The organism is Candidatus Binatia bacterium (assembly GCA_029243485.1).
In the GTDB taxonomy this organism is placed as follows: domain Bacteria; phylum Desulfobacterota; class Binatia; order UBA12015; family UBA12015; genus VGTG01.
Genome location: JAQWRY010000001.1, coordinates 225,306 through 281,486, shown reverse-complemented (window position 1 = coordinate 281,486; position 56,181 = coordinate 225,306). Strand labels below are relative to the sequence as shown.

Here is a 56,181-nt window from a genome sequence, read left to right as displayed (position 1 = left end):
ACGGCGTCGTCGGTGTCCTCGGGCTCGCGGTGCTCGTGGTCTCGGCCGTCCTCGCCGGGTTTTACTGGAACGCGAGTCGGTCGGACTGGCCGCGACCGGGCGAGATCGCGACCGAGCGCTTGCCCGCGGAGGTGGTCGCCTCGCGGACAGCCGAGCGATCGGAAGCGGCGACGGCTCTGGGTGCGCCGGGCAGGAAGCAAATCCTCTTCGGCGATCTGCATGTCCACACGTCGTACTCGACCGATGCGATGGCTCAGGGGCTCCCGGCGCTTCACGGGGAGGGCGCGCATCCGCCTGCCGACGCCTGTGATTTCGCGCGCTTCTGTTCTGCTCTCGACTTCTGGAGCATCAACGATCACGCGGAATCCCTCACGGCCAAGGAGTGGGCGGAGACTCGCGAAGTGATCCGGAATTGCAATCGCGTCGCGGGCGATCCGCGTGATCCGGACCTGGTGTCATTCCTTGGTTGGGAATGGTCGCAGGGCGGGATGACTCCCGACACCCACTTCGGACACAAGAACGTGGTCGTCCTCGGCACCGAGGAAGAGGAAGTGCCGTTGCGACCGATCGCGTCGGCGGGGCCTGCGAATCTGGTGTGGGGGATGGTGGGCCTCGGGCTGTCGCTCGGCGACCTCGATCGTTGGGATGAGTACGCCGACGTTCATCGCGCGACGTTGGCTACGTTTAGGCGTGAAGAGTGTGCGCACGGAGTCGACGTCCACGACTTGCCGCCCGATTGCTACGAGACGGCGGCGACGCCCGCCGTGCTCTTCGAGAAACTCGATCAGTGGGATTTCCCGGCACTGGTCATTCCGCACGGCCTCGCGTGGGGGATCACGAATCCGAAGGGGCAGGATCTCGCCTACCAACTCGGCGGAGGTCTCCACGATCCGGCCCGGCAGCGTTTGATCGAGGTCTACTCGGGGCATGGAAACTCCGAGGTCTTCGCGGAGCTAACCGACGCCCATGTGACCGAGGACACGAAGCTCGTTTGTCCCGAGCCGACCGAGGCGTTCGAGCCCTGTTGCTGGAGGGCGGGAGAGATCGTTCGCGCTCGGTGCGTGGATCCCAAAAGTCCCGAGTGTCAGTACCAGGTCGACGCGGCGCGGGCTCGCGGCTCGACGGGAGAGTTCCTGAGCCCCACGGGTGCCGTTCTGCACAGCAGCATCGGGGATTTCGGCGAGTGCGGACAGTTGCGGGACGCTTTCTTGCCCGCATTCAACTACCGACCGAAGGGGAGCGCGCAGTATGGCCTGGCGCTCGGCAACTTCGACGACGGTGGAGTTCCGACACGGTTCCGGTTCGGGTTGATGGCGTCGAGTGACAACCACCGCGCCCGGGGTGGGTCCGGCTACAAGGAGTTCGGTCGTACGAGGATGACGGACGGTGCGGCCATGGGATCCGATTGGCGTGACGCGCGGGGCTCTTCCTTCTACTACACCGGCGGACTCGTCGCCGTGCATTCGAGCGGACGAGACCGCGGCGCAATCTTCGACGCTCTCGACCGGCGCGAGGTTTACGGGACCTCCGGCGACCGGATTCTCTTGTGGTTCGATCTCGTGCAGCCCGATGGAGAGCGGGTGCCCATGGGCACCGAGGTCGAGGTGTCCGGCGTGCCGAGTTTTGAAGTGCGCGCTGCGGGTGCGTTCGAGCAGCGTCCCGGTTGTCCGGACGTCGTGACCGAGCGCCTGACGCCGGAGCGTCTTCAGCGTCTCTGTCTCGGGGAGTGCCACCACCCCGGTGAGACACGTCGGGCGATCACCCGAATCGAAGTCGTTCGGATCCGGCCGCAGGTCGAAGCTGGCGAAGCCGTGGGTCCGCTGATCGAGGATCCCTGGAAGGTGCTCGATTGTCCGGGCGATCCCGTGGGCTGCGGGGTTTCGTTCGACGACCCGGGGTTCGCGGCCTCGGGTCGTGAGGCCGTGTACTACGTGCGTGCAATTCAGGAGTTGTCGCCTGCAGTCAACGGCGATCCGCTAAACTGTGAGCGAGACACGGACGGTGTCTGTGTGAAGGGGCGGGTGTGCCCGGGCGGCGGCGAGCACGGACCGCCGGTCGACGATTGTCTGGCCGACGTGGAAGAGCGCGCGTGGTCCTCACCGATTTTCGTCGAGGCCGCGGCCCCGCGCTAACGAGCGTCCTTCTCGGGGTCGAGGCCTTCGATCGTCTCCGGGAAGAGGGGGGCGCCGCGTCGCTGCTTCTCCCGAATTTCGGCGACGGCCCGATCGAGCGCGGCGACGCGACCCGGTGTGCCGGGGTGGGCGGGCGACGCGCGTTCGCTGATGAGTTCGGGATGCTCGGCAGCGAGCCGGCGGACGAAGTCCGCGGCGGCGGCCGGGTCGTAGCCGGCGCGGGCAGCCAGGTATACGCCAATGTAGTCGGCGGCTCGTTCGCGACTGCGCCGCCGCGAACGACGGTGGCCGAGGATGCGATGCGCCAACTCATGGCCGATCACGACGGCGAGCTCGTCATCACGTTCGACGAACCGGAGCAGACCGGTAGTGATGATGATCGTCTCTCCGGAGACGTGTGCGTTCACCATGTCACCGACCGTTGCGGTGACGGGGTACTCGCACTCGGCCACGTACGGAATCTTTTCGCGGATCGGCTTGCCGTGGCGAGAGACTTCGAGCCAGAGAGGGGAGCCCGGTGTGTCGGTCAGGGCTTTGAGGTCGATGATGTGGTCGCCCACCTGGATTCCGACCTCGGAGGCGGGAGAGTCGGGTAGAACGGCGAGCACTTCGGGACCGCCTTCGATCTGCCACACCTCGCGCATGGCGGCCCCGGCCTCTTTCCAGGCCTGGTGTTGCCCGAGCTTTCGCGCCACGCTGCTGCGACTGGCGCTGAGGATTCCGATGTACGGCTTGGTGTCCTCTCCGCAGAACGGCGCGCCGGCAACCGTGATTCGTGCACCGACGCGTGAGACCCGTTCCATGTGCCCGAGGAGGTGCGCGGCGGCCTGCTGATACTGTCGCTGGCGTTCGGCCTCGACCTCGGCCGTGGGGGCGCGCGGCGGTGCCGCGGGTGGGCCGCAGGCCACGGCGAGCAGCGCCGCGGTTCCAAGGAGGAATGCAGAGAGAGGGCGCGGCGAGGCGCGGCGGCATTTCGCCGGCAAAAGGTCGGGCACGTCTGGGATTACACCCTCGATTCGCCGACGCAGCAAGCGCGTCTCGACATGTGCTAAACGTATCGGCCGTGCATCCGAAAATTCATGCCCGCGCCACGCCCGACAAGCCTGCGTATATTCTCGCGCGCTCTGGCGAGATCGTTACGTATCGCCAGCTCGACGAGCGGTCGAATCAGTGCGCGCACCTCCTGCGGAACCGCGGCGTTAGGCGTGGCGGTGCGATCGCGATGCTACAGGTGAACGATCGATACTATCACGAGCCGTGCTGGGCGGCGCAGCGCTCGGGGCTTTACTACACACCGTTGAGCACCCACCTGACTGCGGACGAGATCGAGTACATCGTGCGCGATTGTGGTGCGGAGGTGGTGATTGCCTCGCGGGAGCTGGCCGGGGTGGCCGAGCTGCTGGTCGCTCGACTGCCGCACGTGCACACCTGGCTGATGATCGGCGGCACGGTGCCCGGGTTCGAGAGCTACGAGAATGCCGTTGCCGGCCGGCCCACGACGCCGATCCCGGACGAATGCGAGGGGCAGGACATGCTCTACTCGTCGGGCACGACGGGGCATCCGAAGGGCATTCGGGTTCCGCTTCCCGACCGGGCCATCGGTGATGCGGACCCGATGATGCTGGGGCTGACCCAAGGCTTTTGGCAGGTGAGCGCGGACGACGTCTATCTCTCGCCCGCGCCGCTGTACCACTCGGCGCCGCTCCGCTGTACGATGGCGATGCAGCGAATCGGTGCCACGTCGGTTCTCATGGAGAAGTTCGATCCCGAGGAGGCCCTGCGGCTCATCGATTGCCATCACGTCACGTTGAGTCAGTGGGTGCCGACGATGTTCGTTCGGCTGCTGCGGCTCTCAGGCGACGTCCGGAGACGATACGATCTCTCGAGCCACCGCCTCGCCGTGCACGCGGCTGCTCCGTGTCCGGTGCCGGTGAAAGAGGAGATGATCGAGTGGTGGGGGCCGATCCTCTACGAGTACTACGCCGCGACGGAGGCGAACGGCTCGACGAGCCTTTCGAGCGAGGAGTGGCTCGCGCATCGTGGTTCCGTCGGTCGCCCCCAGCACTGTGCGGTCCGCATCGTCGGGGAGGACGGTACCGAGCTGCCCGTCGGCGAGGTCGGAACCGTCTACTTCGAAGGCGGCGCGCGCTTCGAATACCACAACGACCCCGACAAGACGGCGCGCAGCTACACGACGGAGGGCTGGTCGACCGTGGGCGATGTGGGCCGGGTTGATGAGGAGGGCTATCTCTACCTCACCGACCGCAAGGCACACATGATCATCAGCGGCGGGGTGAACGTGTATCCACAGGAAGCCGAGAACCTTCTCGTCACGCATCCCAAGGTGGCGGATGTCGCGGTGATTGGCGTACCGAACGAGGAGTTCGGTGAGGAGGTAAAGGCGGTCGTCCAACTCCTCGACTGCGCCGAGGCGGGTCCTGCGCTCGAACGGGAATTGATCGCTTGGTGTCGCGCGCGCTTGTCGGGTGTGAAGTGTCCGCGCTCCGTCGACTTCACAGACGAATTGCCTCGTGCCGAGAGCGGGAAGCTCTACAAGCGGCTTCTCCGCGATCGATATTGGCAAGACCACGAGACGCGTATCCGATGAAGGCGATTGTCTGTCACGCCTACGGGCCGCCGCGTACGCTCAATCTGGAGGAGCTCCCGGCGCCCGTCCCGGCGGCGCAAGAAGTCCTCGTCGACGTTGGCGCCGTCTCGGTGAACTTCCCGGACGCTCTGATCGTCGCGAATCGCTACCAGATCTCCGTCGATCCACCATTCACCCCGGGCAGCGATTTCGCCGGGACCGTCTGCGGCGTCGGCGCGGCGGTCTCGGGCCTGGCGCCGGGGGACCGGGTCTTCGGAAGCGTATTCACCGGGGCGTACGCGGAGAAATTGGCCGTTCCCGCTGCCGGGCTGCAACGCATTCCGGATTGCGTGGACTTTGCCCAAGCGGCTGCGTTTCCGACGGCGTACTCCACAGCCTACGACGCCGTGCGAACCACCGCGGCGATCGAGCCCGGTCAGACGCTTGTTGTCCTGGGGGCGGCGGGCGGCGTGGGTTCTGCGGCCGTGCAGATCGGGAAGCTCCTGGGTGCTCGGGTGATCGCGTGCGCCTCGTCCGAGCCCAAGGTCGCCGTCGCGCGCAGCATCGGCGCGGACGAGGGAGTGGTCTACGGAGTGGAGCCTCTGAAGGAGCGCTTGAAGGAGCTGACCGGGGGCGGAGCCGATGCGGTCATCGACCCGGTCGGGGGAGCGTATGCGGAAGAAGCTCTCCGTGCGACGCGCTACGGGGGGCGCTACGTCGTGATCGGATTCGCCAGCGGGCAGATCCCGAGCATTCCCCTGAACCTCGTTCTTCTGAAGGGCGTGATCGTGAAGGGCTACGAGATCGCGTCCTTTCTCACGCGGGAGGCTGCGGCGGCGGAGCGCAATCGGGCGGAGATGCGCGCGTATCTCGAGGCGGGTCGACTGCGGCCGTACATCGGAGGCCGCTACCCGCTCGACCGCGCCGGAGAGGCGATGGCTCGCGTGTTGGACCGCCGGGCTGTGGGCAAGATCGTGATTGAGCCATGACGGTCGTTCGCGCAGTTCTCTTCGATCTCTTCGACACCCTCGTCGACCTGCACTTCTCTCGTCTGCCGATGGCCGCGATTGGCGGTCGGACGATGCCCTCGACGATTCTTTCTCAACACGAGGCGATCGCTCTGCGGGGCCACGACGTTCCGTTCGACGACTTCCTTGCAACGCTCCGCGAGACCGATCGCGAACTCATGGAGAGCCATATTGACCGGGGGATCGAGCTGCCGACCCTCCTGCGGTTCTCGCGCGTCGTGGAGCGGCTCGAGTTGGATGACGCCGGATTGCCGGAGGCCCTCACGCGGGCGCACATGGGCAAGATTCAGGATGTCGCGGAGACGCCGGCCCATCATGACGAGGTGCTCGCCGAGCTCGCTCGCAGCCGGCGCCTCGGCCTGTGTTCGAACTTCAGTCACACCGAGACGGCACTCGACATCCTCGAAACGGCGGAGCTCAAGAGACACTTCTCCGCGCTCACGGTGTCGGAGACCGTCGGGATTCGAAAGCCGCGTCCCGAGATCTTCCGTCATGCACTCGAGGCGTTGGGCACGACGCCGGAAGAGACCGTGCACGTGGGCGACAACCTCGACGCGGACGTTCGCGGCGCCTCCAGCTTGGGGATGCGAACGGTATGGGTTGAGCGGCGGGTGCGCGACAAAGAACGTGCGTTGCGCGAGTACGACGGTCCCGAGCCGACGTGGGTCATCCGCGATCTGTCGGAACTTGTGAGTCTGCTGTAGCGGAGTTCATGCGCGCCTCGGGTGAAGTCGCGCACCGCGGCTGCTAAAGACGTCGAGTCGCTGATGGCCCGCGCGTTCGCTGCGGGGGCGGATCCGACGCGCCTCGGCTTTCGACGTTCGAGCGTGCCGCCGACATCACCTTCACCATGGTCAAGTCTCACGCAGAGGAGAGTCTGGGTTCGAATCCGGGCGAGGCTGCGCTCAACCCTGCGGACTCGGTAGCGATGGGCGTACCGTCGTCGCGGGCGCCTCACACCGTCGAGCCGATTCAGAGTGGGATCTTCGCCGCCCTGAGGCATCGAGACTACCAGCTGTTGTTCGCGGCCTTTGTCGTGAACCAGACGGGCTTTTGGCTTGCGCACATCTCGCTCCAAGCGCTGATGGTGGACTTGAGTCACGGCGATCCGTTCCAGGTCGGATTGCTCACGTTTGCGCTGCTGATTCCCGCACTCGTATTGGCGCCGATCGCGGGGGCACTCGCGGATCGCATCGACCGCAAGACAATCGTCCTCACCTGCTACGCCATGGTGGTCGTCGTCTCGGGAATTCTGGGGTGGTTGTCTTCTTACGAGCTCATCACTCCCGCGGTGTTGCTCGGCCTGGCATTCTGGATGGGGTCGACCTTCGCGTTCGCGGGGCCGGCGACCATGGCGATCGCGGCGAACGCAGTTCACCGCGAGGATCTCGCAAGCGCGGTGGCCCTGCAGTCGGCGATGAACAACCTGACCCGTGTCGTGGGGCCCTTGCTCGCAGCGCCGCTCGTCGCGTCGGGCCGCTATGCGGTCGGGTTCTTGGTCTTCGCCGGAGCTTCCGCGGTTGCCGGCGTGCTCGTCAGTCGGATGCGCGTCTCGAATGAGATCGACGAAGACGAGACGAGCGGCATCTTGGAGCGGATCCGCGACGGGTGGGACCACGCTCGGGAGCGTCGTCCGGCCCTCGCGGCGATCGCGACGGCGGGGTGCTTGTCGGTCTTCGGGATCGGCCACATCGCGATGCTCCCCGTGTTCGCGGCCAGGGTTCTTGGGGACGAAGGCCTGTTCCCGTGGCTGGTTGCGACGACGGCGTTTGGCGCGATGCTGGGCGCGCTCGTCACGGGTCGTGACCCGCGACCGACCCTCGCAAAGGCGGCGGTCCGTCTGGCGCTGTACGGGCTCGCCTTCGCGGTCTTTGCGTCGAGCACCGTGCCGTGGATGGCTTTCGGCGCGCAGTTCGTCGTCGGGTACTTCTACTTCGCGGTCATGACGGGTCTGCAGACGTTGATTCAGCAGCTCGTGGACGACGACAACCGGGGTCGCGTGATGAGCCTCTTCCAGGTCGCCTGGGGCGGCCTGACGCCCATCGGGTCCCTGGCGATGGGGGCGGTGGCCGGGCTGATCGGTATCGGGGCGACTCTGCAGTTCGCGGCGCTCGGCTGTGTCGTATCCGGAGTCGCGATGCGGTTGTATGCGCGCCGCTGACGGTTCTTCATTGATTCCTCGGACATCGGACTTGCGCGAATCGGATCAGATGACCACAAGGGAACTGTGGGTCGCTCACAATGGATTCGTCCGCTCGATGCGGTCAGTGCTCTTCGCCGGATCTGGCAGGATCCGGAGAACACGGGTCCGGTCTTGGAGCTCTACGATGCGCTCGACGGCCCCTTCGAGGAGGGTTGGTTCCGACGCTTCCGGGCGAGTCGTGTCGGGCAGAGGGTCGTCGACGAAGAACGGGATCTCCTCTCGGTCCTGGTTGACCGCACGTGGCTCGCGAAAATGCCGGACGGAAGTCTCGGCCGTGTGTACCTCGACTTCGTGGAGCGTGAGGACCTGTCCGCAGAAGCATTGGTAGAGGCGAGCGGTGCCACCGAGGACCTCGGCGACGAACCCTGGGCCGACGAGGGCCGCGCCCGATTCTTCGCGAGGCGGCGCGATCAGCACGATCTCGAACACGTGGTCGCAGGCTATGACTGCGACCTCCGCGGCGAGACGGCGCTGTTGGCCTTCTGCCTGGGACAGGTGACGAGTCTCGCTACCGGTGTTCTGATTGCGCTTGGGCTGATCGGGCTGGATGCCGAAGGTCGCCGCTTCGTGTGGGCCTCGTACCAACGAGGTCGACGTGCGGCCTGGCTCCCCGCGACGGATTGGGAGAATCTCCTCGCGTTGCCGCTCGATGACGTTCGCTTGCTGCTCGGTCTGGGTGAGTCCCCCATGCACGGGCGCGTGCGGGGGGACCATCCGTCTGTCGCGGCTTAGTCTAGCGGTCTCAGCGGGGGCGCTTGTGAAAGTGCTGGATGTCGGCCGGCGTGGGGTTGAGGCTTGCGCGTCGCGCGTCGTCGGCCGGGGCGATGTTGCGCGCCGATCCCACGATTCGATGTGAGCGTTCGCCGTGTGCCGCCGAGTAGGTGTGACACACGCCCAGAGACGTTCCGGGCACGTCGATGGCGCGCGGTGCATCATCGAGATCTATTCTGCGGCCACTCGCGATGATGCAGGCCCGATTCAGGAGTAGAACGCCTTCGCTTATCTCCGCCTCGAAGGTGCTCTCGGCCCACGCCGCGAAGTTGCCGCCCACGAGAACCTGGTCCGCAAACGGCGCGGGTCCGGCGATGCCGTAGCCATCGAGATCCCACTCGAGTAGGAGCTCGCCGTCCCGGTGCAGAGTCGCGCGCGTCTTCCCGTCAACGCGGTCGGGGACGATCGCCCTGTACACGGTCGAGGCCGCACCCCGACCCGCGCGCGCCGCCGCAACGCAGGCGGCATCGTACAGGTGTGTGCACTGCAACTTGGCCGGCGCCAACCGAGCGACCTCACGGATCGAGCCTTTGAGTGGTGCACCGACGAGCCCGCGCAGCGGCTCCACGGAACCACCACAGGTCTCCCACGGGATTCGGAGCGCCTCGCCGGTGACGGACGTGATCGTCCTGCCGTCATGTTCGATCGTGGCGCGGAAGTGGTGGAAGTCGTCGACGAGCTCGCCGATTGCGCGCCGCGGTTCCACTGTGACGTGGATCTCGCGAGCGAAGCCCGCCGTCGTGTCGGAAGAAGGCATGTGTGATGGTCCTCTAACACCTTTGTACGAGCCGCTCATGGGCGCTATGGAATCGAATCCGTGGATACCGTCGCTGCCGCTCGCTCACTCGCCCCGATTCTGCGGGACCGTGCCGCCGAGATCGAAGCCGCCCGCCGGCTCCCCGAAGATCTGGCACGCCGATTCGCGGAGGAGGGGTTCTGTCGACTCCTGGTCCCCGAGGCCTACGGTGGACTCGAGGCACCGCCCGCCCAGATGTTGGAGACTGTAGAGGCTCTTGCGGAGGCCGACGGGTCCGCTGCCTGGTGTGTCTTCATCTACGCAACCTCGGGGAGCCTGCTTGGGTACGTGGCTGAAACCGAAGCGCGATGCATCTTCGCCGCTCCGGAAACAATTCTTGCCGGCGTATTCGCGCCGCAAGGGGAGGCGGTAGGCGAGGGCGACGGCTTCCGGGTGAACGGTCGATGGCAGTGGGGCTCGGGTTCGCAGAACGCCGACTGGGTCATGGGTGGCTGTCGGGTGATCCGAGACGGGACGATGGTGGCCGCCCCGAGCGGAGCGCCGATTCCGCATCTGCTTCTCGCACCGGCGGTCGACATTGCGTTCTTCGATACGTGGGACGTCTCGGGGCTGTGCGGCACGGGCTCGACGGACTTCGCGATGGAGAATGTGTTCGTGCCGGGCGGCCGGGCCGTGGCTCTTTCGGTCGATCGCCCGCTGGATCGTCCACTGTATCAGTTCCCGAACTTTGCGTTGCTCGCGCTCGGGATCGCCGGTGTCGCCATGGGTCTGGCCCGTTCCGCGATCCGCGAGTTGGTGGACCTCGCGGGTGCGAAGACGCCGGCCGGAGCGACTCGCCCCCTGGCGAACCGGCCGCACTCGCAGAGTGAGGTGGCGAAGGCGGAGGCGGGGCTACGATCGGCGCGGGCGTTCCTGTTCGAGACCGTCGCGGCTGCGTCGGAAGCGGCCGCCGCGGGTGGACCGATTCCCGTCGACCGCAAACGCGATCTACGGCTCGCCACGACGTGGGCGACTCGATCTGCGGCGGAGGCCGTGGACCGGATGTACGAGTTGGGCGGCGGCTCGTCGGTGCACCGTGCCTCGAAACTGCAGCGGGTGTTCCGCGACGTTCATGTCGCGACACAGCACATGATGGTGGCACCGACCACATACGAACTCACGGGTCGGCTTCTTCTCGGACAGGAAACCGACACCACGTTCCTCTGAGCGGCCCTACTAGGGTTTGCGCGAGAGGAGCCACGCCTCCGCAGCGCGGTATCCCTCGGGGTCGCCTATGTCGAGGCGGTCGCCCTTCATCTCGTGGGTGAACACGGCGTCGCGCTCTGCGAGCCATGAGATGAAATGGCCCGGTGCATCCGTGTTCGGCGCTTCGGCGAGGAACGTGTCGAGTAGCGTGAGCGCGTGCGGTTCGAAGATGTAGAGCGCCGGGCAGCTGTACTGGCTCGGCGGGATGGTCGGCTTTTCGTGAAGTCGCAGCAGGCGGCCTCCCGGCCCGACCTCCGGGACGCCGGTACGGCGAAGGGCCGCCGGGTCGGACTCGGGCTTCATGACGACGAGCGTGCGCGGGTTGGCCTCGTGATCGCCAAGAAAGTCGCCCAGGGGAAAGTCGAAGAGATTGTCGCCGGCCGCGACGAGCAAGGGGCCGCGGAGAGCGTTGCGGTGGGTGGCGAAGGCGAGGTCGCCGACGGCCCCAAGTCGGTTTTCATTCTCGGTCGCGCCGTCGTTCGAGACGACGACGGACAGTCCGCGGTTTCGGAGCTTGGTCGCCCACTCTTCGAATTGGTCGGCAAAGCGGGCGTTCGTGACGACGTGGATGTCGTCGACCAGACCCGTCGACGCCAGCTGGTCGACGAGGTGCTCGACGAGCGGTTTCTTCGCGATGGGGAGGAGGGCTTTGGGTCGCCCCTTGGCGACGGGACCAAGGCGGGTGCCGAAGCCCGCACAGAGGAGGAGGATGTTCATCGAACGTTCAGCCCGTCGCGGCTTTGGGCGAGGAATACGTACGCCGAGGTGAGCTCGGGCGCGAGGCGGCGGTACTCGCGTTCGATGCGTTCGAGGCATTCCTGCGCGCGGTCGGCGGCGACGAGCCCCACGACACAGCCGCCGAACCCGGCACCGCTGAACCGCGCTCCGTAGACCCCGGGCGTTCTGCAGATGAGCTCGTGCAGGGCGCCGATCTCCGGAGAGCCGACTTCGAAGTTCTCGATCGAGCTCCGGCACGAATCGCTCATGAGGCGTCCGAATCCCTCGAGGTCGCCGTTACGCCACGTTTCGACGCCTGCTCGGACTCGGTGCCGCTCCTCGAAAAAGTGCCGTGCGCGCTTCTGCAGGGTGGAGGGGAGGGCGTCCAGATGCTCTTCGAATACCGCGTCGATGTGGTCGCCGAGCTTCTCCGCGGCCGCATTTCCGCATAGCTGCCCCAGGTGTCGTGCGGCCTCGTGGCACTGATCGACGCGGTCGTTGAAGCCGGTATGGCGCAGATTGCGATCGACCCCGGAGAACGCGACGAGGAACGTGCTCTGGGAAGCGGCCTTTTCCCCCGGGATCGGTTCGAACTCGCACTGGAGGGTGTCGATCGAAACGAGATGGTCGCGCTTTGATGCCACGATGCAGGCCGGGTCGAGGATCCCGCACTTCACGCCCACGTACTCGTTCTCGGCCTGGCGCGCGAAGTTCACCAACTCCTGAGGGCTGAGCTCGATCCCGTTCTCATGGGCGATCGCCGTGAGGTAGGCCAGTACGACCGACGCCGACGAACTCAGCCCACCGCCGGGCAGGGAGCCCTCGACCCGTCCGACGATGCCGCGCAGTGGTGCGGGCGTGCGTGTCCCTAGGGTCGCGGCGGCCGCCCAGAAGTAGCGGCCCCAGCCTTCCGGCGCGCTCTTGGTCGTCGTCAGATCCGTCTCGTACTGGCCCTCGAAGTTGGTGCTCTGGAGGCGGCAGGCCGACGACCCCGACGGCGCGAATGCCAGGAGGGTTCCGGCGTCGATTGCCGTGCCGAGTACGGGGCCGCCCTGATGGTCGACGTGCGCCCCGATCGGGCAGATCCGATACGGGGAGACCACGACGTTGGCTTCGCCCGCACCTATCTCGGTTTCGTCGCGCAGCCGCTGACGCAGGCGCTCGACTCGTTCTTCCAGGGAGAGGGTCATGAGGGGGTCCGGGCCGTCTGAGGATTCCATAGTCGTTGGGTCGCGACGGGGCACGCGGGCGTGGGCCGATCCGGACTTCGTGAGTCAGGCGCGGCTTACGCAGTGGGTCATTCGTGGGGCGGCTGGCACGCTGCTCGAATTGTTGGTGTTCGTCGCCATCATCGGCATTCTCGCGGCAATCGCGATTTCGCAGTTCTCGGCCTACCGAGCCCAGGGCTTCAACGCGCGTTTTTCGTCGGACATCCGGAACATGGCAACGGCGCAGGAAGCCTACGTCGCAGCGAACGCGGCCTACACCTCGGACGTGGCCAGTCTCACCGGGTTCGCACAATCCCCGGGCGTGAACCTCACGGTCACACCGGCCGGAACCTTCTTCACGGCTGTTGCGGACCACACCAATGGCGACAAGACGTTCAACTGGGACTCCGCGAACGGCGGTCTCCAGGACGCGCCGTAAGTCGCCTCCCTTCCCACCCTTCCATCCCCCGATGGATCCGCGCCAGGTCTCCCCCCTCTCGACTTCGGCGTGGATTCAACGACAGCAGGCCGCGTCTCTCGACGCGGCCTGCTATCGTTGAGGGCTCAGGACTGGGGCGCGGCGGCGCGAACGCCGTCGGCGACGCGGCGGGCGAGGATCTCCTTGCCCAGCTCGGTCATGTGCCCGAAGTCGCCTGCAAACTCATCCTCGTAGACGCGCCAGAATCCATGACGGTCGATGGCCTCGCGGAACGAAGCCGCGTTGTCCACGAAGACGACGTCCGGAGCACCGTCGAGCATCTCCTTCACCTCGTCGATCGAGCGGCCGGGGTACTGGGAGGCAACGAGCTGCACGCGGCGGTCTCGAAGCGAGTCGTAGAGCGTGCGGTAGCTTCTCGCTGTGAACGAGTGGTCGAGCCGACCGCGCAACTCGCGTGCGGCGGTCGTGTGGTGTTCGGCTGCAGCCGAGTCTCCGCGGGCCTCTTCGCTGCGTGCGATGCGATCGCGGAACTCGGCGCGGATCAGCGTGGCGTCGGTCGGAAGTTTGGCGAGCCCCGCTTCGAGCTCCGCCACGGCTGTGTCCCAGTCGGCACGTTGGGCTGCTTCGCGCGAAGGGAACTCATACGCGGCAGCGAGGAGTCGTCGCCATCGCTGATGTTCCGGAGCGGGGGAAGGCGCATCGAGCAAGAGGGCGCGGGTTTCGTCGTAGGCACGAACGTCGAGATGGAGCCGGGCGAGGGTGAGCCTCGTGGCCAGGTCGGTTGGTGTCGCCGCGAGTCGCTTGCCGAGAGCGGAGTTCGCCGGCTCGAGAAGGGCGCTCCGGTCGCGAAGTCCCTGCGCGCCCTCGATCTGGATTCGCAGGCGCCACGCGTCGTAGGAACGCGGCGCGGTTTCCGTGGCTCGACGGACGAGAGCGTGGGCCTCGGAAAGGTCGCCCTCTCCGAGGCGGTCCTCCGCTTCGGCGAGCAGGCCGGGTGCCTCGGGAGTCTCTGCCATGACGGGACCGCCGCCGATTCCCGACCAGCGGTCGCCGAGGTGTTCGCTCAGAAGCCGGTAGAGCTCGACCACGCGCAGGCTCGAGAGCATCGTGCCGAGACCGCGGACCGGTGCGTCCTTCGGGTCGTTAATCCCCATCATCGAGACGACGACATCGGGCTCGTAGCGATCGAGGAGGCCGGGGAGGCGTTCGAGGATCTGGTCGGTCGTAGTTCCGGCGATGCCTTCGTTGAACACGCGATAGGGAGGTACGGGCTGTCCTTCGTTCAGGATCCGCTCGAGGACCGCCGGATACCCGTAGGCCGTCGTGGACTCGCCGAGACACAGGACGCGGATGGCGCCGTCGTCGTCGAGCCGGGCGGTGTTCGCTCGGTCCTGCGACCGGGTCCAGAACGCCCCGCTGATGCGGAGGCCGACCTCGAGGAGGAGCAGCGGAAGCAGGAGCCCGAGAAGGACGAGACCTGCGCGTTGGGCCCGGGTGGGGCGACTTCCTGGCCCAGCCATCCCAAGCGCCCTAGCACGCCGGGGCGGCGGCTCAGAACCGCGCGATGAGCGAGGCTAGAACGGACCGGCGGGTGCCGATACCTCCCTCGACGAGGAGGTTCAGGTGTTTCCAGAAATCGATGTTCACCCCGATCGAGCCGTTCCACGCATCGGCCTCGCGGATGTCGAGGTCGTATCCGACCGCGAGCGGGCCGAGGTCGTAGCTGCCGAAGACGTTCTGAGAGATCGACATGTAGTTCGCTCCGACGATGAGGACGCCCTCGATGCCGTCGTGGCCGGCGCGAACGCCGACTCGAGGTGACACCAGCAGACTGCCCACCTTGGAGTCGATCACGTCGACGCTGCTCACCGTGTAGGTGAGGTTCACGAGGCCGATGTAGCGGTCCCACCCGCCGGTGAGGATGCCGCCGCCACCCCACGTCCACACTTCGTAGGGAACTTCGACGTCGAGTCGGGGAAGCAGATTCGGGATGCTGACGGTGATGTCCGCGTTGCCTTGGCTGTAGCCACCGACCATGTACAGATCGAGGAAGGGCAGGATCCAGATGTCGATTGTGCCGGTGAAGCTGTCGGTCGACACTTTGACATCGCTCAAGTCCGATGGAGGAACTGGGATCGTCGCACCTCCCAGGCTCGCGTCGAGTCGCGTGATCTCGAGCTTGTCCCAGGTGTGCATGTAGGCGAAGTTCACGCCGACCGGGAGCGGAAGCTCGTCCTGACGCTCGCCGGCGATCGACTTGAACAGAGGCAGGTTGGCGGTGAGGTTGCGCTGCGCGGTTCCTCCCGCAGCTTCGATGTCCTCTGTAATCTCCTCGGCCTCAGCTGCCGGCGCGATCGCGATCGCGATCGCAACGCCGAGGGCGAGGATCCATGAATGCAGGCGCAAAACGGTCACGAAGGTTTTTCGGGCGCTGGCGACCGGGCCTTTAATGGGGCCCCACCATCCTGCAGGTCTGAGGCGGCACTGGGAGCTTCGACTGATTTCGGCCGACAGCCCCCCCCCGTGCCCCGGTCGTGCACATCAGCTCGCGTCTCGCCGTCGGGCGGGCCGAGTCGCAGGGGGGCGGTCGTGGCCGGACGGGGAGGCGTGGGCTACGTTTTCGTCCATGGGACGACTGGACGGGCGGGTGGCGATCGTAACGGGAGCGGGACGCGGAATTGGTGCCGCCGTCGCCGAGGGATTGGCGGCCGAGGGGGCGAGCGTCGTCGTGAGCGACCTCGGCGTCGGGATGGACGGCAACGGTGTGGACCAGGGGCCCGCGGATGAGGTGGCCGCGCGGATCCGAGACGCGGGAGGGGTCGCCCGGGCGGACCACACCGACGTCACGGACTACGCGGCGTCGGAGCAGCTCATTCGGTCCGCGGTCGACGCGTTCGGCCGAATGGACATCCTCGTGAACAGCGCGGGCATCGTTCGCGACAAGATGATCTTCAACATGACCGAGGCGGACTGGAGCGCGGTCATCGACGTGCACCTGAACGGGACGTTCAACACCACCCGTCATGCGTCGGCCCATTGGCGTGAGAACAAGGGTGGAGAGTACCGCCTCATCAACTTCACGTCGGGGGCCGGTCTGTACGGAGCGCCGAGCCAGCCCAACTACGCGGCCGCCAAGATGGGGATCGTCGGCCTCACGATGTCGTGCGCAAACTCCCTCGGACGGTACGGAGTCACGGCCAACTGCATCGGGCCGATCGCGACCACCCGGATGACCATGGGGATCGGTGGGGGCAAGGCCCTGAACCAATACGACCCCTCGAACGCGCGGATGGCCCCGGAGAACGTCGTGCCGCCCGTCTTGTACCTGGCCAGCGCAGCGTCGGGGTGGCTGACCCGCCGGGTGATCGGGGCGGGGAACGGGAAAATCAGCCTGTTTGCCAATCACACGGTCGAGCGCGAGATCATCGCATCGACGGGTATCTGGGACACCGAAGCCGCTTTTTCCGAGATGGAGGGGGCCTTTCGGACGGCAATCGAGTACCCGAATCCATTCGACCGGCCTAGGAATTGAGGCCGTTGTCTGGGCGGTTTAGCTTGACGGCCCCGCCTCGGGTTTCCTGGGATCCTACGGTTTCCCGTGCAATGTCGGCTGGGGGTCGTTCGGGGTGCTGAATGCTGCTGCTCCTCCCGCTGCGCGCAGCCTATCCGGCCGCGGCGATGGTCGCGGCGGCGGGGATCCCGCGCGGGACGATTGGATGGAGTTCGAGGCCCCCGGCCGCACGCTCAACCACCCTCGGGCCCTGCGCATCGGCCGCGAGGTTCGCTGCTTCGATGGTGAGGCCGGCTGTGACATCGAAATTTGCTTCCACAACACCGCCCCGGACTTTCCGACGTGCAGCCCCGTGGAGGTGACGGGCGTCGTCGCGCAGGATCCGGCGACGGGAGCGGTGCTCGGCCATTGGAGTCTGCCGGCGCAGGTGCAGTCGGCGCCGGTCGTCGTCGATGGGATGGTTTTCGTCGCGTGGGGCGATTGGACGAACGACACCGGCGGTCTCACCGCCTTCAAGCTAGATTGAAGGGGTGAAGATTCGCGTGAGCCCCTCGCTGTCGATCGATGACAGCGACATCGAGGAGAGTTTCGTCCGGTCCTCGGGGCCGGGAGGGCAGAACGTGAACAAGCTCGCCACCGCCGTGCAGCTTCGCTTCGATCCGCACGCTCTACCGGCGGCCGTTCGCGCGCGTCTTCCCAAGGTCGAGGGGGCACGGTTGACGGATGACGGCATCGTGCTGGTCGACGCGAGCCGGTACCGAACGCAGGCCAGGAATCGCGCGGATGCAATCGAGCGACTGGTCGCGCTGGTTCGGTTGGCGACGATCCGCCCGCGCCCACGTCGTCCGACGAAGCCTACGCGCGCATCGAAAGTTCGGCGGGTCGATGCGAAGCAGCGTCGCGGCAAGATAAAGCAGAAGCGCAAGCCGGTGCGTCACTCCGACGATGACTGAAATGCACTCGCACTAGATCACGTAGCCGTCGCCGGACGCACGCACGGTGAGGTCACTGATCGAAACGCCCCAAGGCTGATTGATCGCAAACACGATCTGGTCGGCGAGGATCTCCGGACTCAGCGCGAAGTACTCGATGCTGTCGGGGTCCACGAGTTCGGCGGGGGGCGTTTCGCCGAAGACCGTACCGACCTTGTCCATGAAGGCGGCCTCGTTCCCGCCCAGGATGCCACCGAGAGCGGCTGGGTTGACGATGCCGTCTCCGAGCGCGGTGCCGGGAACCCCGGTCGGGCGGATGGTCGTGACCTTGATGCGCCCCTGCGACTCCTGTCGCAGCGATTCGGAGAGCACGTTCACCGCGGCCTTCGTCGCGCCGTAGACCGCCGCGCCCGCTACAGGGTAGTTGCCGTAGATCGAGGAGAGGTTCACGACGTGGCCGCGGCGTTGGGCGATCATCTGATCATGAACGGCCATGATGCCGTGCAGGACCCCCTTCAAGTTGATGTCGATGCACTTGTCCCAGGCAGCCGCAGCTTCGTCGTGGTCGGCGTACAGGGCCAGCGGCATCGTGCCCGCGTTGTTCACCATGACGTCGATAGCGTCGAAGCGCTCGACCGCCTTGGCGGCGAAGGCCCTCATCTGGCTCAGGCTCGTGACGTCGGTCGGTACGGCCTCGGCTTGGCCGCCTGCGTCGGCGATCGTGCGGACGGTGGCCTGAAGTTCGGCCTCGTTCACGTCGGCTCCGACGACGTTGGCGCCGAGGGCGGCGGTCTTCGTGGCGACCAAGCGTCCGAAGCCGCCGGCCGCGCCTGTGATGAGAATCGTCTTGCCGTCTACGTAGTTCGTCATGTCTACCCCTGCTCTGCTCACGCGGCTCCTTTACCAGATGCTCGAGAAAGCCGCCGTCCGGCGCACCCTCGGCTTCGAGTCGGCGCCAGGTGAAGGGAGAGAGGAGCTGTCCGACGAATCCGGTGGGGAAGGCCGGCATGTCGGCCATTGCGACGGCCAGGCGCGCGGGAAACGTCACCGCACCGAAGCCGTTGTGGAAGAGATCGGTCTAGAAGTCCCGTTCGCGTCCGTCGTTCCATCGGTCTCGGTGGGGGGCGAGGCGTTCGAGGGCGAAGAGGAGAATGAAGCCGGCGCTGATGGTCGCGAGCTGGGTCGTCTTGAACAAATCGCGCCGGTCCGACTCGAGCAACCAGATGCAGGTGGCGGTGATGCCGAGGACCATGGACGGGAAGAGGGCGACGGCGCAGATCTTACGGAGGGTGTTCACGACCCGCTCTTGGCCCGTGGCGTCGGGCGCCCGTCTTTGGCGGCGGTTCGAGTTTGCCGCAGTTCCGCGCGGAGCGCGGGAAGTAGCGCGTCGCCTTCGTCGGTGCCGATCAGGTTCGTGTACTCGCCGGGGTCGATCGAGAGGTCGTAGAGTTCAGGATCGCGCCCTTCGTACTCAATGTACTTGTAGCGCTCCGTTCGGAGCGCGTGCGTCGTCGGGACGACGAGGAGGCTCGGACGCAGAAAACGAGGGGCTGCCCATGGCATCACATTAGGTAAAATGGTCAGGTGTCTTGACCAGGGGGGTACCTGGACGGGTGCCGGGCTCGCGACCGCTCGACGTTTCTGGCAACCTTTACCGGCATGGCGCACGACGACGATGAGGTGAACCGAGACGGGCTCGCCCCGGAGTGGAAGCGGGCGTTCGACTGGATCGAGAAGACCGTGGGTGGTCGGATCGTCCGCGCGCGGCGGCAGGAGCGTTGGCGTCCGGCGTGGTTTGTCGACGTCGAGCGGGACGGGCGGATCCTGCCTCTGTATTTTCGCGGGGATCGCGGCGAGGTCGGCAGTGGCATCTACCCACTGGAGCACGAGGTCGCCGTCTTTGAAGTTCTCGAGTCCGAGGGCCTCCTCGTCCCCCACGTCTACGGTTTGTGCGAGGACCCGCGGGGTTTCCTCATGGACGCCATCCCCGGTCGTCCGGACCTGTCGACGAATGAAGACCCGGAAGACCGCGCGTCGGTTCTCGCTCACTTGATGGACCTCTATGCCGACCTGCACGCCATCGACGTGAAGCGCTTCGAAGACATCGGTGTCGAGCGGCCGCGGCCGGATGAGGTTCCTCTGGGCGACTTCGCGCGTTGGGAGAGCGGTTACCGTGCGCGCAAGTCCGCGCCCGAACCGATGATCGAGTTCGGCATCCGCTGGGTGCGTCGCAATCTTCCTCAGCGCACGCAGTTGGCGTGTCTCCATGCGGACTCCGGAAACTTCATCTTCGATGGCGCTCGCGTGACGGCACTGCTGGACTTCGAGCTGGCGTGCATTGGAGATCCCCTCGCGGACCTGGGCGCGCTGCGCGCCCGCGATCTCTCGGAGCCCTTCGGTGATCTCCGCCCGGGTTTCGAGCGCTACGCGCAGAAGACGGGCTGTGACCTCGACGTCGCCGCGCTCGATTTCTACACGATTCGGTTCGGGCTTCAGACGCCGATGGCGGTGGCGGCCATTGTGCGTGGTTGTCCGAAGGGCACGAACCTCGCGCAGTTCCTCGGCTGGTACCTCGTGTACGGGCGGATCCCGTGCGAGTTGATCGCGCACCGAGCTGGCGTCGAGATCGAGGCGCCGGCGTTGCCGGATGCGAAGCCGACCCGTCGGTCGGGAGCGTACGACTTCCTCGCGGGCGTGCTCGGCGGCGAGGGGCGCGGGGAAACGTACGACCTGGACGTCGCTCTGCGGGTGGCGCAGTACCTACGCCGGGCGGAGCGATACGGGCCGCAACTCGAGGCCGAGGATCTCGACGAGGTGGCGACGCTACTCGGTCGGCGGCCGTCGTCTTGGCAAGATGCCGATGTGGCGCTCGAGGCCTTCGTGCTCGAGGCGCCGCCGGAACTCGATGGCCAGTTGGCGCGGTACTTCGTGCGGCGGTGTCTGCGCGAAGAGGCGCTCCTCGCGCCCGCGATGCGCGAGATCGAAGGCGCTCGCGTTCAGCTTCTCTGAACTGCTGCGGGGCTTCAGATCCCTTCGTGCCCGGGGACGAACAGGGGCTCGACACCCGCGCGAGCGGTTTCCGCTCTCATCGCGTCGTCCGTAGGCCGCTCGCCGAGCTCGGCCGCGGCGGCGAGAACCGTCTCGAGAAAGCGGGCGTCGCTCGAGGTGTTGAGAAAGATCCCGGGTCGGCCGAGCGCCCAGCGCACGGCGCAGGCGATCGCATCGGGCTCGGTGAGCGGCTCGTACCAGCTGAATCGTCGCTCCGCGTTCTCGGTCCAGCGCCGTCGGGCGATACTCTTGATCGTTTGCACGGCGACGCCGCTCGCCTCGCAGATGGACACCAGGGCCTCGAAGTCCGCGGCGTACGCCGGCTGGCTCATCATGGTGAAGTTGTACGGGAGCAGAACCGAATCGAACGGGTGACGCTCGAGGCTGCGGAGGTGCATCGCCGCGACCCGTGTTCCATGGCCGGTTACGCCGAGGAAGCGCACCAGGCCTTCGTCGCGGGCCTGCGTCAGAGCCTCGAGTGCACCGCCGGCGGCGAACGCCGTGCGCCAGCCGTCCTCATCAACGAGGTTGTGCATCTGGATGAGGTCGAGCTGCTCGACGCCCAGCCGTTCGAGCGATCGGTGGAGGCCCGCCTTGGCTCCATCGTAGGTCCGCTCTGCGGTCTTCGTCGCGAGGAAGAACTCCGCACGTCGCGTCTTCATCCAGGGCTGGATCCGGAGCTCCGCATCGCCGTAGGACGCGGCGGTGTCGATATGGTTCACGCCGTGCGCGAGGAGGGTTTCGAGCACCTGGTCGGCTTTCTCCTGCCGCATCCCCCCGAGGGCTGCAGCGCCGAACAGCGTGCGAGTGCTCTGGTGGCCGGTGCTTCCGAAGGGGATTTTCTCGATCATGGCCGGTCTCCGTTTCGTTACGGTGAGTTTAGTCGTAGGTAAGCCCGAAGCCGAAGGGGAAGAGAGGGGAGGTCGAGTCATGCGGGAGGTCTTCCTTCTGCCCCCGTACCGCCTCCATCGACGAGGGGAGCTCGATTGGAAGCTTGCCGCGGGGGGTCGAGCGCCCGAACGCAATGTCGAGAAGGGCTTCGTCGGTCGCGCCGAAGTGGCCGAGGATCCCGGCGGTGTACTCGGCGACGCCCGCGAGGACGGCGGGGCGGTCGAGGTAGATCGCGAGGATCGTCGGCTTCGTGCGCGCGACGGTCTGGAGGTGCTCCAGCGTCTCCCCCTTGAAGTCGAGGTCGCCCTGATGGAAGAGCGTGTTGAAAATCCGGTCTCCGATCGTTTCCGGTGGATGCTCGACCCACGGCGTCTGCATGCGAATGAGCGCGACGTCGGCCTCGTCGAGCGTGGGGACGACGGTCCCGTAGTGCGCCGCGACGGAGGGGTCGATGTTCTCGATGTAGAGGCGGGTTTCGGGTGCGAGGGGGAGGCGCGGGTCGCCTTGGAGGTCTTCGTCGTTTTGTAGGAGCACGATCGATCGGCGTTGGGCTTCGGCGCCGGCGGCGTGAAACTCTGGTTGGTCGCAGATCTCGACCGCTGCGCTCGCATCCACGTATGGGTCGTCGAAGAGGCCGAGCCGGAACTGGTCGCGGAGAATCCGACGAACCGACGTGTCGAGGCGCTCCTCGGGGAGCGCGCCTGACTCGACCAACCCGATCAGCGGCGCCGGATCCTCTTCTCCGCCGAACTGATCGACGCCCGCGTCGAGCGCCTTGCGGTAGCGCTGCGGAATCGACAGGTCGTCGACTCCGAAGGAGCGGGCATGGATGACCTCGATCGGGCCGGCGCCCTTCGGCGCAACGATCTGCCAGTCCGTGCACACCACGCCGTCGAACCCGAAGCGATCGCGCAGCAGCCCGGTGATGACGTCACGGTTGAATCCCATGGCGACGTCCTCGCTCGTTTGGCCCACCGGTACGCCGTAGTAGGGCATCATCTGCGCGGTCCCCGCCGCGATCGCGGCTTCAAACGGGATCAGGTGCGTTTCGAATGCGTCGCCGGGATACGCTTGGTCCCCGCCGTAGCTGAAGTGGGCGTCGAGCCCGTCCTTCTGCGGCCCGCCGCCCGGAAAATGCTTGGTCATGCAGAGCACGCTCTCGTTGCCGATCTCCGGTCCCTGGAATCCATCGATGTAGGCGACGACCATCTCCGACACGAGTCCGACGTCTTCTCCGAACGTTCCGATCGCCCGGCCCCAGCGGGGCTCCGTGGCGAGGTCGGCCATGGGGTGCAGCGCCGTGCGAATTCCGACCGCGCGGTACTCCTGGTTCGCGATCTCCCCGAAGCGCTTCACGAGGGCACGGTCTCGGGTGGCGGCGAGGCCGAGGGGCTCGGGCCAGAGTGAGAAGCCTTTGGTGCCCACGGACGTCACGGCGCCCGCATCACGGACCCCGTGACGCGGGTCGGTGCTGATCGTGACAGGAATGCCGAGGCGGGTTCGTTCCGCCATCTCCTGAAGCCGGTTGTTCCACTCGGCCATCGCCTCGCAGTCGGACGAGTTCCTCAGGTTGAAGTGTCGGATCTGTCTGCCCGCTATGGCCTCAGCCGTTCCGAAGCCCTGCATGAAAGCTCCGCCCCATCCGTCTTTGAGGCTTCCGTCGGGCTCCATGAAGATCGGAGGCTGGAGCATGAGGCCGACCTTCTCGGCGACCGTCATCTGGCCGACCAGGTCCTCGACGCGTTGGTCTGTGGCGACGCGGGGGTCTTCGTATGGGTCGACGGAGCCGTTCTTGTTGAGGTCGCGGACGCGTCGCCCATCGGTGTCGATTTTGGGTGCGAGCCGGCCCAGGGTCTCCTGCGCCGCGCTGTCTCGCCGGACCGAAAGAAGGACGACGGCGGTAACCGCGAGGAGCACGATCGCCACCACCGCGCAGATCGAGAGGACGGTTCTCCGAAGGATCTTCATGACGCCCCGCGAACGATCACAATGGGGGCCGTTCTTCAAGGCGCGCCGCCCAGGCAGGCGGAGGAGTTCAGTCGGTAACGACGTTGGGGCGGGGGAGGCCCTGCATCTCGCACAACGCGAAGTAGGCGTCCGAGATGAGTTGCGCATCGACGACGGATTCGATGCTCCCATCCGGATTCAGATTGAGGTTGGCCCCGTAGATCTGGAACCAGACGTCGGTGTCCTCGGTGTTCTCCGGAAGAGTGATCAGAGTGTGTACCGAGCCGGCCGGTTCGTAGAGAAAGGACCCGGCGCGGTTCACGTATTCGTACTCTTCGTATTTCCACGCCCCCGTAGAGGTGTAGCCGAAGACCGGGCCGGTGTGCTTGTGCGTGCCGACCCCGAAGCCCGGTTTGAACCTGTTCCGGATGATCCAGAGACCTTCTTTGATCTTGGCGTAGACCAGCTTCAGGCCCGAGCCGTCCGGGAGATCGACCCAGGGGATGTCATCGTCGCCGAGGTGGATGGCCGCAGTGAGTTCTTCGCTCATTTGATGCTCCGCCTCTCCTCACACGAGAAATGGTCCGCTCACCTCGTACGTGATGCCGCTTGCGAAGAAGTCTCCGCCGAACCCTCGTTGCGACCCGAAATACAGGCGAGTGCCGGAGGGGTCGAAGACCGGGGCGGTGACCTCGGAGTCGTCCTGGCCCACGACCTGCAAGAGGGGGACGATGGAATTCAGATCGCACTCGTCCGCGCCCGGGACCAGTGCGATGATCTGCATGTCGCCGCCATCTTCGGCGACGAGAACCTCACCACCCAGGTCGGCGATCGTGACGTTGTCGGCGCCGGTGAGAACACCGCCGTCGTCCGCTGCGGAATAGAGCGTGCAGATCGTCTGGGCTTCGATGTCGTAGTGGTAGACGCGATTGTCGAACTTGGTTGCAAAGAAGGCGTGTCCGTTGCGTTCCCAGATGCCTTCGCCGCCGAGGAATCCGGTGCTCCCCTCGACCTGGTACCGCGTGAACTCGTCCGTCGCGAGCGGGTCGGGCACAGTGAGCCACGCGACGGAACTGACGCCACCCGCGTGGACGGCGTCGAGGTCGGCGACCCGCGCGATCTCGAGCGTGCCACTACCCAGGTTGGGATAGCTGCTCGGCGTGAAGCGATAGAAGCCGCCGTCCGGCATGTCTTCGGTCATGTAGAGCTGCCCACGCAAGTCGTCGACGGTGACCGCCTCGTGCACGAACAGGCCCATCGCGGCCTGCCGCACCGCCTCGGTTGCGCCGGTCGGGTCACATTCGAAGACGGCGCCGTGGCCGGAGAAGTCTTCTTCGCACGAGAGCCACGTTCCCCACGGCGTCGGGCCCCCGGCACAGTTGAAATTCGTGCCGGACAGAATCCGGTACGCGTCGACCACGTTGCCGTCGGAATCGAAGCGGATTGCGCTCGCACCGCCGTCGCCGTTCGGGATCTCGCTGTTGACGGTGTAGATCCAGCCGCCGTCCCGCTGCAGGAAGGTTGCGGCGCCGTCGGGCGCACCGTGCCAGAGGTACCCCCCGCTCCCCGGGACGGGCTCACCGGAGGCCGCCAGGATGCGGGACCGGAAGCCGTTCGGGAGACGGATGCCGTTCTCGTCAGGCGCGCCGAGTGGGCCGACGTTGGGAATGTTGCTTTGTCGCGGCTGGCTGCCTGCGACCGTCGTGTCGCCACAGGCGCTGAGGAAGGAGCCGACAGCGAGGAGGCCGGCACCATAGACGCCCTCGCGAAGGAGGGCGCGGCGCGTGCGTAGCGGATCGAAGCTTGAGGTGGGGCGGGGACGGCGTGGGTTCATGACGGCCTCTTCTTGAACAGTCGGGCGCTGGCTCCGCGCTCGTAGATCGGGCCCCCAGAAGTAGGCGTCCTGAGCGAAGTGGTCAACCGATTCGAGATGCTTTGGTCGCGGTCTGCTGTGCGCTTCGTTGGGGGGCGGCTGGGCGTCAGACGTTGGGCTCGAAGTAACCTTCGAATTTGGTCTGAACGTCTCCATCGGCCCGTTCCTCGATCGAGCGATAGAGGAGCCAATCCCCCTTGAACATCTGGTGATCGTAGGGGCCCGCCGCGATGTGCGTGCGCGGGCCGCCGGTGTAGCTCGGCGCAAAGCGCATGCGCTCGATCCCGCGCTTCATGCCCGGGCCGCTCAGGGTGTCGGCGCGGAAGATCCCTTCGGCGATGACGCGGCCGCAGTCGTACGAGAGCACCGGAACGGTGTTGGGGTTCGGCGGGCGCCAGCCGAAGTGCGCTTCGAAGTTGTCGAGGAACTTCGGGTACAGCGGGTTCTCTTCGCAGACCTGGTCGAGGCCGACCCAGCCCTTGAGGGCCTGCATCCATTCCTTCGAGCGGTAGCAGAACTGAAACGCGGTGGTCATGATCCGTGGCGGATCCCACTGGAGTCGCTCGAACATCGGCCGCATGAGCGTCGTCGGCCAGCCGAAGCCCATGTACGCGAGGCCTTGCGCGCCGGAGTCCTTCAGCCGTCCGAGTCTCTTCTCGAGATCGGTCGGCGTCTGCGTGATCATCTCGACCCCGACGATGCGCAGGTCGAACTGGTGGCACGCCCAACGAAACGACTCGAAGTACTCGCGGCCATTGGGCGAGAGCTCGTTCAAAATCCCGACCGTTTCGATGCCCTGGTGCTTCAACCAGGACCCCATGAGCTGGCCCTCCTCGGTGCAGCCGCCGTTCCCGAGCCGGAAGCAGTACTCGCCGAACCAGTCGGACGTTCCCGACCAGGTGATGCAGGGGAGCTCCAGCCGTTCGACGGTCGCCCGCAGAGTGCGGGCGTTGTCGGAGATGAGGGGCCCCACGACGGCGACGCAGCCGCGCTCCTTCAAGCGCTCGAGGGCGCGTGCGGCGACCTGCCAATCGTGATGGGGGAGGGCGAACGCCGGCTCGACGATCAGCTCGACCGGACGGTTCAGGCGCCCGCTCGCGATCTCTTCCTCGAACGCCAGGAGGACCGGCTCGGCGAAGATCTTCTCGATGCGCTTCACGTCCATCTCGAGGTCGCCCAGGAAGCCGACGCGGATCGGATCAAAGGCGGTTTCGGTCAAGCCCAGCGCCTGTGCGGGCTCATTGCGGGTGCGCAGTGTGAAGCTCAGATCTTCCATGATTCCTCTCGGCCTTTCTCGGGTTTTCTTCGTCCTAGCGGCATCCGTGGGCCTGCGTCCAGCCAGGGGCACCGAGAAGTTTCTCTCTTGTCCAGGGGTGGGCGGAGTGGATATTCGCTTTGTCACAGTCGTAGTGGCGGCCCCACCCACCCCGTTTCTTCTTCCCCGTTTCGCCGCACAGCCAGGTTTGCGAGGAGCTATTGGAATGGAAACGATGAAGACGTGGTGCCTGCTCGGGCTCCAGGGGCTCTGCCTGGTTCTCTTGCTGGCCGCGTCGGCGGAAGCCGGCAAGTGCGACGCCGAGGATCCGTGCAAGTGCGGCGACAACGTGATCGGGAAGGTCGTTCTCTCCGAAGATCTCGTGGGCTGTGAACGCGTCGGCTTGCGGATGACGCCGCACGCCGAGCTTGACTGCAACGGTCACTCGATCGAGGGCCTCGGCACGACGAAATCCACGTACGGTATTCGCCTCGACAAGGTGAACGACGCCGTGGTGAAGAACTGTCACGTGACCGCCTTCAAGCGCGGTATCCGCCTGCGGGGTGGTGATCGAAACCAGATCATCGACAACATCGTCGAAGGAAACACGATCGGAATCGAGCTCGCCGGCGGAACCGAGAGCGGGATGGCGTCGGATCATCTGATTCGCGGCAATCACGCGGGCGCGAATGAGCAGGACGGCATCCACCTCGGCGACGGGACGGTTCGCGCGAAAGTACAGCACAACAAGATCATCAAGACGGGACAGGAAGGCATCTACGTCCTGTGGTGCGTGGACTGTGAGATTACCGACAATCTCATCGAATCCGCTGGGACGTCCGCGATCTATCACAAGCATACGAGCGGTGCGTATTACGCGCGGAACACGATTCGTGGATCGATTGTGCACGTTCGCGGCGAGTCGTCCGGGAACCTTTTCGCGCACAACATTCTCGAGGGATCGGGCTTCGTGTTCGACGGCTACACGAGCCGCGGGTACGCGCAGGACCCCGGCTGGGTAAGGCTTCCCCGCGAGAACGAGGTCGTCGGCGGCTCTATTAGTGGGAAGTACTGCTTCCGCTTCCACGGCTCGTCCGGAAACCAGGCGCGCCATGTCGTGGCGCATCACTGCAAGCCCGCGAATCTCCGCGACTACAACGGCACGGAGCCGGTGAACAACATCCTGCACTTGCATGAGGTCTCGACGGATTTCGACGGCGACCTAGTCGCGAACGTGTCCGACCCGTGCACCGATCTGGATGCGGATGGATTTGGTGATCCGGGGTTCAAGGCGAACACCTGCGCGACGGACAACTGCATCGAGGTTCCGAACGTCGATCAGGCCGATGCTGACGACGACGGGTTCGGCGATGCCTGTGATCTCTGTCCTCTGAGTTTCGACCCCGCGCAGCGCGATCGAGATCGCGACGGCATCGGTGATGCCTGCGACCCGTGCAACGACGTCGATGGGGACGGATTCGGCACCGAGGGCGGGATGTGTGCTCCGGACAATTGCCCGAAGGTCGCGAACGCCGATCAACTCGACGGTGATCTCGATGGTGTGGGCGACGTGTGCGATCGCTGTCCGGCGGTTCAGGATCCACAGCAGAGCGGGCCGACGACGTGCGACGTGCCGGTGCCGGTCGGGCTCGAGGGGGCTGCCCGGGAACGGTATCTCCGGGGCATCCACACCTTCACCCGCGTCGAGACTCCGAGCACGGGCTTGGGCCCTGCCTTCAACGGTGCGAGCTGCGGGGAGTGCCACAGCCACCCGACGGCGGGTGGATCCAGTGACCGTACGGTGACTCTGTTCGGGCGCGACGACGCAGGGCGGTTCGATCCCATGCACGAGGTGGGTGGGCCGCTGCTGCAGGCGCAGGTGATTCGAACCAAGGACTGCTCGCTGCAGCATGAAGCCACCCCGAAGAACGCCGTCCCTCGGCGTCGCCAGACGCCTCCGCTCTACGGCGTCGGGCTGGTCGACACGATCCCGGCCGACGCGATTCTGGCCAACGCCGACCCGGACGATTCGGACGGCGACGGAGTTTCCGGCCGCGCGAACCAGGTGGGTGACAAGTTGGGACGGTTCGGTTGGAAGGCCGAGCAGGCCGACCTGCGTACCTTCATCGAGAAGGCTCTCGTCGAGGAGATGGGCATCACCAATCCGCGACGGCCTGCCGAAGAGCTCCCCCAAGGCGAGATCTCGCCTTGCGATCCGACGTCCGACCCCGAGGATGATGGGACCCGGGTCGAGCTGCTCTTCGACTTCCTGCGGCTGCTGCCGCCGCCCGAGGCAGGCCCGACTCCGGTCACTGCGGGCGCCGAGGCGTTCGGGGCTAGTGGCTGTGGCTCGTGCCACGTGGAGTCCCTCCCCGCGGGAGAGAACGGACTGGGCGAGACGGACGTCCGTCTGTACTCGGACCTCCTCCTGCATGACATGGGACCGTCGCTCGGAGACGGCGTCGAGGCCGGTCGCGCCGGACCGACGGAGTTCCGAACGACTCCACTGTGGGGCGTCGCGCAGAGCGGCCCGTACCTGCACGACGGTCGCGCAGATACGATAGAAAAGGCGATCGGGCTGCACGAAGGGGAGGCCACGGCGGCTCGCGACCGGTTCCTCGCGCTCCCGCGCGGCGAGCGCGATGCGCTGTTGGCGTTCCTCGCGGCGCTCTGACCGGCGAGTGCTCTAATCGGTTCGGCCGTTGCCGGCGCGCGCGGTCAGCGCAGCGAGCGCCCCTGGCGCAGCAGCAAAATGCCGAACGCCGAGATGGCTGCAGCCTGGATTAGTCCGATTGCGATTCCGTTCCCGTGTGGGCTGACTTCACTCCACACGATGTGGCTGAACGCGCCGTAGAAGGTGTAGTACGCGGCGAGTGGAACGATCCAGGGTCGCGAGGTCCAGAAGCCCCACGCGCCGAATGCGAAGATCGCCCAGTGGATCGGAGCGGTCGCGCGCGCCCAGCCTCCGTGAATTTCGAACCCGAACCAGATCTCCACGTCGCGTGTGCTCGGGATGAACAGGTCACGCACGAGGAGTACGACGACGGCGACCGCGCAGAGGGTCGCCATGCCGGTCATCCAGCCGGGCCGCTCCACGTTCGAAGACATCTGCTCGGCACCTATCGCATGGCCAAGCCCTGCAGAAAACGGCGGGGATCGTAGTCGGTCCGGCTTCCGAAGTAGAGACGTTCTTTAATCTCGGCGTCTTCTTTAATCGTCACTCTTGTTGCGCCTCGTCGGGGGAGCCTCGTCTTGATCTCCGGCGGGCACGGCGGCTTCTGTTGCTTTCGGCCGACAGCGACTCCCGTGCCCCGATCGTGCACATCATCCCTCGTCTGGGCAGAGGGCCGGCGGAGTTGGGAGGCTGCCGAGTTGGCGTGCCAGACGCAGAAAACGGACCGAGCGTTTGTCGCGCGATCCGTCGTTCGATTTCCGGGGTGGAGGGGTGGGGCCCTGCCGGCGGGAGGGGGATACCGGCAGGGCCCCGAGGGGGTGTCTTGGGGGATGAGAAGCTACTACTGCACTCGGCGTGCCAGCAGTGTTCACCCCGGTTTCCTCGCGATTTCCCGCGGACCCGCCGGAGTGTGTCACTGAAGTGCGCCACGGGTGGCCCGAAGTGTGTCGAAGTGTGCCATTCCTGCCCGGGATGCGATCATGGGTGCGGACCCAATGGGGAAATCCACTCCTACGAACTCTCTCCGGACTCTGTCGGCCCTGTTCCTGGTGATGGCCCTCGTCGTGGCGTTCGGGGATGCGGCTTTCTGATGTCCATCGATCGAGACGGCGCGCCTTGGGGCACCAAATACGCCGGCTTTCCAGGTTCCGCTGAATACCGACATCGAGCTCGGGGCGTACCACTCAGCAGAGATTCGCTATGTCTTCGGGGTGCCGGTTGGGGCGATGCCCTTTGCCGACGTCGAGCAAGAGCTCTCGGACACGATGGTCGGATACTGGACGCGCTTTGCGGCTACCGGCGACCCGAACGGCGACGGTGCGCCCGAGTGGCGACGTTTCGGCGCCGCGGAAGGGCGCATCTTCCTCGGCGAGGAGGTCCGCTCCGCCACCGATAATCGAGGCCATGGCTGCGGGTTCTGGCGAGACCTCGTAACCCGGCCGCGGCTTCTCCCGGAGGCGCCGGTGTCGGCCTTTGATGAGGCGCTCCCGGCTCGCTAGGCAATTCCGAGCCATTCCACATCCATCCGGAGGAATCACATGTACAAAGAACTTCGCGAAGTTACGGCCCAGCTGACCGGCGAGGGCGGCCCGTTCGAGATCACGACGGTCGAGATCGACGGACTGCATCTGCGCACTTACAAGAACGCTCCGGCCGACATGCGGCAGGTTTGGCTCGGCACCGCCGGTCACGGCGACGCCGATTACCTGGTCTACCAGGAGGAGCGCCTCAGCTACGGTGAGGCGCATCAGCTCGTGGCCGCAGCTGCTCGCAACCTGGTGGATCGCTTCGGCGTGAAGCCCGGGGATCGCATCGCGATTGCGATGCGGAACTACCCCGAGTGGGTGCTCGCCTACTGGGCCGCGATCTCCGTCGGCGCGAGCGTGGTGGGGATGAACGCGTGGTGGACCGGGCCCGAGATGGCATACGCACTCGACGACGCGAAGCCGACGCTTCTCATCGCGGACAAAGAGCGGCTCGAGCGGCTCGAGTCCGTTCGGGATCAGGTCGGGGAGTTCCAGATCGTCGCGGTCCGGATGGAAGCTGAGGCGCCGGCGGGTTCTGTTCCGTGGTCCGAGTTGGTGGCCGGTGGCGGCACGCTGCCCGACGTCGAGATCGAGCCGGACTCGGATGCGTGCATCTTCTACACCTCCGGTACGACCGGGCGCCCGAAGGGCGCGCAGCTCACGCATCGCGGTTGCACGAACAACATCATGAGCATGGCATTCTGGAACTCGGCGTCGCCCGCGGCGCTTGCCGCCGCCGGGAGGAAGGCCGAACCGACGGCCGACGCCACGTCGTACCCGCCGTGCTTCCTCGTCGTGACGCCGCTGTTCCACGTGACCGCCTGCAACTGCGTGATGCATGGCGCCTCGCTTACAGGTGGCAAGCTCATTCTGATGTACAAGTGGGAAGCAGGCCGGGCGCTCGAACTCATCGAGAAGGAGCGTGTCACGACAATCTCCGGCGTGCCCGTGATGTCTCGCGAGCTGATCGCCCACGAGAACTTTATCACGACCGACACGTCGTCTCTGAAGTCGCTCGGCGGCGGTGGCGCGGCCATCCAGCCCGACCTCGTCGAGAAGATCGAAGCCAAGGTCTCGAGCGCCCGCCCCGGCACGGGCTACGGCATGACGGAGGCGTGTGGCGTGATCACGATGAACTCCGCCGATTTCTTCCTCGACAAGCCGGAAACGGCGGGACCGATCCTTCCGGTCTTCGAGACCCTGATCGAAGGGGCCGACGGCAGGCCCGTGACCGACGGTGGGGTGGGTGAACTCTGCGTCCGCGGCGCCCAGGTGATCCGCGGCTACCTGAACCGTCCCGAGGCGACCGCGGAGAGCATCACGAACGGTTGGCTCCACACCGGCGACATCGCAAAGATCGATGAGGACGGGTTCGTGGCCATCGTCGACCGCGCGAAGGACATGCTGCTGCGCGGCGGTGAGAATGTGTACTGCGCCGAGGTTGAAGCGGCGATCTTCGAGCATGACGCGGTCGCGGAATGCGCGGTGATCGGCGTGGCCGATGACCGCCTGGGTGAGGAGGTCGGTGCCGCCGTCGTTCTCGCGGAGGGTGCTTCGATCGAGGCGGATGCTCTGCGCGCTTTCGTTAAGGAGCGGATCGCGGCGTTCAAGGTGCCGCGCTACATTTGGTTCCTCGACACGTCGCTGCCGCGCAACGCGAGCGGCAAGTTCATGAAGCCGGAGCTGCGCAAGACCCTCGACTCCGCCGACGCCGTCTGATCCGAGCGGGCGAGGGGCGCGCCGTGCGCGCCCCTCGCTCCCTCTCGGTCGCTACTGCCGGTCGTAGTTCGTGACGAGCCAGTCCTGGTCGGGACCGGCCTTGTCGACTTCGACGAGCGTGAAGACGTTGTTCCCCTTCGCGATGAGCTGCGTGATCTCGTCGTAGCCGAAGTCGCTGTCGTACTGGTCTTCCCAGGGCAGGCTGGCGTTCTTCGTTTTGTAGCGGCGCAGCCGCCGATCCGTGTCGCCTCCGACGTCTTCGGCAATGTCTCCGACGACGAGAGTCTAATCCTGTAGGAATAAGTGCGTCGCACCCCGGGGGACGTCGGTCTCGCCGGCGGGGCTGTCCTCCCATTAGAGTGCGCTCGTCTTGGCGTCGTACGCCCGGACGATCCAAGTGTCGTTCATGCCACCCGGGATCGAGGGGCCGACGCCGACCAGGATCTTCTGTCCGCGCCGATCTATGTTCGTGAGCTCATCGGTGCCGCCCGAGAGGTTGAACTGCTCCTCCCAGTTGATGTCGCCGCCGCCCGCGAAGGCGGACGGAGCCGCGACGACCGTGAGCGCTACGGTCAGGCTCGCAGTGCAGTGAAAGATCGAGTTCTTCAAGGCGCACATCCAGGGGTGTTCCGCGTTCAACGCAGCGATGGCTGAGGCCATTAGAGGCTTTGGCTATCAAGGGTGCCGTGCATGCATGCGGCCTTGGGCTGCAGGCCGCGGGAGGCCCGCCCTAGTAGCTCAAATCGCGGCGAAGACGCGGTCTAAGTCGACGTATTCGAGGTAGCTTCGGACCCGACCGTCGTCCTCGAATACAAAGATTGACAGCCCGTCGTTGGTGTAGATCTTCCCGTGGGCGGTTTCCGCCTCGTCGTGCCATTGGACGCAGATCTTGTTGCCGTCGACGACGACGTTCTGGATCTCGAACCGCATGCCGTTCGTGAACGTCTTGGCCACGAAGTTGAGATCGTCGGTGTGGGCGCGAATCCGCTCGGGCGTGAGCCAGGCCACTCCGACCTCCGCGTCGGGGATGGTCTTGGTGTTGAGGAAGGCGAAGTCGGTCCGGGAGTAGGCCTCGAAAACCTCCTTCACGATCGCGATGTTGCGCTCTTCGGCCTCGGTGCGGTCGGTGCCCTCAAAACGCTCAGGATAGATGACCCCTGTCTCGATGCTCATGCCCTTCGGTTAGCATGATTCCTGTTGAGCCGCGGGCCTCGACGGAGTAGTGAGAGTTCACTATGGTGCAGGGCTCCCCTCCGGACGCCTCCGCGACGATCGCAGGGTCGCTCTGCCGCTTTTGTCACGCGCAGTGTGCCGCGCACGTCGAGGTCGTGGACGGTCGAGTCCGCGGTTTGCGCGGGATCCCCGACAACGAGGCGTACCACGGCTTTACGTGTACGAAGGGGCGCGAGTTGCCGGCGTTCCACACGAGCCCGCACCGGCTTCTGCGGTCGCTGGCCCGTGGCCCCGACGGCTCGCATCGGCCGCTCGCCAGCGGCGAGGCCATGGACGCGATCGGGGATCGACTACGCGTGATCTTGGACGAGCACGGGCCGCGGAGCGTCGCGATCTACATCGGCACGCACGGGTACAACAACTTGCTCACGGCGCAGACGGCGCTCGCGTTCATGGACGCCATCGAGTCGCCGATGGTGTTCACGAGCGTGACGATCGATCAGCCGGGCAAAGCGATCTCGACGGCGCTCCACGGAACGTGGCTCGCGGGCGCACCCAGCTTGGAGCAGTCCGACGTCTGGCTCGCGACCGGGACGAACCCACTTCACTCCATGCTCGGTCCGGTGAATCCCGGACGTGCCTTTCGCCTTGCGCGCGAGCGGGGGCTCGGCCTCGTCGTGATCGATCCGCGGCGCACGGAGTTCGCGCGACGGGCCGACGTGCACCTCCAGGCGCGCCCGGGCGAAGATCCGACGGTGCTCGCCGGTCTTCTCCGCGTCATCTTCAGCGAAGGTCTGCAGGACGACGAGTTTCTCTCGGCCAACGTTCGCGGCCAGGAGAATTTGCGCGAGATCGTCGAGGCCTTCACGCCGCAATACGTCGAGCGTCGAGCCGATGTGCCCGCTTCGCAACTCGAACGTGCCGCTCGGATCTACGCTGCGGGCCGCCGTGGTGTCGCGGTTGTGGGAACCGGGCCGAACATGTCGGGGCGCGGCAATCTGACCGAGTATTTGACGAAGGCGTTGATGACGGTGTGCGGTCACTGGTTGCGCGAGGGCGACGCGGTGGCGAACCCCGGGGTGCTGATCAATTGGCCTCCGCGCAAGGCGCAGGCGGTGGAGCCGTCGCCGGCGTGGGGGTTCGGGGAGAAGTTACGCGTCCGAGGCCTCGGCAACACGGCAGCGGGACTGCCGACTGCGGCTGCGGCTGATGAGATACTCCTCGAGGGGGAGGGGCAGGTCCGGGCGCTCCTCAACCTCGGGGGCAATCCGCTGGTAGCGTGGCCGGACCAGAAGAAGACCCACGATGCGCTCGGTCGGCTGGATCTCCTGGTCAGCATCGATCCCGTGCTCTCGGCCACGGCGCGGGTCTCGGACTACGTGATCGCACCGACGCTATCCTTCGAGACCGCCGGCTGCTCCGCACTGTCGGAGCTTCTCGGCGGTTACGTCGGGTGGGGCTACTCGATGCCCTACGGTCACTGGGCCCCGAAACTCGTGGACCCGCCGGCGGGATCCGACGTAATCGATGATTGGACGCTGTTCCACGGCCTCGCGCGCCGGCTCGGACACGCCCTGCGGGTCAAGCCGATCACCCACCTCGATCCGACGCTCCAGGAAGAGCACGCGGTCACACTCGACGGCGACGAGCCGCCGACCTCCGAAGAGTTGTGGGAGATGTTACTACGTGGGTCCCCGGTTCCACTGGCCGAGGTGAAGCCGTGCACCGAGGGGCACGTGTTCGCCCGCGACAAGACGGTCGATGCCAAGGATGCCGGCTGGGCGGGGCGGCTCGATGTCGGGAGCGCGCCGATGATCGCGGAGTTGCACGAAGTCGGGGGCGAGCCGATCGCTTCGCCGGAAGATTCCGAGTTCGCGTTTCGCCTGATCAGCCGACGGCTGCCGCATGTGCACAACTCCTCGTGGCACCTCCACGAGCCGCTGCGTCGCAAACATCCTTCGAACCCGGCGTTCATGCATCCCGATGATCTCGAGAGGCTCGGAGTCACGTCGGGCTCGATCGTGGAGATCTCGTCCGCGGCTGCAACGATTCAGGGGGTCGTCGAGGCGGCGCCGGATCTGCGGCGCGGACTCGTATCGATGCCGCATTGTTGGGGAGGCGTTCCCGGCGAGGACGACGACGTGCGGGTTCACGGAGGCAACACGAGTCGGCTCTCGAGCACGGACCGTGACTTCGATCGCTACAGCGGCATCCCGCGAATGAGCACGATCCCAGTGAACGTTCGCCCGGCGACACCCGAACCGGGCCAAGGTACGGAGAACGAACCATGACGCAGGCAGGCGCGAAGCCACTCCCCTGGCACCTCCAGGGAAACTGGGCTCCGGTCCAGGACGAGATCGACGTGACGGATCTGACCGTCGAGGGCGAGATCCCTGCGGCGCTCGAGGGCAGCTACTACCGCAACGGGATGAATCCCCGGTCGGGGTACTCGACGACCTGGTTTTTCGGTCATGGGATGGTGAACCGCATCCAGCTCGGTGGTGGCCGAGCCCTCTCATTTCGCAATCGGTACGTGCGGACGCCGTACTTTGAGAAGGACATGCACATTGCCGAGGCGGTGATGGACCCGACCGCGTCGCCGGCGAACACCAACATCGTCCGTCACGGTGGACGCTTCTTCGCGCTCGAGGAGTTCCACTCCGCGTGGGAGATGAGCGCCGACCTCGAGACGATCGGATGCTTCGACTACGACGGCAAGGTGAAGGGGCCGATGACGCCCCACGTGAAGTTCTGTCCGAGGACGGGCGAGATGCTCTTCTTCGGCTACGACGTCATGGGCCCACCCTACCTGCGCTACCATCGCGCGGATGCGAGCGGGGCGCTCGTGCAATCGGAGGAGATCGACCTCCCGAGGCCCGTGATGATCCACGACCTGAACATCACGCGAAACCACGTCGTGTTCATGGACCTCCCGATCGTGTTCTCGCTGGAAGCGGGGTTTCAGTTCAAGCCGGAGTGTGGGGCTCGGCTCGGCGTGATGCCGCGTACCGGAGGCAATGCCGACGTTCAGTGGCACGACATTGAGCCGTGCACGGTCTTCCATCCGATGAACTCGTACGAGACCGACGACGGAAAGATCATCCTCGACGTTTGTCGCCAGCCCTCGCTCATGAGCGGCGGTCTCGGAGATCTCGATCAGCAGGCGAATCTCTGGCGCTGGACCATCGACACCGTTGCCGGGGGGGTGAAAGAGGAGCAGCGCGACGATCTGTTCTGCGACTTTCCCCGAGTGGATGATCGGCTCGTCGGGGAGCGCGCCCGCTTCGGCTACGCGGCCGAGTACGAGGAGGCGGATTGCCCGACCTTCGCGCATTCGCTGCTGCGCTACGATCTCGAGAGTGGTGCCGTCGTGAAGCACGACCTGGGGGCGACGGTTCGCGGGGGAGAGCCCGTCTTCGTGCCGGCGTCACCGGATGCGGCCGAGGACGAGGGCTGGATCCTCGCGCTCGTGCATGACGAGGGGACCGACGTTTCCTACCTCCAGATCATCGACGGCCGGAACTTCGAGGGCCCGCCGGTGGCGCGCGTGCGAATACCGCAGCGCGTCCCATACGGCTCGCACGGCAACTGGATCCCGAACACCTGACTCAAAGGGCCTTCGCTGGTTGCTCGTTGGCGGACACGTGTTTTCCTCCCGCGCCCCGATCCGACGCACGAGCCCGCGCTTCGGCGGCGGACCGGCCGAGTTGCGGGTCAGGCAATCGCCGCTGCGGAATCAGGCGGCGGCTTGTTTGGTGCGGGCGACGGCTTCTTTCGTCTGCAGGGCTTCGGCGGACCCGTCGAGGACGGTGTCGAGGAGTGTTCCGAGTCGGGTCTGGGCCCGGCGGCCGCGCAAGATCTCCTCGACCGCGATATACGGCGCGAGGGCGAGGAGTCTCGTGAAGCGCCGCACTCCGCTGAACGTCTTCGCGTTCCGGCGCGCGTTGATGACGATGAGTTGCATCACCTCGCCGAACACGGAAGCCAGACTGTTGCCGCGGCCTTCGATCTCGAACACGCGATCCGCGAGCAGTTCATGCGCGGGTGTTTCGATCATGTCGCGGACCATCTCGGGGATCCCCGGCGTGCTCGCGCTCGCGGGCGGTCGGTACATCATGCATACGCGGTCGTAGCGGCCGAGGTGTGCGTCACTGCCGCCCCACGGCACGATGCCATCGGACACGTGCTCGTTCGCGGCGAGGAGTCGCAGGGCGAGCCATTCGGTGATGGCCGCTGCGTCGTCGTTGGGTGGCTCGACGATCGCGCCCGCTTGCGGTGTCGCGGAACGGTCTCTCGCGGCGTTGTGGATCTCGATGTAGCGCAGGAGGCGGCGGGTGCTGTCGGAGCCGTAGCCTCCGTTCACGGCTTCGATGAATCGGCACGACGAGATCGCCCGGAGCACCTGGGGCAATTCGACGAAGTGGCCATCGAGGGGGTGGGAGATCGCGTGTGCGATTCTGTTCTCGCGGCAGTACGCCAGCACGCGGTGTAGTTCGATGCGTCGCGCGCCCCCGGGGCGGCACGTCGCCTGAATGTCATCCAGGATCTCAGCCGAGACGCCGTAGTGCGTTCCGCCCGGTGAGCGGACCTTCTCCGGGCTCCCGTACATCAGGACCTCGGGGGCTTCGAGGTATTCTCCGCTTCCGAGCGGAGACTCGAGAACCGTCTGAACTTCGGCACCCAGGGCCACCCGGGGCTCCGAGCTTGCGAGCGCGACCAGGCCCGGGTCGAGCTCGCGCACGGTCTCGTTCACGTGGTCGGTGACGAAGATCAGGTCGACACCGGGGCGGCCGTCCTTGCCCTCGAGCTCGCCGGCGATCTCCTCGGCGGTCGTAAGCGATTCGCTCCAATCGAAGGCATGGGCGGACTCCCCCGTGACGCGCTCGACGGCGCCACGGATGAGATCGTCCATGGGACTGGCCCGGTTGTTCGACTGGACGGAATGGCAGTGGGTAATTGCCGCCAGTCGTTTGTCCGATCGCATCGTTGTGCTCGTCAGGAGCCACCGACGGAAGCGGTAACGGTGGCCGGCGCGGGCTCCTCCTTGGTGGCGTCCGTCGAGTCGGTCGGCCCGCAGCCGCAGCCCGATCCACACCCGTCCGCGCTCTCCGCCGCCATCATGTCGGAGGGCAGGGCCACCGGTTTGTGCCCGGCCCAGATCTTGTGGCGCCCGACGGTCTCGAACCACTCCTTGGTCGAGGCGACGCGGTGCATGTCCTCGACGATCTGTCTCCACCCGACGCCGGTGTTGTAGGCACAGAAGGAGATCTCACCCATCTGCGTTCCTTGCGGGATGATGCACCGCTCGGTGCGCCGGAAATCGTAGTTCCAGAGATCCTGGAACCACATCCCAGCAACGAACAGGATTCGCCACTCGAAGGAGGCGTCGTCGTCCTCGCCCGCGAAGTCGTCGGCGCCGGTGTGGCTGATGAGGTGGCGCATGACTTCGGTGAAGGGCAGGGGGGACTTTTCGGCGTTGAAGTTGCGCAGGAGGGCGAGGCCGATCTGCGCCTTCGTGAGTGCGCCGCTCTGCGCGCTGTCGGCGATGGATCGCATGTCGTGCATCATCTGCTCGATGTCGACGATGTCCGAGAGCGGGACGGTCTGCTTCGTTCTCTTGTTCACGAGGAAGCCGGTGCCGACGCCGCAGTTGGGGTGACACCCGCATTTGAGGCTGCCCCACGGTGCATCTTTGCCGAGGAGCAGGTCGACCACGTCCGAGAAGGGGCCGAGCGACGAGAGCGGGAACCAGTCCTTGTTTGGATCCGTCATCCCGGTTTGGGTGGCCGTATCGTTCGCCAGGTCGGCAAGGGTGTAGCGGCGCGCCCGGCGCGTCTCTTCATCGATGTCTTCGTCGCGGCCGGTGAACGAAACCGGCTGGAAGGACACGACCGTGACCTTGTCGGCGTTCTGGATGGCGAAGTTGACGATGTCTCCGACCTGATGATCGTTCACGCCTTTTAGGATGGTTGGGACGAGGACGACGTCGATACCTGCTGCGTGCAGGTTCTCGATCGCCTTCTGTTTCACCTCGAAGAGATTCGAAACCCGTCGGTGCTCGTGGCTCTCGTTGTCGGTGCCGTCGAACTGCAGGTACGCGAATCGCAGTCCGGCTTCCTTCGCGGCGAAAGCGAACTCGGGCTCTTGCGCGAAGCGGATGCCGTTGGTCGAGCACTGCACGGCGAAGTATCCGACCTCGCAGGCGTAGCGCACGGAATCGAGAAAGATCGGAGAGATCGTCGGCTCGCCGCCGGAGAAGTTGATTGACATCTGCCGGCGGGGTTTCACGGCGGCCGCGTCGTCGAGGATCTGCTTCACGTCGTCCAGGTCGAGCTCGTGGACGTACCCGACTTGGTTCGCGTCCATGAAGCAGGCGTCGCACATCATGTTGCAGCGGTTTGTCAGGTCGATGACCAGGACCGAGCCGCGGCCGTACTTGATGGTCGACTTGCCGTGGTTTCGGGTCGGCGTGATCGGTGCGGTGAAGTCACCGCCCGGGTGCAGGCTCTCGATCCGCTCCAGGAAGGCGGGGTCGCTCGCCATGACGTCGACGAACTCACCGTGCTTCGGGCAGGTCTTCTCCATCACGATCTGGCCGTCGCGTTCCTTGATGGTGGCGCGGATCTCGCCGGGCGTGTCGTCGAGAAGCACCTTCCAGGTGGTGTCCCCCGACAGGATACGGGCCCGGGCCTCCTTCACGCACCCGGGACACAGCGAGTCGGTCTCGCGCGGCCATCCGAGCTGGGGACGATTCATCTCGGCGCCCTTCTGCAGCTTCCCAGGGGCCCAGTCCGGCTGGAAGCCTTCTCGGGGTTTCCGGTCCAGGGTTCGTCGGACCACCGGCCACAGAGCGCCCGCTGTTTTTGAAGCCGTCGCCTCGATTTTCCGCATCACACCCATTTCAACCTCCGCGGTCATTCTGTTCGCCGGCATCGCACCGGAGCGTACGGTCAGTATCTGACCCGGATCGACGGCGGGAGCAAGTGGGGGGCGCCGGAAAAATGTATTGCGGGTGGGCAGTTTTCTTGCGGGGCGGCTTCTGCTGGGTTTCGGCCTAGGTCTTCGCTTCGGCGCCTACCCCTCGGGGCACCACCAGCGGAACGACTCCTGCTCGCTCTCGTCGGCGGCGTCGATGTCGTCGTACTCCTCGTCGGTGTCGAGGAGGTCGCCCCAGTGGACGCGCTCGGCCATCTCTTCGCGCGTTCCCGGAGGAACTCCACCTGACGTTGCGCGCCGAGGTGGCCGGCCATCGCGCCACGGACTTCCTGCTGGGTCTGCAAGACCGTGTCCTCGTAGCGGCGGATCTGCTGCTGGTAGCCGGCATCCTCACCGCGGACGTTGCTGACGATGCGGCCGTAGTTGAGGATCGGCCATTGGAGGCCGGGGCCACTGAAGGCGGCGAACGAGTTTCCCTGAAACAGGTTGCTGAAGTCCTGCGTCCGGATGCCGAGGTCGCCCACGAGCTGCAGCCGCGCCTAGACGTCCGACGCCGCGATGCCGACGCTGCGCTTCTGGAGGCCGACGTTGTGACGTGCGACCTCGAACTGCTCCTGGAGCGTGCGCGGGTGAACGTAGGTCGTCGTGACCTCTGCGAGAAGGCTGGCCAACGTGTTCCGATAGTTGAACAGGGACCCCATCAAGTCCGCGTCGGCGGATTCGATGTCCCGGCGGATGCGGCCCCAGAGATCGATTTCCCAGGCGGCGCCCGGCGGCGTGAGCGTCCACTGATTGAACGTAGGGTCGATGAAGGGGCTGAACGGCGCGGAGTTCTCGCTGAGCGTCTGTCGCATGTACGAAAGGCTCGCTTCCTGTTGTTGGGGGTAGGACTGTCCAATGGCGATTCCGCGTTGGGCGATCGACTGAACGACGCGGAGTCCCGCAATCTCGAGCGTCAGATTCTGCGCGCACGCGCGGTTGCTCAGCTCGTTCAGGGCAGGGTCGTCGAACGCGCGCCACCATTTTGCGTAGTCGACGTCGGGCGACGTCGGGAACTCGCCCGGGTTCGTGTCGATCCATGCGTCGGCGACCGAAACCGGAGGCTTCTGATACTCCGGCCCGACCATGCAGCCCGTGCCGACGGTGAGTAGAGCGACGAGGGCGAGGGTGGGGCGCAGCTCAAGCATCGACATCGCTTTCCTTGGGCGCATCCTTGGGAGAACCCATCACTGATCCGCTGCATCACGACGAAGAAGACTGGTGTGAAGACCAGCGACATCACGGTAGAGGAAGTCATGCCGCCGATCAGGAGGACGATCCCGACCAGGGCGAGCGGAACGACGAGAATCACGGAGACCGGCGCGTACCAGCTCTCGTGCTGCGCGGCGAGGACGAGGAAGACGAGCGTGATGGCGCGGCCGAATACGAGGATCGCCTCGGAGCCTAGCTTCTTCTCCGAGTAGGACATCCCCGTCCACTCGAAGCCTATCGAAGCGGGCTACTATATAACCGCCGAACTGCGTCCGCGGAGGCCGCCGTTGGTGCGGCGCGGGCGACAGGGAATGCAGGCTAAACCGCCGGCGCCAAAGTAGGCTCCGGAGTGGGCCGGTGCAAGTTGCTTGCGGCGCCCCTATTCTCGAAAGTTCCGAGCATGAAGGCACTCCCGAGGCTCAAGTTCGATGGTGCAGTAGACGCGGACGGCCACGTTCTCGAGCCGCCCGACATCTGGGAGAAGTACATCGACCCGGGGCACCGCGACGTCGCGATGAAGATCCAGAAGGACGACGCCGGGCTGGAGTACCTCGACATCGGCGGCGGCGTTTCCTCGAAGATCATCCGAAAGGGCTACCCGGCGGGTCTCGGGATGATGGATCGCCTCGGCGGCATCATCTACGAGCGCGAGTCGACCGGTTCGCCCTACGTCGACATGGCACCGCTCGGGTCGATGGATCCGAAGGAGCGGGTCGAGCGGCTCGACATGGAGAACATCGCGAAGTCGATCCTCTATCCCACCCTCGGCGTCTTGTGGGTGGCCGAGCAGGAAGACGAGTCGATCATTCAGCCGAACCTGACTGCGTACAACCGCTGGATCGTCGACTTCTGTTCCGATTCCGGTGGCCGCCTGGTGCCGGTCGCACAGCTGTCGCTGGGCGATCCCGAGGCGGCGGAGAAGGAACTGCGCCGCGCGGCCGCGGACGGCGTCAAAGGTATCTGGGTGCCCCCGTTCACGACCACGCGGAAGCCGCTCGGTGACTCGGCGCACGATCGCGTTTTCGCGGCTTGCCAGGAGCTCGGTCTTCCGCTGGGCATCCACCCGGTGTTCGAGCCCAAGTGGTGTGCGCCCGGACGTTTCGGCGACTACACGAGCGCGGCGTTCGGCTTCTTCCACAACGTGACGGCGGGCGACGCCGTCCGCCACGCGTTCACGTCGATGTTCCAGTACGGCGTCTTCGGCAAGTTCCCCGACCTGAAGGTGATCGTCCTCGAAACGGGCGGTGGTTGGATCGGCTACTGGCTCGACCGGATGGACACCGTCTACGGAACCTATCAGGGCAAGCCGGTGCGCGATCTCCTGCCGGAGCTGCCGAGCCACTACTTCCGCAAGCAGTGTTGGATCGCGGGCGATCCGGACGAGAAGTCGCTCGCCGCCGTCATTCCGACGGTCGGCGAGGATCGCTTCTTCTGGGCGTCCGACTTCCCGCATCCGGACCATCCGCCCGAGTACGTGCCCGAGGTTGAGCGGCTCGTGGACTCGCTGCCGGCGTCGGCACGCCCCGGTTTTCTCGGCGAGAACGTCATCGAGGCCTACCGTCTGAACGAGTAGAGGGGCGCCGGCCGGGTGGTTTCCCTCCAACCGTCCGTTCGAGTAAAATTGCGCGATGCGATTCGCGCGTTGGCTCGCCATGGGCCTGGGTTGGGCCGTGCTTGTTTCCCTCACGGCCGCGGTTCTCGTCTTCGCAGGGCGCTGGGTTCAGGTGAAGCTGTTCCCCGCCCCACCCGAGGTGGTGCACGGCGCGGAGAAGGCCGAGTACCTCGCCGGTCTCGAGCCGGTCGATCCGCAGCAGGCGCCGAATTTCGTCGTGATCTTCTTCGACGATCTCGGGTACGGTGATCTCTCGAGCTACGGGAACCAGCTCATCGACACGCCGCGCATCGACCGGCTCGCGCAGGAGGGCGTTCGGATGACGAGCTTCTACTCGGCGTCGCCGGTGTGTACGCCGGCGCGCGCCGCGTTGCTCACCGGGCGGTACCCGGTGCGCTCGGGGACCGCTGCGCATGTCTTTTTTCCCGACAGCATGCCGCTGGGCACTCTTCGGAGGATGGGGGGCTACCCGAACGAACTGTCGAAGGACGAGATCACGGTGGCGGAGGCGCTCGGCGCCGCCGGTTACGCGACGGGAATGATCGGAAAGTGGCATCTCGGCGCGCTGCCCGACTACTGGCCGAACGATTTCGGTTTCGACTCGTACTACGGCGTGCACTGGAGCAACGACATGATGCCGCTGCACGTGTACCGGAACGCGGAGATCGAGATCGAGGACACGACGGACACCTCAAACCCCCTCGGGGCGTTCCGCGATGAAGACGACAAATTCGAACGAACCGAGGGGGTCGATCAGACGCAACTCACCCGGCTCTACACCGAGGAGGCGATCCAGTTCATCGAGCAGCATCGCGAGGAGCCGTTCTTCCTGTATCTGGCGCACACGGCGCCGCACGTTCCGCACTTCGCCGACCCGGAACACGCCGGTGAGTCCGAGGGCGGGATCTACGGAGACGTGGTCGAGGATCTCGATCGAAGCACCGGGGCGATCGTCGACGCCATCGATCGGTTGGGCCTTGCGGATCGAACCCTGGTGATCGTGACGAGCGACAACGGTCCCGACTACGACGGTAGCCCCGGGGGCCTTCGAGGGCGCAAAGGCGAAACGTACGAAGGAGGGCAGCGCGTTCCGCTCATCGCGAGGTGGCCCGGGTCGATTCCACCGGGCCAGACGACTGACGCCATGGGAATGAACATCGATCTGTTTCCGACCCTGCTCGGCCTGGCCGGGCTCACCGCGCCGAGCGACCGTGTCATCGATGGTCGGGACCTCGCCTCCGTCTGGGAGAGCGGTGCACCCAGCCCGCATCCGTTCCTCTTCTACTTCCCGGTCATGAGCGAGGATCCCGACGCGGTTCGTGATGCGCGGTTCAAGTACCTGGCCGAGACCGGGCAACCTGGGCGGTCGAAGCCGACCCTGACACTGGTCGCGACGGATGCGGAGAATCACAACCTGATTCTCCGGCATCCGGAAGAGGGCAAACGACTCGCAGGAGCGCTGGACGAGATGCGCGCCGAGGTCGAGACCAACCCACGCGGCTGGCGCTAGCGTCCCAGGATGCCGGTCGGTCCGCACCCCCGTGTCGGTGACGAGGCCGACTCCGCCGGCCCGGGTCGTCTGAAGACGGATGTACTTGCTTGCCGCGGTCATCGGCCGGACGCTTGGATCCGAGCACGGCCGGAGTTCAAGAGGCGTCGACGGTGCGGATGTCGTTGCGAATGCTGCGTGCCGCGAGCAGGTTCAATGCGGCGGCGAAGAGCGGGGTGACGCTGATAGTCGCAAGCGCATAGCGAAGCGCATCGGTGCCGTACGTCGCTTCGAGTCGTGTGCTCCAGTCGCCGACGAGGTAGGCGCCGAGGCCGAGGCCGACGAAGTTGAAGACCATGGACCACAGGGCCGCGGAGAACGCCCGCCGGGACGGCGGCGCGAGCCTCTGCGCGATGGCCGACGTCGCCGGTGCGGCAGCCGCTCCCAGAAGAGAGGCGACGGCGCTCCAGGCGAATGCCACGGGCATGATGCCGAGCGTCTGATCTCTCGGCCAGAGATAGAACGCCATTGACGTCGGTACGAACGCGGCGTTTCCCAGGGCGCACGCCCACGCGAACCAACGCGGGTCGCGAGCAGCGAGGCGGTCGGTGACCCGCGCGCATACGTACGCGCCGAAGAAGCTCGGCAGGGGGCTGATCAGGAAGTACCAGGACGCTGCGGTCCGAGCGTCCATCTCGTACGTGCGCCGTAGGAACGACACCTCCCAGCTCGACCGACCGAAGACGGACAAGCCGGCGATGCACATGGCGACGAGAGTCCATCGGTACGAGGGGAGGGCGAGTAGGGCGCGCGCCGCGTCCCACATCGATTCCGTTTGCACCGGGAGCGTGCGAGGCGGTTCCCGGACGGTGAGACGCACGACGATCGCGAGGAGCAGGCCGGGGACGCCCATCGCATACAGAGCCGCGCGCCAGCCCCATTCGTGTTGGATCCAGCCACCGACCAGGAAGCCGAGCCCGAGCCCGGCGACGGCGCCCATGGGTAGGACGGAGAGCCCGCTCGCGAGGGAGCGCGGTGCGTAGTCGGCGATGAGGGAGTGCGCGGGAGGCCCGCCGCCGGCCTCGCCGATGCCGACGCCCATGCGGGCGAGGAGAAGCTGGGGGAACGTGCGAGCCATCCCGGTGGCCACGGTCATCGCGCTCCACGCGAACAGGCTGATTGCGATGATCGTGCGACGCACGCCCCCGCGATCGGCGAATCGGGCGATGGGGAGCCCGGCCAGGAGGTGGACGATGGTGAACGCGAATCCCATCAGCAGGCCCATCTGCCGGTCCGTGAGATCCATCTCCGTGCGGATGTCCTGCGCGACGAGCGCGACGATGCTGCGATCGACGACGTTGAAGGCCGTGACGAGGAGGAGCAGCCCCAGTACGTAGCGCGAGTAGGCGGTGGAATACGGAGGCGCGGGGTCCATGCGGATGCCGACCATAGAACGCCCCGGCCCGGGCAACAACGGCCTGCGCGGCGGCGCGTGGTCGGCTATCCTGGGATGGATGAGCCAACATTTCGATGCGGTTCTCTTCGACTTCGGGGGGGTGTTCACGGCATCTCCGTTTCAGGCGGTCGGCGGTATGGCAAAAGAGCTCGGTACGTCGCCGGATCGGCTGATCGACGTCGTGTTCGGCTCCTACTCGTCGGACACCGACCACCCGTGGCACCGACTCGAGCGCGGCGAGCTCGCGATCGAAGAAGCGCGCGAGGCCATCCTCGGAATCGGCTCCGAGCACGGGTTCGAAGCCGACCTCTACAAGCTGTTCGCGGCCTTGGCAGAGTCGGGCGGTATTCGTGAAGCCCTGGTCGACTGCGCGCGCGGGCTGCGGCGCAACGGATTCCGAACCGGACTGCTCACGAACAACGTCGCCGAGTTTCGCGAACACTGGCGCGGCACAATCCCGGTGGACGAGCTCTTCCACGACGTCGTCGATTCCAGCGAGGTCGGGATGCGAAAACCCGACCTTCGAATCTTCGCACTCGCGTGTGAAAGACTCTCGGTCGAGCCCGCGCGTTCCATCTTTCTCGACGATCATCCGGGGAACATCGACGCGGCTCGGAAGTCGGGCCTTGTCGCCGTTCTCGTCGAGGAGGACCCGACGGGCGCGCTCGCGGAACTCGATCGGCTCCTCGGTCGCTGACGACGCGAAGGTTGCCATCGGCGTTCCCGGAAGCGAAGGATGTCGATGCGCAACTCTTGGGCTCTCTTCGTCGCCGGCGTTTCGCTCGCCTGTCTCTGTCTCGTACCGATCGCCCTCGCCGCCGCAGAGGGTGCTGCCTGGGTGAAGGTCGAGCCCCTTGCGGAGGGCTTCATCGTCCAGATGCCGTTGCTGCCTGAACGAACGGTCAAGGAAACCTCGACGTTCGCTGGTACGGTGGAAGACGTGAGCTATCGCGCGAAGCGCGGCGGCGAGACCTTCATGGCGACGCGCGTGGACTTGCCCGGCATCGCAGCGTTTTTCATGTCGGACTCGTCTCTCCTCGACAGTATTCGCGACAGTTTTCTTGAGAAGGGAAACGGGACCGAGAAGACCTACGTCGACGTGAAGCGAGACGGTTACGAGGGCAAAAAGCTCGATTTCACGATGCACAAGGACGCCGCCAAGGAAGACGCCCGTGCGGAGTTCTTCATCGTCGATGGCAAAATGCTGAGCTTCACCGGCATCGTTCCCCATGGCCACTCGATGGCCGATGTGGACCGGTTTCTCGCCTCGATCGACATCGAGGACTGACGTTTCCGGAATGACCGCTGACCATCTCCTGGCCCGGGAGGCCATCCGCGATACCGTCGCGCGGTACAATCTCGCGGGGGATCGAGGCCGGCTCGAGGAGTTGGCCGCCTGTTTCTGCGAGGATGGGGTGCTCGAGATCCGCGGGGATTGGGAGGCGCGGGGGCGCGAGGCGATCCTGGAGCGGCTCGTCCCAGTCCGTGAGAACACCGGTGCGTGGGCCGAAGGGGCCACCATGCGCCACCACCTGACGACCCACCGAGCCGAGATCCGGTCGGCGACCGAGGCGGATGCCTGGACCTACTTCCTGGTCGTGACGGATCGGGGCCTGGACCATTCGGGACGTTACGTAGACCGGCTACGCAAAGTCGGGGGCGAGTGGCTGCTGTCCCATCGCAGCGTCCTGGTGGACTGGCGATCCGGCACGGGCCGCTTTGCGCTGCCCTCCGCGAGCTGACCGCACGATCTTGTTCGGGACGGGGGCGGTCCGTAGAGTCTGCCCATGTTCAACTCCCCCCTCGGACACCTGCGCGTCGTCGATCTGACCGATCTCCGTGGTGCACTCGCCGGCCGGCTCCTCGCGGACCTCGGCGCCGACGTTGTCAAGATCGAGGCTCCCGATCCGCACGCGGACATGGAGTCGGTCGCCTACTTGTACCGCAACGCGAACAAGCGCGGTGCCTTCCTCGACGTCGAGGGTGAGTCGGGACGAGAGCGCTTCGAATCGCTGTGCACCGGCACGGATGTTCTTATCGAGAACCTCGGTCGCGAGCGTCAGGAGGCTCTCGGGCTCACGCCGAAGCAAGTGGCGGAGCGCTATCCGCACCTCGTGCACGTGTCGCTGTCGGACTTCGGCAGCATGGGCCCGAAGGCCGACTGGCACTTGGAGCCCCTTCCCGCATTCGCGGCGTCGGGCGCGTTGTTCGCGTCTGGCTTTCCGGACCGACCGCCGTGTTGGCTTCCGGGTTTCGCTGCGCATGATTGCGCCTCGGTGTACGGCGCCGTTGGTGCACTCGCGGCCGTCATGGACCGCGACCGACACGGGCAAGGCCAGAACGTCGAGGTCTCGGTGCAGGAGGCGGGGATTGCCGGTCTGAATCCCTGGGCGATTCCGCTCGAGGATTACGGACGCACGTACCCAATCCTGCCCTCTGCGCCGCCGCGCAGCGCGGACGGGAACTATCTCGTTCTTCCAGCATCCGACGGTTGGGTGCGCATCGTTCCGGGCAACGTCAAGCACTGGCGCGGCCTCCTAGAAGTGCTCGGGCAGCCCGAGGCGCTTCAAGGCGAGCAGTGGGAGAACATCGTCTTCCGGATGCTGAACAGCGACGTGATTCGCGTCGTGGCATCGGAGATCACGCAGAAGCATACGCGCGCGGAGCTATTCGAAGAGGCGCGCAAAACAGGGCTTCCGCTGGGCCCGGTGCATCGACCCGAAGAATTCGTTGCGTGCGAGCAGAGCAAGGAGCGCGAGACGTTCGTCGAGACCGAGTTTCCCGGTCTGGGCGACGCGCCGTTCTGCGCCCCGGTGTGGAGCCTCTCGGAAACCCCGGCGACGGTCCGCCGCCCCGCGCCGCTGGCGGGTCAGGACGATCTCGAGGGCTTTTCGCCCCGGAAGATCGCGGCCAAGACAGACGTGGCGGGCGCTGGCCTGCTCCTCGACGGCGTCCGCGTCATCGAGTTCGGCGTGGCCGCGGTCGTTCCCGAGTTGGTCGGTGTCCTGTCGGAGTTCGGAGCGGAAGTCATCAAAATCGAGTCGCGTGCCCATCTCGACGTTCTGCGGTTGGCGACCCTGGACGAGGAGCCGAACCGAGCCTGGACGTTCAACGACGAGTGTCGTGGCCGCAAGAGTGTCTGCCTCGATCTATCGACCGAAGAGGGGCGCAAGCTGGCGCTCGACTTGTGCGCGACCGCCGATGTCGTTGCGGAGAACCACCGCGGCGGCGTGCTCGAAGGTCTCGGCCTCGGTTACGAAGACGTCGCCGCGCGCAATCCGAAGGTGGTCTACTTCTCCTCGCAGGGCTACGGCCGTGGGGGGCCGCTCGATCAGATGCAAGCCTTCGGGCCGCTGAATGCGGCGTTCGCGGGAATCCATCCGTTCTGGAATCACGCCGACGTCCCGTATCCTTGCGGAACTGCGCTGAACCACCCCGATCACATCGCCGGCAAAATCGGTGCGCTCGCGGTCCTCGCGGCGCTCGATCACCGGAACAAGTCGGGCGAAGGTCAGTTCGTCGAGATGGCGCAGACCGAAGCGGCCGCCTACTTGTTCGGCGAGCTGTACCTGGAAGAGGCATGCACCGGGCGCGCACCCGAGCCGCGTGGCAACCGAAGTGAGACCGCGGTGCCGCACGACGTCTATCCCTGTGTGGGGGAAGATCGTTGGTGTGCCATCGCAGTCTCCGACGACGCGGCGTGGGAGCGCCTCGTCGCGGCCGTTGGCTGGGACAGCGAAGAGCGGTTCGCGCGCGCCGAGGGGCGGGTCGAGGCTCGTGAAGAGATCGACGCGAGGCTGACCGAATGGACGCGGACGCGCCCGTCGGAAGAGGTGACCGAGATCCTGCAAGCGGCGGGCGTGTCGGCGATGTTCGTGCAGGGCCCCGATGAGCACCGGCGGGACCTCCATCTGGCGGCGCGCGGCGCACTCGTCACGCTCGAGCACCCGGAGGTGGGCTCGGCGCGGCATGTGGGAAATCCGCTGCGCCTGTCGAAGACCCCGTTGCGCGCGGCGGCGGCCGCGCCTCTGCTCGGGGCGGATACCGAGAACGTTCTCACGGAGGCCCTGGGCCTCGGCGCGGCCGAGGTCGAGCGGTTGGTGGAAGAAGGAGTATGTCGATGAATGCCCTCACGGGAAAGCAGCGGCGTCATCTGCGCGGTCTGGGGCATTCCCTCGAGCCGGTGTTGCAGGTGGGTAAGGGTGGCGTCACAGAGTCCGTGATCGCTGCAACCGACGAAGCGCTGCTGGCGCATGAGCTCATCAAGGTGCGCCGGGGTACGGAGTGTCCGTCCGATCGCGATGAAGTCGGCTCCGCGCTCGCATCCGGGACCGGGGCGGAAGTCATCCAGACTCTGGGGCACACACTTCTCCTCTACCGAGCGCACCCCGAAGAGCCACGCCTCCAAGTCCCCTCTTAGGAACCACTCATCTCCGGCTTCGGTCCGGTCCCGGTGGCGGGATTCCTCTTGCTGACGACCCTCGTCGCGGTGCTCGTTCCCGTCGGCGCGGCCGCGGTGCTTGGGCCCATCGGGTTCACCCTCGGATACCTGGGGACTCGCCTGCTCGGACTCGCACCGCGTCAGCGCCGGGCGATCGCGCTCGAAACGGGAATCCAGAACGCGCCGCTTGCGCTCGGAATCGTCGTGCTGAGGTCCTTGGGACCGATGCCGCAGGAGGTGCTGCGGGTGCCGCTCCTCTGCGGTGTCCTCGTGGTGCCGGCCTCCGCGATGATCGCGGTGGCCTTGCGTCGCACGGCCGCGTAGCCGGATCGGTAGGGACGTTCTTTAATCGTCACTCTTGTCGTGCCCCGGTCGTGCACATCACCCCGCGTCTGCGCAGAGGACCAGCCGAGTTGCGGTCCAGGGGCGCTGTTCCGGGGGCGTGGGTCATGAGGAGGGCATCACTGCGCGGGCGAGTCGTTCCAACAGCTGCTTCTGGCGCGCGACGTTGTCGGGGTTGGTGATGTCTCCGCCGCCCATGGATTCAAACGCGCGCTGCGACAGGAAGTAGCCCGTCGTCAGGTTGAACAGCGCGATGATGCGCAGGGCGAGGTCGACTCGATCGAGACCCACGGCGACCGGCTCGAGGGCTTCGATGCCCTGGGCGAAGAGTCGATCGAGCCACGTTTGGAGCATCTGATTGCCGACGGACGACGGGTCGCCCTGCAGCGCCTGCTGGAAGAGGGCGGCCATCGACGGGTGCTCGAGGAGGAGATCCGTCATGACACCGGGGAGTTCGGCCTGAGCGCGCGCGGGATCGTGATGGCTCAGGCGGTTCTCGAGTGCCGCTGCCATTGGGGAGAGTGCCCGGTCGAGAACGGCAGCGTAGAGGTGCTGCTTGCTCTCGAAGTGGTTGTAGATGCCGGGCTGCTGGATGCCGGCCTCGCGGCAGATCGCGCGCAGGGAGGCCCCCTCATACCCATTCGTGGCGAACAGGGCCTCCGCGACGTCGAGAATCCGCTCTGAGGTTCGCTCTCCCTTGGTTTTCATCGCTCCGTCAGGCATCCGGTGCCTCCTTGATACCGATATTATCGACTGATAGTTTTCATTCAACCCCTTCAACGACCGGTGGTGCGACGAATGACAGACGGAATCGGCAACGTGGTGAACGACGACGCGACGCTCATCAGCAGGCGAGCGTGGAGCGATCCGGCGATCTACGAGTTGGAGAAGCGAGGCATCTTCGGGAAGGCCTGGCTCTTTCTGGGGCATGAATCGCAGATCCCGAACCCGGGGGACTTTGTTCAGGCGTTCATGTGCGAAACGCCGATCATCCTCGCGCGCGGCACCGAGGGTGGCGTTCATGCGAACGTGAACAGCTGTAGTCACCGTGGTCTTGCGGTCTGCCGCGCGAGTCGCGGCACGGCGACGAAGTTCGTGTGCCCGTACCACAACTGGACGTACGACCTCGGCGGGAACCTGCTCTCGATTCCGCAGGAGAAGCAGCTGCGAAACGGGGCAGACAAGAGTCGTCTCGGTCTCAAGGCAGTTCCGCGGGTCGAGATATGGAACGGCCTGATCTTCGGCAGCTTCAACGAGGAGATCGAGTCCCTCGACAAATACCTCGGTGACATGAAGTTCTACCTCGAAGCGTTCTTCGATCGTTTCCCGGCCGGCATCGAGTTCATGGGCGAGGCGCAGCGTTGGGTCATCAACGCCAACTGGAAACTCCCGGTCGAGAATCAGCTCGGGGACGTGAACCATGGTCCGTTCCTGCACTCGAACGTGCTTCCGCCCGAGGCGAACAACGAGATCATCGCGCATGGAGTGAGTGTCGTGCCGAAGCCCGGGCACGGGGCCACGTTCCGGTTGATGCCGGAGGGCACCGCCGTCGATCAGGTCGCGTGGGGCTTCGAGGGCATGGCCGCCTTCGTGGGTGGGCCGGAAGTGCAGGAGTACCTGAACGAGCTTCAGGCGCACGCCGCGGAGCGGGTCGGGCCGCTCCGGTCGCGGATGAAGGGGCTCACGTACGGCATCTATCCGAACTTCTCGTTCCTGTGGTCGAGCACGGCCTTCAAGGTCTCGCATCCGCGGGGACCGGGGAAGGTGGAGTACTGGTCGTGGGCCGTGGTTCCGGCCGACGCTCCTGATTCCGTGAAGAAGGCGCTGCGCGGGAACCACACTGCGTTGTTCGGTCCCGGGGGAATCATCGAGCAAGAAGACTCGGAGGCGTGGTCCCAGCAGTTCAAGGGCACCAAGATCGACTTCGTCGAGGATCGCCCTTTCTACTACGGGCTCGGCCTGAACGAGGAGGCACCCCACGCGGATCTTCCAGGCCTCGTGAGCGTGACGGCGAACGAGTTCTACGCGCGCAGCTTCTTCCAGCGCTGGCGCGACGACCTCCGCGCGGTGGAGAGCTGAGATGCCGGAACCGGCCGTGACCCCTGAGCTGCAGTTCCAGGTCGAGCAGTTCTACTACTGCGAGGCGCGTCTCCTCGACGGTCGCCAATATCGAACCTGGCTTTCGTCTTGCAGCGAGGAGGTGCGCTACGTCATGCCGGCGCGGGGCAATCCTCAAGTCGACAACACGATGCGCGGTCAGGAAGAGATGATCAGTATCGACCGCGAGCTCGAGGGAGTCGAATCGGGCGGCGCACCCTACCGCGAGGAGAGCTACCTGCATCTTTCGATGCGCGTCGATCGGGCCTTCAAACCGAATTCCTGGTCAGAAAACCCGCCGGCCCGCACGCGTCGGATCATCGGCAACGTGGAGATCGTGGAGGTTTCGGAGAGCCGGTTGTCCGCGCTCAGCAATTTTCACCTGTACTACGCGCGGCCCTCGAGTGAGAGCTTCCTCTATTCGGGCCAGCGTCGCGACGTGCTGCTGCGCGAGGGCGACGGCTTCAAGCTCGCGAGTCGGGAGATCGTGATGGACCTCGCGAACATCGAGTATCCGACGCTCGGGCTCTTTTTCTGAAGAACTTCTAGCCGACCTTCACGGACTGCCCGCCGTCGACGGGCAGGATCGCGCCCGTGACGAACGCGGCTTCGTCCGAAGCGAGGAACAGCGAGGCGTAGGCGACGTCCCAGGCCGTACCCATCTTGCCCCGCAGCGGCACCTGCGCGTCGCGCTGCTCGATGAGCGTGTCGCGCGGGATGCCGGTGGCTTTGGAGATGGTCTCGATCGCCATCGGGGTGTTCATGAGTCCAGGCATGATCGCGTTCACGCGGATCCCGTGCTTGGCGTTGGCGATGGCCATCTGCTGGGTGAGCGCGTTCACGGCGGCCTTGGACGTCTTGTAGGCGGCGAGCGGCATCGCGGCGACGGCAGCGACGGAAGAGATGTTCACGATCGAGCCGCTCTTGTGCGCGCGCATGATCGGCAGCACGTGCTTGCTCGCGAGGAACACCGTCTTCAGGTTCACGTCGAAGATGTGGTCCCAGTCGGCCTCGGCGAGACGCATGACGCTCGCGTCGCCGTGTCCGATGCCGACGTTGTTCTGCAAGATGTCGATCCGCCCGAACTTCTCGACGCAGGCCTGCGCGAGGTGAGCACAATCGTCTCCGTTCGTTGCGTCCGCGGCGAGGGCGATCGCCTCACCCCCTTCTTCGGTGATGAGCGCACGGGTCTCCTCGGCCGAGTCGATCCGCCGGTCAACGAGCAACACGCGTGCGCCCTCGCGCGCGTAGAGAAGGGCGGTGGCCCGTCCGTTGCCGATGGTTTCGCCGGGCGTTTGTCCCGCGCCGACGACGATTGCGACTTTGCCTTCGAGCCTCATTTGGCGGTGTTCCTTGGGGCGCTCAATCCCGAAGCCTGAGCGGGTTCATGCGCCCGGGGAGCAGGACCATCTCGTCCAGGTCCTGCACGACGTGTTCCCTGTACTCGAGCCAGGTGCGGAACTCGGGGTCGGCTGGCGCGGCTTGGTGGAGCGCTCCGAGGGTTTCCCAGTCGGGCAGGGCCCACAGCACGAGCGCTTCTCGGGGGCGCCACGCGACGCGGTACGCGCCGACGATCTCCCAACCGAGCTGGCCGAAGACGGGCTGCAGCCGGCCAAGTCGCTCGAGGTAGGCGGCGGGCTCTCCCATCGGGAGGGTGACGATCTCGTGAACGAAGACCCGTCCCCGAACCGCGTCCTGAGCGAGGCCTTCGCGGTCACGCGTGTACGCGGTAGGGAGGAGCACGCGATCGTGTCCGCCGCGTCTCAGGTCCGTGTTCGCCTTCCACCATGCTTCCATCTTGCTGTCGCGCTGGTGGTCCTGGAACTGGCGCGCGAGCGCTCCGGTGAGAGTGTTCCAGCCCTCGTGTTGCCAGATGTTGACCACCTTGGGCGCCGGCCCCGAGTGCTCGGCGGTGCGAAACAGGCCCAAGGCCTCCGAGTGCTTCACGCCCGCGCGACGACGGGCGGGAATGAACCCGAGGGACAGCACGCTCGCCATGTACTCGTCTTCGCGGCCCGGGACGACGCGAATGATCTCGTGCAGATAGATCGCCACGGTCAGGTCCCGAGAGCTTCGGCCGGTGGTGCGGCGAGAAGCCAGGCCTCGCTGTCGTCGAGCAGTTCGCGTTCGCGCCTCGCCCATGCCGCGCGCTCGGGGTCGGTGTCGAGGGTCTCCATGGTTTCGCAGACGTGTGCCCAGTCGCGGAACGACCAGAGGTTCATACCGAGATTCGGGCGCAAGGAATGTGCGTACGCGCCGAGGAGCGAGATGCCGCGGGCCGTGGCGACTGGCAGGTATTCGGAGGCCAGCGCCGCCTGGTATTCGTGGAAGGCTCCGGGGCGGCTGCGCACGTTCTCGCGCAGGACGACGGAGCCGGCGCGGTCTTCGGCGCGGATCTGTGCCCGGGTGGGCGAGAAATCGGCGCCGATGAGCAGGTCGTGTCGACCACCGGCGCGCAGCGGCAGCGAGTGGCGTTCGAGTTCGCACCCGTAGGGGTCGTTTTCCTCGAGCGGGAAGCGCGCAGCCTGGGCGCGGCCGAACTGCTCCCAGTCGTCCATCTCCCACAGGACATTTGCTTCGGGCCAACTGGCGGTGCTGCCGGCAGTTGCCCAGACACCAACCATCCGAATGCCGAACTCGTCTTCGAGATGAGGCGCCCAGCCGGTTTGGAGTCGATCGATCAGTGCGCCGCGGCCGGCGCCGGTGATGTCGATGGTCTCGAAGACGTAGATCGCCATGGGGTTCGAGGCCGATACGATCAGACCCACCCGGGCATGACAAGCGCGTCGCGGCGCACTACGAAATGCGGATGGCCCCAGCAAAGGAAGAGCCCATCGTCGTCTGTCTCGGCTTCCCTGCGATGCACGACCCCGCCCAACTCGATGCGCTACGTGCGATCGACCCGCGCATCGAACCCGTGC

General features: G+C 65.9%; 53 protein-coding genes and 1 pseudogene (2 of these 54 running past the window's edge). 28 read left to right on the top strand and 26 right to left on the bottom strand.

The features are described from left to right. On the top strand, nucleotides 1-2,132 hold the 3' portion of the coding sequence (locus tag P8R42_01355; protein ID MDG2303293.1) for a DUF3604 domain-containing protein. The gene continues 28 nt to the left of window position 1, outside the view; the window shows 2,132 of its 2,160 coding nt (coding positions 29-2,160); its start codon lies off the left edge, out of view; its stop codon occupies nucleotides 2,130-2,132. Here P8R42_01355 and P8R42_01350 read toward each other — a convergent pair. Further along, on the bottom strand, nucleotides 2,129-3,127 hold the full coding sequence (locus P8R42_01350) for a M48 family metallopeptidase (protein MDG2303292.1): 999 nt from the start codon (nucleotides 3,125-3,127) through the stop codon (nucleotides 2,129-2,131). The genes P8R42_01355 and P8R42_01350 overlap by 4 nt on opposite strands. Nucleotides 3,128-3,195: 68 nt before the next feature. On the opposite strand from P8R42_01350, the gene P8R42_01345 reads away from it, so the two are divergent. The 5 genes from P8R42_01345 to P8R42_01325 all read left to right on the top strand — a co-directional run bounded on the left by P8R42_01345 (nucleotide 3,196) and on the right by P8R42_01325 (nucleotide 8,682). Beyond that, a complete protein-coding gene (locus P8R42_01345; GenBank protein MDG2303291.1) occupies nucleotides 3,196-4,740 on the top strand; it encodes an acyl-CoA synthetase in 1,545 nt (514 codons plus the stop codon). Beyond that, a complete protein-coding gene (locus tag P8R42_01340; protein MDG2303290.1) occupies nucleotides 4,737-5,708 on the top strand; it encodes an NADPH:quinone oxidoreductase family protein in 972 nt (323 codons plus the stop codon). Before P8R42_01345 ends, P8R42_01340 begins: the two co-directional genes overlap by 4 nt. After that, the gene (locus P8R42_01335; protein MDG2303289.1) at nucleotides 5,705-6,451 is read left to right on the top strand and encodes an HAD family hydrolase; all 747 of its coding nucleotides are present in this window, start codon (nucleotides 5,705-5,707) and stop codon (nucleotides 6,449-6,451) included. The genes P8R42_01340 and P8R42_01335 overlap by 4 nt, the downstream gene beginning before the upstream one ends. Nucleotides 6,452-6,597: 146 nt before the next feature. After that, nucleotides 6,598-7,908 carry an MFS transporter gene (locus tag P8R42_01330; GenBank protein MDG2303288.1) on the top strand — a complete coding sequence of 437 codons (1,311 nt, stop codon included), beginning with the start codon at nucleotides 6,598-6,600 and terminating at the stop codon, nucleotides 7,906-7,908. Nucleotides 7,909-7,974: 66 nt separating this feature from the next. Beyond that, nucleotides 7,975-8,682 (top strand): Coq4 family protein, encoded by a 708-nt coding sequence (locus P8R42_01325; protein MDG2303287.1) that lies wholly within the window; start codon nucleotides 7,975-7,977, stop codon nucleotides 8,680-8,682. Between the two features lie 10 nt (nucleotides 8,683-8,692). On the opposite strand, the gene P8R42_01320 is transcribed toward P8R42_01325, so the two are convergent. Continuing rightward, nucleotides 8,693-9,478, bottom strand: coding sequence for a DUF2889 domain-containing protein (locus P8R42_01320; GenBank protein ID MDG2303286.1), 786 nt, complete (start codon nucleotides 9,476-9,478; stop codon nucleotides 8,693-8,695). Nucleotides 9,479-9,538: 60 nt separating this feature from the next. Here P8R42_01320 and P8R42_01315 point away from each other — a divergent pair, with 60 nt between their 5' ends. Continuing rightward, a complete protein-coding gene (locus tag P8R42_01315; protein MDG2303285.1) occupies nucleotides 9,539-10,684 on the top strand; it encodes an acyl-CoA dehydrogenase family protein in 1,146 nt (381 codons plus the stop codon). A 9-nt stretch (nucleotides 10,685-10,693) separates the two neighbouring features. On the opposite strand, the gene P8R42_01310 is transcribed toward P8R42_01315, so the two are convergent. Together P8R42_01310 and P8R42_01305 are read right to left on the bottom strand one after the other, a co-directional pair. Beyond that, a complete protein-coding gene (locus tag P8R42_01310; GenBank protein ID MDG2303284.1) occupies nucleotides 10,694-11,440 on the bottom strand; it encodes a nucleotidyltransferase family protein in 747 nt (248 codons plus the stop codon). Continuing rightward, nucleotides 11,437-12,630, bottom strand: coding sequence for a galactokinase family protein (locus P8R42_01305; protein MDG2303283.1), 1,194 nt, complete (start codon nucleotides 12,628-12,630; stop codon nucleotides 11,437-11,439). Before P8R42_01305 ends, P8R42_01310 begins: the two co-directional genes overlap by 4 nt. Here P8R42_01305 and P8R42_01300 point away from each other — a divergent pair. After that, nucleotides 12,629-13,087: a hypothetical protein gene (locus P8R42_01300; protein ID MDG2303282.1), complete on the top strand. Its 459-nt coding sequence runs from the start codon at nucleotides 12,629-12,631 to the stop codon at nucleotides 13,085-13,087. The genes P8R42_01305 and P8R42_01300 overlap by 2 nt on opposite strands. 125 nt (nucleotides 13,088-13,212) lie before the next feature. On the opposite strand, the gene P8R42_01295 is transcribed toward P8R42_01300, so the two are convergent. Together P8R42_01295 and P8R42_01290 are read right to left on the bottom strand one after the other, a co-directional pair. Next, on the bottom strand, nucleotides 13,213-14,607 hold the full coding sequence (locus P8R42_01295) for a GDSL-type esterase/lipase family protein (GenBank protein ID MDG2303281.1): 1,395 nt from the start codon (nucleotides 14,605-14,607) through the stop codon (nucleotides 13,213-13,215). Between the two features lie 31 nt (nucleotides 14,608-14,638). Further along, the gene (locus tag P8R42_01290) at nucleotides 14,639-15,502 is read right to left on the bottom strand and encodes a hypothetical protein (GenBank protein ID MDG2303280.1); all 864 of its coding nucleotides are present in this window, start codon (nucleotides 15,500-15,502) and stop codon (nucleotides 14,639-14,641) included. Between the two features lie 211 nt (nucleotides 15,503-15,713). On the opposite strand from P8R42_01290, the gene P8R42_01285 reads away from it, so the two are divergent. From P8R42_01285 to arfB, 3 genes are all read left to right on the top strand, one after another. Continuing rightward, on the top strand, nucleotides 15,714-16,619 hold the full coding sequence (locus P8R42_01285) for an SDR family NAD(P)-dependent oxidoreductase (GenBank protein MDG2303279.1): 906 nt from the start codon (nucleotides 15,714-15,716) through the stop codon (nucleotides 16,617-16,619). A 94-nt stretch (nucleotides 16,620-16,713) separates the two neighbouring features. Further along, a complete protein-coding gene (locus P8R42_01280) occupies nucleotides 16,714-17,124 on the top strand; it encodes a hypothetical protein (GenBank protein MDG2303278.1) in 411 nt (136 codons plus the stop codon). Nucleotides 17,125-17,128: 4 nt separating this feature from the next. Beyond that, the gene (gene arfB, locus P8R42_01275) at nucleotides 17,129-17,551 is read left to right on the top strand and encodes an alternative ribosome rescue aminoacyl-tRNA hydrolase ArfB (protein MDG2303277.1); all 423 of its coding nucleotides are present in this window, start codon (nucleotides 17,129-17,131) and stop codon (nucleotides 17,549-17,551) included. A gap of 12 nt (nucleotides 17,552-17,563) precedes the next feature. Here the strand turns inward: arfB and P8R42_01270 are convergent, their stop codons facing one another. From P8R42_01270 to P8R42_01260, 3 genes are all read right to left on the bottom strand, one after another. Next, on the bottom strand, nucleotides 17,564-18,400 hold the full coding sequence (locus tag P8R42_01270; protein ID MDG2303276.1) for an SDR family oxidoreductase: 837 nt from the start codon (nucleotides 18,398-18,400) through the stop codon (nucleotides 17,564-17,566). Nucleotides 18,401-18,608: 208 nt separating this feature from the next. Beyond that, entirely contained in the window at nucleotides 18,609-18,827 is a 219-nt protein-coding gene (locus tag P8R42_01265) for a hypothetical protein (protein MDG2303275.1), read from the bottom strand. After that, the gene (locus P8R42_01260; GenBank protein ID MDG2303274.1) at nucleotides 18,824-19,093 is read right to left on the bottom strand and encodes a DUF4976 domain-containing protein; all 270 of its coding nucleotides are present in this window, start codon (nucleotides 19,091-19,093) and stop codon (nucleotides 18,824-18,826) included. Before P8R42_01260 ends, P8R42_01265 begins: the two co-directional genes overlap by 4 nt. Nucleotides 19,094-19,189: 96 nt before the next feature. Here P8R42_01260 and P8R42_01255 point away from each other — a divergent pair, with 96 nt between their 5' ends. After that, nucleotides 19,190-20,539 (top strand): phosphotransferase family protein, encoded by a 1,350-nt coding sequence (locus P8R42_01255; protein MDG2303273.1) that lies wholly within the window; start codon nucleotides 19,190-19,192, stop codon nucleotides 20,537-20,539. Nucleotides 20,540-20,553: 14 nt separating this feature from the next. Here the strand turns inward: P8R42_01255 and P8R42_01250 are convergent, their stop codons facing one another. The 5 genes from P8R42_01250 to P8R42_01230 form a co-directional block, all read right to left on the bottom strand. Next, nucleotides 20,554-21,429 carry an aldo/keto reductase gene (locus P8R42_01250; protein ID MDG2303272.1) on the bottom strand — a complete coding sequence of 292 codons (876 nt, stop codon included), beginning with the start codon at nucleotides 21,427-21,429 and terminating at the stop codon, nucleotides 20,554-20,556. A gap of 28 nt (nucleotides 21,430-21,457) precedes the next feature. Next, nucleotides 21,458-23,437, bottom strand: a complete 1,980-nt coding sequence (locus P8R42_01245) for a glycoside hydrolase family 3 N-terminal domain-containing protein (protein MDG2303271.1) — start codon at nucleotides 23,435-23,437, stop codon at nucleotides 21,458-21,460. Nucleotides 23,438-23,504: 67 nt separating this feature from the next. Further along, nucleotides 23,505-23,966, bottom strand: a complete 462-nt coding sequence (locus P8R42_01240) for a 2,4'-dihydroxyacetophenone dioxygenase family protein (protein ID MDG2303270.1) — start codon at nucleotides 23,964-23,966, stop codon at nucleotides 23,505-23,507. 18 nt (nucleotides 23,967-23,984) lie between these two features. Continuing rightward, nucleotides 23,985-25,250 carry a DUF839 domain-containing protein gene (locus P8R42_01235; protein ID MDG2303269.1) on the bottom strand — a complete coding sequence of 422 codons (1,266 nt, stop codon included), beginning with the start codon at nucleotides 25,248-25,250 and terminating at the stop codon, nucleotides 23,985-23,987. A gap of 145 nt (nucleotides 25,251-25,395) precedes the next feature. Then, the gene (locus P8R42_01230) at nucleotides 25,396-26,565 is read right to left on the bottom strand and encodes an ABC transporter substrate-binding protein (GenBank protein MDG2303268.1); all 1,170 of its coding nucleotides are present in this window, start codon (nucleotides 26,563-26,565) and stop codon (nucleotides 25,396-25,398) included. A gap of 205 nt (nucleotides 26,566-26,770) precedes the next feature. On the opposite strand from P8R42_01230, the gene P8R42_01225 reads away from it, so the two are divergent. Then, the gene (locus tag P8R42_01225; protein MDG2303267.1) at nucleotides 26,771-29,218 is read left to right on the top strand and encodes a di-heme oxidoredictase family protein; all 2,448 of its coding nucleotides are present in this window, start codon (nucleotides 26,771-26,773) and stop codon (nucleotides 29,216-29,218) included. Nucleotides 29,219-29,262: 44 nt separating this feature from the next. Here the strand turns inward: P8R42_01225 and P8R42_01220 are convergent, their stop codons facing one another. After that, on the bottom strand, nucleotides 29,263-29,652 hold the full coding sequence (locus P8R42_01220; protein MDG2303266.1) for a hypothetical protein: 390 nt from the start codon (nucleotides 29,650-29,652) through the stop codon (nucleotides 29,263-29,265). A 729-nt stretch (nucleotides 29,653-30,381) separates the two neighbouring features. Between P8R42_01220 and P8R42_01215 the strand changes: the two genes are divergently transcribed. Then, on the top strand, nucleotides 30,382-30,717 hold the full coding sequence (locus tag P8R42_01215) for a carboxylesterase family protein (GenBank protein MDG2303265.1): 336 nt from the start codon (nucleotides 30,382-30,384) through the stop codon (nucleotides 30,715-30,717). A gap of 39 nt (nucleotides 30,718-30,756) precedes the next feature. Next, nucleotides 30,757-32,463 carry a class I adenylate-forming enzyme family protein gene (locus P8R42_01210; protein MDG2303264.1) on the top strand — a complete coding sequence of 569 codons (1,707 nt, stop codon included), beginning with the start codon at nucleotides 30,757-30,759 and terminating at the stop codon, nucleotides 32,461-32,463. Between the two features lie 354 nt (nucleotides 32,464-32,817). Here P8R42_01210 and P8R42_01205 read toward each other — a convergent pair whose 3' ends face one another. Both P8R42_01205 and P8R42_01200 read right to left on the bottom strand, forming a co-directional pair. Then, nucleotides 32,818-33,081, bottom strand: coding sequence for a hypothetical protein (locus tag P8R42_01205; protein ID MDG2303263.1), 264 nt, complete (start codon nucleotides 33,079-33,081; stop codon nucleotides 32,818-32,820). A gap of 120 nt (nucleotides 33,082-33,201) precedes the next feature. Further along, on the bottom strand, nucleotides 33,202-33,636 hold the full coding sequence (locus P8R42_01200) for a nuclear transport factor 2 family protein (GenBank protein ID MDG2303262.1): 435 nt from the start codon (nucleotides 33,634-33,636) through the stop codon (nucleotides 33,202-33,204). Nucleotides 33,637-33,698: 62 nt separating this feature from the next. Between P8R42_01200 and P8R42_01195 the strand changes: the two genes are divergently transcribed. Both P8R42_01195 and P8R42_01190 read left to right on the top strand, forming a co-directional pair. Next, on the top strand, nucleotides 33,699-35,927 hold the full coding sequence (locus tag P8R42_01195) for a molybdopterin-dependent oxidoreductase (protein ID MDG2303261.1): 2,229 nt from the start codon (nucleotides 33,699-33,701) through the stop codon (nucleotides 35,925-35,927). Continuing rightward, entirely contained in the window at nucleotides 35,924-37,243 is a 1,320-nt protein-coding gene (locus P8R42_01190) for a carotenoid oxygenase family protein (protein MDG2303260.1), read from the top strand. Before P8R42_01195 ends, P8R42_01190 begins: the two co-directional genes overlap by 4 nt. Nucleotides 37,244-37,372: 129 nt before the next feature. On the opposite strand, the gene P8R42_01185 is transcribed toward P8R42_01190, so the two are convergent. The 4 genes and pseudogenes from P8R42_01185 to P8R42_01170 form a co-directional block, all read right to left on the bottom strand. Then, nucleotides 37,373-38,548: a hypothetical protein gene (locus P8R42_01185; protein MDG2303259.1), complete on the bottom strand. Its 1,176-nt coding sequence runs from the start codon at nucleotides 38,546-38,548 to the stop codon at nucleotides 37,373-37,375. 83 nt (nucleotides 38,549-38,631) lie between these two features. After that, nucleotides 38,632-40,392, bottom strand: a complete 1,761-nt coding sequence (locus P8R42_01180; GenBank protein ID MDG2303258.1) for a radical SAM protein — start codon at nucleotides 40,390-40,392, stop codon at nucleotides 38,632-38,634. A 719-nt stretch (nucleotides 40,393-41,111) separates the two neighbouring features. Continuing rightward, entirely contained in the window at nucleotides 41,112-41,759 is a 648-nt protein-coding gene (locus P8R42_01175; GenBank protein ID MDG2303257.1) for a TolC family protein, read from the bottom strand. 182 nt (nucleotides 41,760-41,941) lie between these two features. Further along, nucleotides 41,942-42,040: pseudogene (locus P8R42_01170) on the bottom strand (hypothetical protein). Between the two features lie 183 nt (nucleotides 42,041-42,223). Here P8R42_01170 and P8R42_01165 point away from each other — a divergent pair. Together P8R42_01165 and P8R42_01160 are read left to right on the top strand one after the other, a co-directional pair. After that, nucleotides 42,224-43,396, top strand: coding sequence for an amidohydrolase family protein (locus tag P8R42_01165; GenBank protein MDG2303256.1), 1,173 nt, complete (start codon nucleotides 42,224-42,226; stop codon nucleotides 43,394-43,396). 55 nt (nucleotides 43,397-43,451) lie between these two features. Beyond that, entirely contained in the window at nucleotides 43,452-44,945 is a 1,494-nt protein-coding gene (locus P8R42_01160) for a sulfatase (protein ID MDG2303255.1), read from the top strand. Between the two features lie 136 nt (nucleotides 44,946-45,081). Here the strand turns inward: P8R42_01160 and P8R42_01155 are convergent, their stop codons facing one another. Continuing rightward, complete coding sequence (locus P8R42_01155) at nucleotides 45,082-46,359, bottom strand: MFS transporter (protein ID MDG2303254.1); 1,278 nt, start codon at nucleotides 46,357-46,359, stop codon at nucleotides 45,082-45,084. A 4-nt stretch (nucleotides 46,360-46,363) separates the two neighbouring features. Here P8R42_01155 and P8R42_01150 point away from each other — a divergent pair, with 4 nt between their 5' ends. From P8R42_01150 to P8R42_01125, 6 genes are read left to right on the top strand one after another with little or no spacing between them, the layout of a single operon-like run. Next, nucleotides 46,364-47,077: an HAD family phosphatase gene (locus P8R42_01150; GenBank protein MDG2303253.1), complete on the top strand. Its 714-nt coding sequence runs from the start codon at nucleotides 46,364-46,366 to the stop codon at nucleotides 47,075-47,077. 45 nt (nucleotides 47,078-47,122) lie between these two features. Next, a complete protein-coding gene (locus P8R42_01145) occupies nucleotides 47,123-47,668 on the top strand; it encodes a hypothetical protein (GenBank protein MDG2303252.1) in 546 nt (181 codons plus the stop codon). A 10-nt stretch (nucleotides 47,669-47,678) separates the two neighbouring features. Continuing rightward, on the top strand, nucleotides 47,679-48,122 hold the full coding sequence (locus P8R42_01140) for a nuclear transport factor 2 family protein (GenBank protein ID MDG2303251.1): 444 nt from the start codon (nucleotides 47,679-47,681) through the stop codon (nucleotides 48,120-48,122). 45 nt (nucleotides 48,123-48,167) lie between these two features. Continuing rightward, on the top strand, nucleotides 48,168-50,504 hold the full coding sequence (locus P8R42_01135; protein MDG2303250.1) for a CoA transferase: 2,337 nt from the start codon (nucleotides 48,168-48,170) through the stop codon (nucleotides 50,502-50,504). Beyond that, a complete protein-coding gene (gene yhbY, locus P8R42_01130) occupies nucleotides 50,501-50,800 on the top strand; it encodes a ribosome assembly RNA-binding protein YhbY (GenBank protein MDG2303249.1) in 300 nt (99 codons plus the stop codon). Before P8R42_01135 ends, yhbY begins: the two co-directional genes overlap by 4 nt. A gap of 33 nt (nucleotides 50,801-50,833) precedes the next feature. Next, entirely contained in the window at nucleotides 50,834-51,145 is a 312-nt protein-coding gene (locus P8R42_01125; protein MDG2303248.1) for a hypothetical protein, read from the top strand. Nucleotides 51,146-51,268: 123 nt separating this feature from the next. On the opposite strand, the gene P8R42_01120 is transcribed toward P8R42_01125, so the two are convergent. After that, nucleotides 51,269-51,886: a TetR/AcrR family transcriptional regulator gene (locus tag P8R42_01120; GenBank protein ID MDG2303247.1), complete on the bottom strand. Its 618-nt coding sequence runs from the start codon at nucleotides 51,884-51,886 to the stop codon at nucleotides 51,269-51,271. A gap of 75 nt (nucleotides 51,887-51,961) precedes the next feature. On the opposite strand from P8R42_01120, the gene P8R42_01115 reads away from it, so the two are divergent. Both P8R42_01115 and P8R42_01110 read left to right on the top strand, forming a co-directional pair. Next, nucleotides 51,962-53,242, top strand: a complete 1,281-nt coding sequence (locus tag P8R42_01115) for an SRPBCC family protein (protein MDG2303246.1) — start codon at nucleotides 51,962-51,964, stop codon at nucleotides 53,240-53,242. Nucleotide 53,243: 1 nt separating this feature from the next. Next, nucleotides 53,244-53,798 carry an aromatic-ring-hydroxylating dioxygenase subunit beta gene (locus tag P8R42_01110; protein MDG2303245.1) on the top strand — a complete coding sequence of 185 codons (555 nt, stop codon included), beginning with the start codon at nucleotides 53,244-53,246 and terminating at the stop codon, nucleotides 53,796-53,798. Between the two features lie 7 nt (nucleotides 53,799-53,805). Here P8R42_01110 and P8R42_01105 read toward each other — a convergent pair whose 3' ends face one another. From P8R42_01105 to P8R42_01095, 3 genes are read right to left on the bottom strand one after another with little or no spacing between them, the layout of a single operon-like run. Continuing rightward, complete coding sequence (locus tag P8R42_01105; GenBank protein ID MDG2303244.1) at nucleotides 53,806-54,600, bottom strand: SDR family NAD(P)-dependent oxidoreductase; 795 nt, start codon at nucleotides 54,598-54,600, stop codon at nucleotides 53,806-53,808. 22 nt (nucleotides 54,601-54,622) lie between these two features. Next, nucleotides 54,623-55,315: a hypothetical protein gene (locus P8R42_01100; GenBank protein ID MDG2303243.1), complete on the bottom strand. Its 693-nt coding sequence runs from the start codon at nucleotides 55,313-55,315 to the stop codon at nucleotides 54,623-54,625. A 2-nt stretch (nucleotides 55,316-55,317) separates the two neighbouring features. Continuing rightward, nucleotides 55,318-56,028, bottom strand: a complete 711-nt coding sequence (locus P8R42_01095) for a hypothetical protein (protein ID MDG2303242.1) — start codon at nucleotides 56,026-56,028, stop codon at nucleotides 55,318-55,320. Nucleotides 56,029-56,069: 41 nt separating this feature from the next. On the opposite strand from P8R42_01095, the gene P8R42_01090 reads away from it, so the two are divergent. Further along, nucleotides 56,070-56,181, top strand: the 5' portion of a protein-coding gene (locus tag P8R42_01090) for a D-2-hydroxyacid dehydrogenase (protein ID MDG2303241.1). 956 nt of this gene lie beyond the right edge of the window; the window shows 112 of its 1,068 coding nt (coding positions 1-112); its start codon is at nucleotides 56,070-56,072; its stop codon lies beyond the right edge, outside the window.

Coding starts and splice junctions, on each gene's coding strand:
- P8R42_01340 (MDG2303290.1), top strand. CDS start 4,737: ATGAAGGCGATTGTCTGTCACGCCTACGGGCCGCCGCGTACGCTCAAT.
- P8R42_01335 (MDG2303289.1), top strand. CDS start 5,705: ATGACGGTCGTTCGCGCAGTTCTCTTCGATCTCTTCGACACCCTCGTC.
- P8R42_01330 (MDG2303288.1), top strand. CDS start 6,598: ATGGTCAAGTCTCACGCAGAGGAGAGTCTGGGTTCGAATCCGGGCGAG.
- P8R42_01320 (MDG2303286.1), bottom strand. CDS start 9,478: ATGCCTTCTTCCGACACGACGGCGGGCTTCGCTCGCGAGATCCACGTC.
- P8R42_01310 (MDG2303284.1), bottom strand. CDS start 11,440: ATGAACATCCTCCTCCTCTGTGCGGGCTTCGGCACCCGCCTTGGTCCC.
- P8R42_01300 (MDG2303282.1), top strand. CDS start 12,629: ATGAGGGGGTCCGGGCCGTCTGAGGATTCCATAGTCGTTGGGTCGCGA.
- P8R42_01305 (MDG2303283.1), bottom strand. CDS start 12,630: ATGACCCTCTCCCTGGAAGAACGAGTCGAGCGCCTGCGTCAGCGGCTG.
- P8R42_01295 (MDG2303281.1), bottom strand. CDS start 14,607: ATGGCTGGGCCAGGAAGTCGCCCCACCCGGGCCCAACGCGCAGGTCTC.
- P8R42_01285 (MDG2303279.1), top strand. CDS start 15,714: ATGGGACGACTGGACGGGCGGGTGGCGATCGTAACGGGAGCGGGACGC.
- P8R42_01270 (MDG2303276.1), bottom strand. CDS start 18,400: ATGACGAACTACGTAGACGGCAAGACGATTCTCATCACAGGCGCGGCC.
- P8R42_01260 (MDG2303274.1), bottom strand. CDS start 19,093: ATGCCATGGGCAGCCCCTCGTTTTCTGCGTCCGAGCCTCCTCGTCGTC.
- P8R42_01255 (MDG2303273.1), top strand. CDS start 19,190: ATGGCGCACGACGACGATGAGGTGAACCGAGACGGGCTCGCCCCGGAG.
- P8R42_01250 (MDG2303272.1), bottom strand. CDS start 21,429: ATGATCGAGAAAATCCCCTTCGGAAGCACCGGCCACCAGAGCACTCGC.
- P8R42_01245 (MDG2303271.1), bottom strand. CDS start 23,437: ATGAAGATCCTTCGGAGAACCGTCCTCTCGATCTGCGCGGTGGTGGCG.
- P8R42_01240 (MDG2303270.1), bottom strand. CDS start 23,966: ATGAGCGAAGAACTCACTGCGGCCATCCACCTCGGCGACGATGACATC.
- P8R42_01235 (MDG2303269.1), bottom strand. CDS start 25,250: ATGAACCCACGCCGTCCCCGCCCCACCTCAAGCTTCGATCCGCTACGC.
- P8R42_01230 (MDG2303268.1), bottom strand. CDS start 26,565: ATGGAAGATCTGAGCTTCACACTGCGCACCCGCAATGAGCCCGCACAG.
- P8R42_01225 (MDG2303267.1), top strand. CDS start 26,771: ATGGAAACGATGAAGACGTGGTGCCTGCTCGGGCTCCAGGGGCTCTGC.
- P8R42_01220 (MDG2303266.1), bottom strand. CDS start 29,652: ATGTCTTCGAACGTGGAGCGGCCCGGCTGGATGACCGGCATGGCGACC.
- P8R42_01210 (MDG2303264.1), top strand. CDS start 30,757: ATGTACAAAGAACTTCGCGAAGTTACGGCCCAGCTGACCGGCGAGGGC.
- P8R42_01205 (MDG2303263.1), bottom strand. CDS start 33,081: ATGTGCGCCTTGAAGAACTCGATCTTTCACTGCACTGCGAGCCTGACC.
- P8R42_01200 (MDG2303262.1), bottom strand. CDS start 33,636: ATGAGCATCGAGACAGGGGTCATCTATCCTGAGCGTTTTGAGGGCACC.
- P8R42_01195 (MDG2303261.1), top strand. CDS start 33,699: ATGGTGCAGGGCTCCCCTCCGGACGCCTCCGCGACGATCGCAGGGTCG.
- P8R42_01190 (MDG2303260.1), top strand. CDS start 35,924: ATGACGCAGGCAGGCGCGAAGCCACTCCCCTGGCACCTCCAGGGAAAC.
- P8R42_01185 (MDG2303259.1), bottom strand. CDS start 38,548: ATGGACGATCTCATCCGTGGCGCCGTCGAGCGCGTCACGGGGGAGTCC.
- P8R42_01180 (MDG2303258.1), bottom strand. CDS start 40,392: ATGAATCGTCCCCAGCTCGGATGGCCGCGCGAGACCGACTCGCTGTGT.
- P8R42_01175 (MDG2303257.1), bottom strand. CDS start 41,759: ATGCTTGAGCTGCGCCCCACCCTCGCCCTCGTCGCTCTACTCACCGTC.
- P8R42_01165 (MDG2303256.1), top strand. CDS start 42,224: ATGAAGGCACTCCCGAGGCTCAAGTTCGATGGTGCAGTAGACGCGGAC.
- P8R42_01160 (MDG2303255.1), top strand. CDS start 43,452: ATGCGATTCGCGCGTTGGCTCGCCATGGGCCTGGGTTGGGCCGTGCTT.
- P8R42_01155 (MDG2303254.1), bottom strand. CDS start 46,359: ATGGACCCCGCGCCTCCGTATTCCACCGCCTACTCGCGCTACGTACTG.
- P8R42_01150 (MDG2303253.1), top strand. CDS start 46,364: ATGCCGACCATAGAACGCCCCGGCCCGGGCAACAACGGCCTGCGCGGC.
- P8R42_01145 (MDG2303252.1), top strand. CDS start 47,123: ATGCGCAACTCTTGGGCTCTCTTCGTCGCCGGCGTTTCGCTCGCCTGT.
- P8R42_01140 (MDG2303251.1), top strand. CDS start 47,679: ATGACCGCTGACCATCTCCTGGCCCGGGAGGCCATCCGCGATACCGTC.
- P8R42_01135 (MDG2303250.1), top strand. CDS start 48,168: ATGTTCAACTCCCCCCTCGGACACCTGCGCGTCGTCGATCTGACCGAT.
- yhbY (MDG2303249.1), top strand. CDS start 50,501: ATGAATGCCCTCACGGGAAAGCAGCGGCGTCATCTGCGCGGTCTGGGG.
- P8R42_01120 (MDG2303247.1), bottom strand. CDS start 51,886: ATGCCTGACGGAGCGATGAAAACCAAGGGAGAGCGAACCTCAGAGCGG.
- P8R42_01115 (MDG2303246.1), top strand. CDS start 51,962: ATGACAGACGGAATCGGCAACGTGGTGAACGACGACGCGACGCTCATC.
- P8R42_01110 (MDG2303245.1), top strand. CDS start 53,244: ATGCCGGAACCGGCCGTGACCCCTGAGCTGCAGTTCCAGGTCGAGCAG.
- P8R42_01105 (MDG2303244.1), bottom strand. CDS start 54,600: ATGAGGCTCGAAGGCAAAGTCGCAATCGTCGTCGGCGCGGGACAAACG.